Annotated in this window: 45 protein-coding genes and 4 pseudogenes (2 of these 49 cut by a window edge); 29 read left to right on the top strand and 20 right to left on the bottom strand. The window is 45.0% G+C overall.

Going from position 1 to position 57,671, the window contains the following annotated elements; genetic code table 11:
* The 3 genes from QUA07_RS09835 to QUA07_RS09825 all read right to left on the bottom strand — a co-directional run.
* Positions 1-3,476: the 5' portion of a tetratricopeptide repeat protein gene (locus QUA07_RS09835; RefSeq protein ID WP_333324541.1), read on the bottom strand. It extends 6,364 nt beyond the left edge of the window; the window shows 3,476 of its 9,840 coding nt (coding positions 1-3,476); it begins with the start codon at positions 3,474-3,476; its stop codon lies beyond the left edge, outside the window.
* 194 nt (positions 3,477-3,670) lie between these two features.
* The gene (locus tag QUA07_RS09830) at positions 3,671-4,729 is read right to left on the bottom strand and encodes a homogentisate phytyltransferase (RefSeq protein WP_333324539.1); all 1,059 of its coding nucleotides are present in this window, start codon (positions 4,727-4,729) and stop codon (positions 3,671-3,673) included.
* A gap of 36 nt (positions 4,730-4,765) precedes the next feature.
* Positions 4,766-5,719 (bottom strand): methyltransferase domain-containing protein, encoded by a 954-nt coding sequence (locus tag QUA07_RS09825; protein WP_333324537.1) that lies wholly within the window; start codon positions 5,717-5,719, stop codon positions 4,766-4,768.
* A 260-nt stretch (positions 5,720-5,979) separates the two neighbouring features.
* On the opposite strand from QUA07_RS09825, the gene QUA07_RS09820 reads away from it, so the two are divergent.
* Positions 5,980-7,314: a TrkH family potassium uptake protein gene (locus QUA07_RS09820; protein WP_333324535.1), complete on the top strand. Its 1,335-nt coding sequence runs from the start codon at positions 5,980-5,982 to the stop codon at positions 7,312-7,314.
* Between the two features lie 139 nt (positions 7,315-7,453).
* Positions 7,454-8,149: a TrkA family potassium uptake protein gene (locus tag QUA07_RS09815; RefSeq protein ID WP_333137393.1), complete on the top strand. Its 696-nt coding sequence runs from the start codon at positions 7,454-7,456 to the stop codon at positions 8,147-8,149.
* Positions 8,150-8,486: 337 nt separating this feature from the next.
* On the opposite strand, the gene QUA07_RS09810 is transcribed toward QUA07_RS09815, so the two are convergent.
* Positions 8,487-8,720: a hypothetical protein gene (locus tag QUA07_RS09810; RefSeq protein WP_333324533.1), complete on the bottom strand. Its 234-nt coding sequence runs from the start codon at positions 8,718-8,720 to the stop codon at positions 8,487-8,489.
* Positions 8,721-9,164: 444 nt separating this feature from the next.
* Here QUA07_RS09810 and QUA07_RS09805 point away from each other — a divergent pair, with 444 nt between their 5' ends.
* On the top strand, positions 9,165-9,764 hold the full coding sequence (locus tag QUA07_RS09805; protein ID WP_333324531.1) for a sulfite oxidase-like oxidoreductase: 600 nt from the start codon (positions 9,165-9,167) through the stop codon (positions 9,762-9,764).
* Positions 9,765-10,389: 625 nt separating this feature from the next.
* Positions 10,390-11,082, top strand: coding sequence for a PEP-CTERM sorting domain-containing protein (locus QUA07_RS09800; protein ID WP_333080939.1), 693 nt, complete (start codon positions 10,390-10,392; stop codon positions 11,080-11,082).
* A gap of 417 nt (positions 11,083-11,499) precedes the next feature.
* Here QUA07_RS09800 and QUA07_RS09795 read toward each other — a convergent pair whose 3' ends face one another.
* On the bottom strand, positions 11,500-11,763 hold the full coding sequence (locus tag QUA07_RS09795) for a hypothetical protein (RefSeq protein ID WP_333324528.1): 264 nt from the start codon (positions 11,761-11,763) through the stop codon (positions 11,500-11,502).
* A gap of 755 nt (positions 11,764-12,518) precedes the next feature.
* Here QUA07_RS09795 and QUA07_RS09780 point away from each other — a divergent pair.
* Positions 12,519-12,925: pseudogene (locus QUA07_RS09780) on the top strand (transposase family protein).
* Positions 12,926-13,061: 136 nt separating this feature from the next.
* On the opposite strand, the gene QUA07_RS09775 reads toward QUA07_RS09780, so the two are convergent.
* The 4 genes from QUA07_RS09775 to QUA07_RS09760 form a co-directional block, all read right to left on the bottom strand.
* The gene (locus QUA07_RS09775; protein WP_333324521.1) at positions 13,062-15,428 is read right to left on the bottom strand and encodes a DUF3488 and DUF4129 domain-containing transglutaminase family protein; all 2,367 of its coding nucleotides are present in this window, start codon (positions 15,426-15,428) and stop codon (positions 13,062-13,064) included.
* Positions 15,429-15,770: 342 nt separating this feature from the next.
* Positions 15,771-16,841: a hypothetical protein gene (locus QUA07_RS09770; protein WP_333324519.1), complete on the bottom strand. Its 1,071-nt coding sequence runs from the start codon at positions 16,839-16,841 to the stop codon at positions 15,771-15,773.
* Complete coding sequence (hetZ, locus tag QUA07_RS09765) at positions 16,834-18,015, bottom strand: heterocyst differentiation protein HetZ (RefSeq protein WP_333214106.1); 1,182 nt, start codon at positions 18,013-18,015, stop codon at positions 16,834-16,836. Before hetZ ends, QUA07_RS09770 begins: the two co-directional genes overlap by 8 nt.
* Positions 18,016-18,515: 500 nt before the next feature.
* Positions 18,516-18,776 (bottom strand): hypothetical protein, encoded by a 261-nt coding sequence (locus tag QUA07_RS09760; protein ID WP_333324517.1) that lies wholly within the window; start codon positions 18,774-18,776, stop codon positions 18,516-18,518.
* Between QUA07_RS09760 and QUA07_RS09755 the strand changes: the two genes are divergently transcribed.
* The gene (locus tag QUA07_RS09755) at positions 18,760-19,299 is read left to right on the top strand and encodes a Dps family protein (protein WP_333080946.1); all 540 of its coding nucleotides are present in this window, start codon (positions 18,760-18,762) and stop codon (positions 19,297-19,299) included. The genes QUA07_RS09760 and QUA07_RS09755 overlap by 17 nt on opposite strands.
* Positions 19,300-19,531: 232 nt before the next feature.
* On the opposite strand, the gene QUA07_RS09750 is transcribed toward QUA07_RS09755, so the two are convergent.
* Positions 19,532-20,632, bottom strand: coding sequence for a glycosyltransferase family 2 protein (locus QUA07_RS09750; protein ID WP_333324515.1), 1,101 nt, complete (start codon positions 20,630-20,632; stop codon positions 19,532-19,534).
* Positions 20,633-21,250: 618 nt separating this feature from the next.
* Between QUA07_RS09750 and QUA07_RS09745 the strand changes: the two genes are divergently transcribed.
* From QUA07_RS09745 to QUA07_RS09730, 5 genes are all read left to right on the top strand, one after another.
* The gene (locus tag QUA07_RS09745) at positions 21,251-22,282 is read left to right on the top strand and encodes a glycosyltransferase family 2 protein (RefSeq protein WP_333324513.1); all 1,032 of its coding nucleotides are present in this window, start codon (positions 21,251-21,253) and stop codon (positions 22,280-22,282) included.
* A gap of 128 nt (positions 22,283-22,410) precedes the next feature.
* Complete coding sequence (locus QUA07_RS09740; RefSeq protein WP_333324511.1) at positions 22,411-23,862, top strand: NAD(P)/FAD-dependent oxidoreductase; 1,452 nt, start codon at positions 22,411-22,413, stop codon at positions 23,860-23,862.
* 21 nt (positions 23,863-23,883) lie between these two features.
* Complete coding sequence (gene pnuC, locus QUA07_RS09735; RefSeq protein WP_333324509.1) at positions 23,884-24,555, top strand: nicotinamide riboside transporter PnuC; 672 nt, start codon at positions 23,884-23,886, stop codon at positions 24,553-24,555.
* Positions 24,552-24,644 carry an adenylyltransferase/cytidyltransferase family protein gene (locus QUA07_RS30020; RefSeq protein WP_445300147.1) on the top strand — a complete coding sequence of 31 codons (93 nt, stop codon included), beginning with the start codon at positions 24,552-24,554 and terminating at the stop codon, positions 24,642-24,644. Before pnuC ends, QUA07_RS30020 begins: the two co-directional genes overlap by 4 nt.
* Before the next feature lie 68 nt (positions 24,645-24,712).
* Complete coding sequence (locus QUA07_RS09730) at positions 24,713-25,012, top strand: hypothetical protein (RefSeq protein ID WP_333324507.1); 300 nt, start codon at positions 24,713-24,715, stop codon at positions 25,010-25,012.
* 482 nt (positions 25,013-25,494) lie between these two features.
* Here the strand turns inward: QUA07_RS09730 and QUA07_RS09725 are convergent, their stop codons facing one another.
* Complete coding sequence (locus tag QUA07_RS09725; RefSeq protein WP_333324505.1) at positions 25,495-26,265, bottom strand: hypothetical protein; 771 nt, start codon at positions 26,263-26,265, stop codon at positions 25,495-25,497.
* Positions 26,266-27,312: 1,047 nt separating this feature from the next.
* Here QUA07_RS09725 and QUA07_RS09720 point away from each other — a divergent pair.
* The 9 genes and pseudogenes from QUA07_RS09720 to QUA07_RS09680 all read left to right on the top strand — a co-directional run bounded on the left by QUA07_RS09720 (position 27,313) and on the right by QUA07_RS09680 (position 34,427).
* Entirely contained in the window at positions 27,313-28,011 is a 699-nt protein-coding gene (locus tag QUA07_RS09720) for a class I SAM-dependent methyltransferase (RefSeq protein ID WP_333324503.1), read from the top strand.
* 221 nt (positions 28,012-28,232) lie between these two features.
* Entirely contained in the window at positions 28,233-28,859 is a 627-nt protein-coding gene (locus QUA07_RS09715; RefSeq protein WP_333324501.1) for a 7-carboxy-7-deazaguanine synthase QueE, read from the top strand.
* 120 nt (positions 28,860-28,979) lie between these two features.
* On the top strand, positions 28,980-29,423 hold the full coding sequence (locus tag QUA07_RS09710) for a retroviral-like aspartic protease family protein (protein WP_333324558.1): 444 nt from the start codon (positions 28,980-28,982) through the stop codon (positions 29,421-29,423).
* Positions 29,424-29,496: 73 nt separating this feature from the next.
* Positions 29,497-32,457 (top strand): excinuclease ABC subunit UvrA, encoded by a 2,961-nt coding sequence (uvrA, locus tag QUA07_RS09705; protein WP_333324499.1) that lies wholly within the window; start codon positions 29,497-29,499, stop codon positions 32,455-32,457.
* A gap of 234 nt (positions 32,458-32,691) precedes the next feature.
* On the top strand, positions 32,692-33,249 hold the full coding sequence (locus QUA07_RS09700; protein WP_333324497.1) for a DUF6429 family protein: 558 nt from the start codon (positions 32,692-32,694) through the stop codon (positions 33,247-33,249).
* A gap of 67 nt (positions 33,250-33,316) precedes the next feature.
* Positions 33,317-33,475, top strand: coding sequence for a hypothetical protein (locus QUA07_RS09695; RefSeq protein WP_333324495.1), 159 nt, complete (start codon positions 33,317-33,319; stop codon positions 33,473-33,475).
* A 59-nt stretch (positions 33,476-33,534) separates the two neighbouring features.
* Positions 33,535-33,950, top strand: a pseudogene (locus QUA07_RS09690) (XisH family protein).
* Positions 33,938-34,258, top strand: coding sequence for a XisI protein (locus tag QUA07_RS09685; protein WP_333324493.1), 321 nt, complete (start codon positions 33,938-33,940; stop codon positions 34,256-34,258). The pseudogene QUA07_RS09690 and the gene QUA07_RS09685 overlap by 13 nt, the downstream one beginning before the upstream one ends.
* 10 nt (positions 34,259-34,268) lie before the next feature.
* A complete protein-coding gene (locus tag QUA07_RS09680; RefSeq protein ID WP_333324491.1) occupies positions 34,269-34,427 on the top strand; it encodes a hypothetical protein in 159 nt (52 codons plus the stop codon).
* Positions 34,428-34,464: 37 nt separating this feature from the next.
* Here the strand turns inward: QUA07_RS09680 and QUA07_RS09675 are convergent, their stop codons facing one another.
* Positions 34,465-34,959 carry a GAF domain-containing protein gene (locus QUA07_RS09675; protein ID WP_333324488.1) on the bottom strand — a complete coding sequence of 165 codons (495 nt, stop codon included), beginning with the start codon at positions 34,957-34,959 and terminating at the stop codon, positions 34,465-34,467.
* Between the two features lie 402 nt (positions 34,960-35,361).
* Here QUA07_RS09675 and QUA07_RS09670 point away from each other — a divergent pair, with 402 nt between their 5' ends.
* Positions 35,362-36,234, top strand: coding sequence for an alpha/beta hydrolase (locus tag QUA07_RS09670; RefSeq protein WP_333324486.1), 873 nt, complete (start codon positions 35,362-35,364; stop codon positions 36,232-36,234).
* 95 nt (positions 36,235-36,329) lie between these two features.
* Here QUA07_RS09670 and QUA07_RS09665 read toward each other — a convergent pair whose 3' ends face one another.
* Positions 36,330-36,779: a pyridoxamine 5'-phosphate oxidase family protein gene (locus tag QUA07_RS09665; RefSeq protein WP_333324484.1), complete on the bottom strand. Its 450-nt coding sequence runs from the start codon at positions 36,777-36,779 to the stop codon at positions 36,330-36,332.
* 909 nt (positions 36,780-37,688) lie between these two features.
* On the opposite strand from QUA07_RS09665, the gene QUA07_RS09660 reads away from it, so the two are divergent.
* From QUA07_RS09660 to QUA07_RS09645, 4 genes are all read left to right on the top strand, one after another.
* The gene (locus QUA07_RS09660; RefSeq protein WP_333324482.1) at positions 37,689-38,666 is read left to right on the top strand and encodes an acyltransferase; all 978 of its coding nucleotides are present in this window, start codon (positions 37,689-37,691) and stop codon (positions 38,664-38,666) included.
* Positions 38,667-38,936: 270 nt separating this feature from the next.
* Entirely contained in the window at positions 38,937-40,379 is a 1,443-nt protein-coding gene (locus tag QUA07_RS09655; RefSeq protein WP_333324480.1) for a hypothetical protein, read from the top strand.
* 295 nt (positions 40,380-40,674) lie between these two features.
* Positions 40,675-40,929 (top strand): hypothetical protein, encoded by a 255-nt coding sequence (locus QUA07_RS09650; RefSeq protein ID WP_333324477.1) that lies wholly within the window; start codon positions 40,675-40,677, stop codon positions 40,927-40,929.
* On the top strand, positions 40,929-46,421 hold the full coding sequence (locus tag QUA07_RS09645) for a response regulator (RefSeq protein WP_333324476.1): 5,493 nt from the start codon (positions 40,929-40,931) through the stop codon (positions 46,419-46,421). The genes QUA07_RS09650 and QUA07_RS09645 overlap by 1 nt, the downstream gene beginning before the upstream one ends.
* Before the next feature lie 214 nt (positions 46,422-46,635).
* On the opposite strand, the gene QUA07_RS09640 is transcribed toward QUA07_RS09645, so the two are convergent.
* Positions 46,636-47,343: an ABC transporter ATP-binding protein gene (locus QUA07_RS09640; protein WP_333229482.1), complete on the bottom strand. Its 708-nt coding sequence runs from the start codon at positions 47,341-47,343 to the stop codon at positions 46,636-46,638.
* 324 nt (positions 47,344-47,667) lie between these two features.
* On the opposite strand from QUA07_RS09640, the gene QUA07_RS09635 reads away from it, so the two are divergent.
* Positions 47,668-48,510, top strand: coding sequence for a PEP-CTERM sorting domain-containing protein (locus tag QUA07_RS09635; protein ID WP_333324474.1), 843 nt, complete (start codon positions 47,668-47,670; stop codon positions 48,508-48,510).
* A 237-nt stretch (positions 48,511-48,747) separates the two neighbouring features.
* On the opposite strand, the gene QUA07_RS09630 is transcribed toward QUA07_RS09635, so the two are convergent.
* The 3 genes from QUA07_RS09630 to QUA07_RS09620 all read right to left on the bottom strand — a co-directional run bounded on the left by QUA07_RS09630 (position 48,748) and on the right by QUA07_RS09620 (position 52,141).
* Positions 48,748-49,527, bottom strand: a complete 780-nt coding sequence (locus QUA07_RS09630; RefSeq protein WP_333324472.1) for an ABC transporter ATP-binding protein — start codon at positions 49,525-49,527, stop codon at positions 48,748-48,750.
* 89 nt (positions 49,528-49,616) lie between these two features.
* Positions 49,617-50,432: an SAM-dependent methyltransferase gene (locus tag QUA07_RS09625; RefSeq protein ID WP_333324470.1), complete on the bottom strand. Its 816-nt coding sequence runs from the start codon at positions 50,430-50,432 to the stop codon at positions 49,617-49,619.
* 143 nt (positions 50,433-50,575) lie between these two features.
* Complete coding sequence (locus tag QUA07_RS09620; RefSeq protein WP_333324468.1) at positions 50,576-52,141, bottom strand: ABC transporter permease subunit; 1,566 nt, start codon at positions 52,139-52,141, stop codon at positions 50,576-50,578.
* A 251-nt stretch (positions 52,142-52,392) separates the two neighbouring features.
* Between QUA07_RS09620 and QUA07_RS09615 the strand changes: the two genes are divergently transcribed.
* The 3 genes and pseudogenes from QUA07_RS09615 (at position 52,393) to QUA07_RS09605 (ending at position 55,527) form a co-directional block, all read left to right on the top strand.
* Entirely contained in the window at positions 52,393-52,965 is a 573-nt protein-coding gene (locus tag QUA07_RS09615; protein ID WP_333324466.1) for a Uma2 family endonuclease, read from the top strand.
* A 299-nt stretch (positions 52,966-53,264) separates the two neighbouring features.
* Positions 53,265-53,489: pseudogene (locus tag QUA07_RS09610) on the top strand (IS1 family transposase); the annotation flags it as partial.
* Between the two features lie 391 nt (positions 53,490-53,880).
* Entirely contained in the window at positions 53,881-55,527 is a 1,647-nt protein-coding gene (locus tag QUA07_RS09605; RefSeq protein ID WP_333324464.1) for a glycosyltransferase family 39 protein, read from the top strand.
* Between the two features lie 465 nt (positions 55,528-55,992).
* Here the strand turns inward: QUA07_RS09605 and QUA07_RS09600 are convergent.
* From QUA07_RS09600 to QUA07_RS09590, 3 genes and pseudogenes are all read right to left on the bottom strand, one after another.
* Positions 55,993-56,209: pseudogene (locus QUA07_RS09600) on the bottom strand (transposase); the annotation flags it as partial.
* Positions 56,210-56,322: 113 nt separating this feature from the next.
* Positions 56,323-57,399, bottom strand: a complete 1,077-nt coding sequence (locus tag QUA07_RS09595) for a branched-chain amino acid ABC transporter permease (RefSeq protein WP_333324462.1) — start codon at positions 57,397-57,399, stop codon at positions 56,323-56,325.
* Between the two features lie 217 nt (positions 57,400-57,616).
* Positions 57,617-57,671, bottom strand: the 3' portion of a protein-coding gene (locus QUA07_RS09590) for a branched-chain amino acid ABC transporter substrate-binding protein (protein WP_333086166.1). The gene runs 1,307 nt beyond the window's last position; only the last 55 of its 1,362 coding nucleotides appear in the window; its start codon lies beyond the right edge, outside the window; its stop codon occupies positions 57,617-57,619.

Below are 57,671 nucleotides of genomic sequence, written 5' to 3'. Positions count from 1 at the left end.
AGCAGCCACCGCCAATCCGGCGAAAACGCCAGCACAATCCACACTGATTTGCCCAAAGCCCCCGCCAAATGGGCGACAGCGGTATCGACACTAATGACTAAATCCAGTTTGGCGATCGCAGCAGCAGTATCAGCAAAATCGCCAAAATACGGGCTCAAATCTACGATCGACGTTTGATTCAACAGCGCGCGATCGGTCTCGGAAACCTCTTTCTGCAAGCTGTAAAAACTTACCCCCGAAACGTCCAAAAGCGGCAGAAACTGGCTTAAACTGCACGAACGCTGCTTGTTTTTGCGGTGTTTTGGATTCCCCGCCCAGACAATGCCAACTTTCAAATTGCGATCGGGCAAAAGTCCAAATTCAGCACCCGCAGGCGGAGATAAATAAGCAGTATTTGCCGGTATTGTTTCCAGCTTTGTACCAAGAATATACGGCAAACTCAACATCGGCGCTTGCACGTCAAATTCCGGCAGTGGCTCGCCTTTAACTATTAGCAAATCAATGCCATCAACCGTTGCAAACAAACGGTGCAATTGCGGGTAACAGCCCACAATGACCCTACCGCCTTTATTTTTGACGATCGCAGCGTAGCGAATAAACTGAAGCGAATCGCCTAAACCTTGTTCGGCGTGCAGCAAAATAGTCTTTCCCACCAAATCAGAACCGTCCCACAGCGGCCGGTATTCTCTCGCCGAAACACTATTATCCGGTCCCGTCAAAAAACAGGAATGACCAGTGTGAAATTCTTTAATTTGCCAGCGCCACTCGTATTCAGCGAGACCATTTTCCAAATCTCCCACCAACAGCAAAGCCAAGGATAAATTCAGGTGAGCGCTCGCGTGATTGGGGTTTAAATGAATCGCTCGTCTGTAGCAGGTGATCGCATCTTCTACCGCGCCTTTTTCCAAAAACGTCCTGCCTAAATTGTTAATAGCTTCCACAAAATCCGGCAGCAATTCTAGAGCTTTGTGATAATACTCCAGTGCATCTTCTAAATTGCCCTGTTCTTGCAACACTGTTGCCAGATTGTTGTAAGCTTCCCAGCTATGCGGATGAATTTCCAGCGCTCGTCTATAAAGGTTTACAGCCTCTAAAAGTTCGCCTTTTTCTTGCAGCGCCACGGCTAAATTAATCAGGGCGGGTACGAAATCCGGTTGAGCTACAAGAGCTTGCTCGTAATGTGCGATCGCCTCTTCCACTTGACCTTGTTCCTCAAAAATCTTTGCCAAGTTGTAAGCGGTTTGAGGAATATTTGGATCGATGGCTAAAGCTTCTCGGTAATGGGGGATAGCGGCTTCCAATTCGCCATTTTCCTGCTTGAGAAAACCAAAATTAATCCGCGCTTGAACGCAATTTGGCTCAAGAGATATAATCTGTTCGTAAAGGGCGATCGCCTCTTCCCGATCACCTGTTTCCATTAAATGTTCTGCTTGTCGCAATAAATCCTCTAAAACAAGAGAGTTATCCCCACCCGTTGCGATCGCAACCGAGGTCTCAATTCCCTGCGAGTGATTAGCTGCGGAGCCTTCTGCTAACCCTTCGCTCGCCATCACAAATATTTGTTTACTCTCTTTAACCACACTTACACCTGTCATTTTGAGAGCCACAGAATCGAGGTCAGGCTTATTATTAGCAGTCATTGCAAGCGAAAGGGAGTCAAACTGCTTGTGGGCAGAATCCTCGGAATAACTAGCAGTATTGGCGATCGCAAATAAACTCAAAGCCGCCTGTACTTCCTCAAACAATTCTTGCCAACTTTCCGGCTGACTTTGGCGGAAAAGCCTCGCAGTTGGATACCAAGGATTATCTTCACGATCCAGCAGCCAACGCCAGTCAGGAGCAAAAGAAAGCAGCACCCAAACCGGTTTTCCTAAAGCACCGGCTAAGTGCGCCACAGCCGTATCGACACTAATGACTAAATCCAGTTGAGATATAGCCGAAGCGGTATCAGCAAAGTCGTTCAAATGCGGAGTTAAATCCGGCACTAAGTGTTGGTGCAACAAAGTGCGATCGCTCTCGGACAAGTTTTTTTGTAAACTATAAAAAGCGATTCCCGGAACATCCAAAAATCGAATAAAATCGCTCAATATGCAAGAACGCTGATTGTCTTTCCGGCGCTTCGGACTCCCTGCCCAAACAATCCCCACCTTCAATTTGGCATCAGAAGAAAGCGCAAACTTGCACTCAGCAGGCGGATATAAATAAGGAACATTGGCAGGTATTGTTTCCAGAGTTGTCCCGACAATTCGCGGCAAACTCATCAGCGGTGAGTGAACGTCAAATTCTGGCAAACCTTCCAGACTAACTGATAAATATTCAATACCAGGAACTGTCGCAAACAACCGCAGCAGTTCTGGATAGCAAGCCACCATAACTTTAGCGCCTTGGCTGCGAAGAATTGGGGCGTAGCGAATAAACTGAATCGAATCGCCAAAGCCCTGCTCGACGTGGAGTAAAATAGTTTTCCCCTGCAAATCCGAACCATCCCAAACCGGCTGTTTAAATTGCCTCGGTTGTAGTTGCGGAGTGCGCCACCGCCACTCGTATTCAGCAAAACCGCGCTGAAAATCTCCGAACAATAGCAAAGTTAAGGCGAATTCCAGGTGGGCTGTGGCGTTGTCTGGCTGCAATTCCAAGGCTCGACTGTGACAAGAAAAAGCCTCTTGAAATTCTCCCAAATCGACCAAAGCGTGTCCGAGATTGTTAATAGCCTCCACGAAATCTGGCTTTAAGTTTAATGCTTGTCTGTAGTAGGATATTGCTGCTTTTGCATTGCCTTGTTCGTGGAAAAATGCTCCTACATTGTTGTGAGCTTCGGGATTGTTGGGGTCGAGTTTTACCGCTTGCTGGTAGCAGTTGAAAGCTTCAGCTAATTTACCTTGCTGCTGCAAAACTGTTCCCAAGCCCATCAGAGAATATATCAAATTGGGATCTATTTTTAAAGCTTGGACGTAATAAGCTACCGCCTCGTTTAACTGATTTTTTTGTTTAAATAAATGTCCTAAGTTGTGCGCTGTTTCGTGCAGGTTGGGGTCGAGTCGCAGCGCTGTTTGGTAATATAAAATAGCCTCGTCTATTTCACATAATTGCTGTTTAATCCAGCCCAAGTTATTGTAGGCGAGTGCGGAATTTGGCTGAATTTTGATGACTTGTTCGTAACTGGCGATCGCCCTTTGATACTCGCCTACATCCAGCAAAAGATTAGCCTTATTTAAATGCGCTTCTACAAAATCGCGGTTTTGGGCGATCGCTTGTTCGTAAAAGTCGATCGCCTCTGCAATTTTTCCCTGCTGTCTCGCCGCTATTCCCAACAAACACAGCACGTTTGCTGATTCCGGCTGTACTTCTATTATTTGCCGGTACAAATTCTCAGCTTCTAACAAACGGCCCGCTTGGTGATGTTGCCAAGCTAATTTCAAAGAGTCTTCGGCACCCAGTTTGCAGGCAGATTTCCGCGATTTTTTTTGAGAAGCCATAGTTGTCTTGGTTGTTTGGGAGTTCGCTAACTTGTAATTGCCAAATTCTTCTAATTTGTTAACTCTTCCTTCCTTTTTCCTTACCCCTTCCTTCTTCCTTATTCCCCCTTCCCCATTCCTTCTTCCTTCTTCCCCATTCCATCGCAGTTACATCCGTTACATCCGTTACACAATCCGTTGCCGAACTTCCCCTTCTACCCCAACAAACAAGCTGCGGGAAAAATCAGATATTCTAAGAAAAACAACTTCCAGATAAACTGATAAAATGCAGCAATTTCTATTTTATCGTCCAAATCAACTTTCGTGCTCCAAAACCACATCAAACCCAAAGCCGCCAAATGAGAAACTGCCAGAAACACTAAATTAACATTAGACAATATGATCGCTCCCGCCAAAGTCGCGCCCAAATAACAAACCGTCAACACCCAGCGAGATAAATTAAAGACCGTCGGCTTGCCCAGCTTAATCGTAAACGTAGTAATATTATATTGCTTGTCCCCTTCCATGTCGGGGATATCTTTAAAAATGGCGATCGCAAACGTAAACACCACAACAAAAACCGTCAGCACCCAAACTTCCGCAGGAATCCGAAAAGACATACTCTCCAAACTCCAGCCAGAAAAAGCGCTTTTCGCCCCTCCCAAACCCAACACCCAATTAAAGTGTAAAAATAACCCTAAATTTACGATCGCGCCCCGCACAGTAAAAATGCACAGCGCCGCCCAAAAAGGAAACCGCTTCAGCCGAATTGGGGGCAGAGAATAAGCAGTCCCGATCGCCAAACTAACGCCAACGGTAGCCAGCAAAAACGGGCCTTGTAAAACCGCCGTCAAAATTGCTATAATTCCCGTTGCAATTACAATTAATTCCCCGGTTTTCTGAGAAAACACTCCCGAGGCGATCGGCAAATACGGCTTATTTATTTTATCAATTTCAACATCTTCTAACTGGTTCAATCCCACAATATAAATATTGCCGCAAATGCAAGCCAACCAGGCAAAAGCTAGGGGCCCAAATACAGGATTCACAAACAGCCGCGCACTTTGGGAGATCGCGTACAAAGCCAATACACTCAAGCTAGTACCCACAATTGTGTGCGGCCGAGAAAACTCCCAAAATGCCCTCACCCAGCTTTGCGGAGCCGAGCCATTTTTATCACGCCAAGACTTGCCAATCGAATCATTGCCCATAAAACTCACACCCACGCCAAACAAATAATATTCTGTAGGGTGCGTAATACGCACCTTACTCATCAACTCAAGACTCAAAAATTCTCTGATATATGCCTGTTATTTTACAGCACAAATCAGCCCAAAACGAATCAACCCGCTCTGATATCCACGGCTCATCAATCCGAGAGCAAGTGCTGCTTGAATAGTCGTCCAACCGCTAGTTAGCAAACCCCAAATCGCGCTGGGAGTCAAAGCAGAATCGATCACCACATCCCAAAAAGGAGCCACAGCTTTTGACCAATCAGCGGTGCGAATACTTGTCAAAGGCAAACTGCGGACAATTTCCTCGTATTCCGGTAAAGAAATCACATAAGGCAAAGCATAAACCCGGTAAATTTCTGCCAATTCCTTTCTCTCTTCATCAGTTAATTCTCCCGCCGTTTCTCCCAGCGGGCGGTGACACCAAGTTGCTAAAATCAAAGTTCCTCCCGGCTTGAGTACGCGGCAGCATTCCTGCAAAAACTTAATTTTGTCTGGCATATGTTCGCCACTTTCGAGCGACCAAACCAAGTCGAATGACTCGTCAGGAAAAGGCATATTCAAAGCATCGGCAACCAAAAAGTTCACATTGCTTTGAGCATCGGCAATTTTAGCGCGTTCGGTCGCTCTGTTGGCCTGTACCGGACTCAGAGTAATCCCGGTTGCTGTAACGCTAGCGCCCGTTTTGTGGAGATCGGGCGATCGGCTATAATTTTGCTCCGCCTCGCCATCCAACTTTAAATTATTTTGAGGGATAGAACTAAACTTTTCAGTCAAATACAGCGTGCTGCCGCCGATCCCGCAACCGACATCGAGAATGCGGTAAGATTCACACAGTGTCTTGTCTGACGGTACTCCAGCCCATGCCAGCAGTTCTTCTATCAAATCTATCTGAGCCTGTCGGCGCTCTTTTTTCAAATTGCCATCCGGGCCGTAGTAACCGTGGTGCATATGTTCGCCCCACACCTGCTCCCACAAACCGCTAGAAGCGTCGTAAAGTTGCTGAATTTGCTGGTAAAGTGTTGATGTCATCGCCGGATCGCAAGTTATTAAAGGAATTCTACCGTTATTTTCCCGCTGTTGTCATAGAATTTGGCGATTGAGTTCGATCGGTCTCCGGCCTTCGCCAGATAGAGATGTCCTGACTTCAAGCCCGACGCTCTATTTGTGGGTTCCCTCTAAAACCTCAAATCTCAAATCGATTTGTGGCTTCCCTCTCAAACCTCAAATCTCAAATCGATTTGTGGGTTCCCTCTCACATCTAAAATCTAAAATCTCAAACCTAAAATCGAATGACTGTCTCGCGAACCATTGCTTTGGGCTTTCTCGCTGTCATCCTCGCAGGTACTCTATTGCTGATGATGCCCTTTTCCACAATTGATGGAACTTGGAGCGATCCAATAACAGCGCTGTTTACCTCTACTTCCGCTGTCTGCGTCACGGGATTGTCGGTTGTGGATGTCGGAAAATATTACTCTTTTTGGGGGCAACTGTGCCTAGTTTTACTGGTGCAAATAGGAGGCTTGGGCTACATGACAGCCACGACTTTCTTGCTGCTGTTATTGGGCCGCCGCTTTGGCTTGAAAGACAAAGTTGCCCTGCAACAATCTCTCGACAAATCCGGGCTAGCCGGCGTAGTACAACTCGTGCAGTCAATTCTAGCAACAACCCTTTTGTTTGAATTAACAGGAGTGTTTTTGCTGATGACGGTTTTCGTCCCCCAATACGGATTTAAAGAGGGTGTGTGGTCTGCTATATTTCACAGCGTTAATTCGTTTAACAACGCCGGTTTTAGCATCTATTCAGATAATTTGATCGGCTACATCAATTCGCCTATGGTTAACTTCACAGTCAGCGGTTTAATCATATTTGGCGGAATCGGCTATGAAGTAATTATGGAAATGTACCTGTGGCTGCGCGATCGCTTGAAGAAAAGCCCTATCTGCACAGTTTTTTCCCTGAACTTCAAAGTTGTTACCACTACAACGGCTGTCCTTTTGATTTTAGGAGCGCTAGCCTTTTTGGTGCTGGAATACGACAACCCTGACACTTTCGGCTCTCTAAATTTTCCTCAAAAAGTGATGGCAGCTTGGTTTCAATCTGTTACTCCCCGCACGGCGGGATTCAATACAATTGACATTGGCAAAATGAGCGAAGCCTCGCTATTTCTGACTATCGCGCTGATGTTTATCGGCGCCAGTCCTGGCAGCACCGGCGGCGGAATCAAAACCACAACTTTTAGAATATTGTTTTGCTGTACCACAGCAGTTCTCGAAGGCCAGGAAGATGTGGAGTGCTATCAGCGTCAAATCCCGCCAGCAATGATTCTAAAAACCATTAGTGTAGTCTTCGGTTCCATGTTGGTCGCATTCACATCTGCAATTTTAATCGAGCTGACCAATCCCGAAGTAGAATTTATCGCAGCGCTGTATGAAGCAGTTTCAGCTTTTGCCACGGTCGGTCTTTCCACAGGGATTACAGCCAAGATTTCAGCGATCGGTAAGCTAGTTTTGATTGCTACAATGTACATAGGTCGGGTTGGCGTGTTGCTGCTGATGAGTGCTGCCTTCGGCGATCCAAAACCCAGGTCTTTTAAGTATGCTGAGGAAAGTTTGTTAGTGGGATAAAAAATTCTGCCTCGTTGCTGATAATCTAAACAATGGGTGACAACCCAAATCAACTTTTACTACTTAGCCAAAAATCAAAAGGAGGCGGCGCTGTCTCTGCTAAAATTTCAACAGCAAGACGCTCAGCGCTGGATATTCAGTGAACCTGTCATCTTTAAATTTTTTTCGCACTTTGCGCGCCGACAACAAGCAGTTTGCCGTTATTGGTTTGGGACGCTTCGGCAAAGCTGTGTGTTCTACTCTGCACGGTTTGGGTTACGAAGTCCTGGGAATTGACACCGATGAAAAAAAAGTAACTCAAGCTTTGAACGATCGTATTGCTGCTCACGTTGTGCAGTTAGATTCTACTGAGCCTAGCGCTCTTCAGGAAGCTGGTATATTTGAGTTTGAAACAGTGATTGTGGCGATCGGCAATTACCTAGCAGAAAGCATTACCACCACCCTAAACCTTAAGGAAGGCGGGGTAAGTCACGTAATAGCCAAAGCTTCTTCGGAAACTCACTTAAAACTGTTGAAAAAAGTCGGCGCAGATCATGTAGTTTTTCCAGAACGAGAAATGGGCTGCTCTTTGGCCCGCCTTCTTACAAAACCCAGCATTTTAGAACGCTTTGACCTCGACCCAGCTCACAGCATCGTTGAGTTGCTCGTTCCTGAAAAGTTTGACGGTAAAACCATCTCCGAATTGGAACTCCGGCGCAGGTATGGTTTGAACTTGCTAGCAGTCGGGCGCGCCGAAAAGTTCGAGATTAATCCGGAGCCAAGCGAACGCTTAAGAAAGGGCGACGCGATGGTAGTAATTGGTTCTAATAAAGATATCAATCGCTTGCCAATTTAACAGCTCCCCATTTTACGCACATACAGCAACACTCCTGGACTCAGAAACCCGGTTTCTTTTGTTCCGAGTGCCTAAGTCCTAAGCAAGCCTTGCGCGATGTGTGAAAATTTCCGACCCCTACAAACCCGGTTTATCTTAGATAAACCGGGTTTCTCTGTCAATATTTATGTTTTAATTTTTAAGTGAATAATGTAAATTGAATTTCACCAGTTCTGGGGTTGGTTCCGTCTTTGCGACCCCCTCGCAGAACCTAGCCAGACAAATCGCGAAAAATTTTAACAAAGTAGCAGCACTCGATCGCGCTCCCGCCAATCATAGGAGCGCTAGCCCTGAAAATTCAGCCGACGTTTAAGATTTTTTGCACGTAAGCTTTGCCGAAGACCACCACCGCCAAGACTAGAGCGAGTTCAACAGGCCAAGGACACACCGCCAGCAACCAAATTAACGAACACACTCCAATAATTGCAGCTATGGGAGCCGGAATTCCGTCTAACGTTCTATTGTCAGTCCCCGCAGTCACCCACCCAGCAATCAAGCAGACCATCAAAGGAATCAAGCAACTTGTGATCATGATTTTTTCCCCATCAATTTTTTTTACATATGGCATCCGAGCATATTGTTACAATACATCAAAAATTAGGAAATGCCCCATGAATTGCGATAAAATTTAAGATTACATACTTAATAAGTAGGTAGGCGAAATTAAACTCAGCTATGTAACACTATGTAAACAGGAACAGGCCTGAGTTGGCCACGCTTAGGGCTAAAGATACTTTACAATCGTTTACATAATTGGCTTTTACAGTGCCTACTTACTGACGCTGGAATCATAATAGTTGGTAATTTTTAACTGCGGCTATCTCCGAAGGCAGAATTAGGTGGGCATCAGGCAGAATTTAGGAATTTTTCTTTCTACAGAAGTCCTGAAAGCTTTCTACCTTGAGATGAATTGCGATGCCCCCATCTCTGCAAGCTATACTCAGGATTGCAGTCAGTTACTGTAGAGTGTGAATCAATGCTGGGCAAATTTTTTAGCAAGCCAGAATCAGAAAACATCGATCGCGTCCCCCCGGGTCAATACCTCGCCAACGGCTTTCCTGTGCTGACCTACGGCGATACACCCTCCGTCAGCATTGAAAGTTGGGAATTTAAAGTCTGGGGATTGGCAAAACCACAAACTTTCACTTGGTCGGACTTCCAGGCCATGCCCCAAAGTAACTTTACGGCGGATTTTCACTGCGTCACCCGGTGGTCAAAACTCGATGTGCAGTGGACGGGAGTCAAAGTCACAGATTTTATGAATTATATAGAAGTCGATCCGAAAGCTCTGCACGTCCTAGAACACTGCTACGGCGGCTACACTACCAACATTGCGATCGCCGACTTCCTCCGAGAAGAAAACTTTTTCGCCCACACCGTCTTCGGCGAACCTCTATCCGCAGACCACGGCGGCCCAATGCGGCTCGTAGTTCCCCACCTGTACGCTTGGAAAAGCGCTAAATGGATTAACGGCCTGGAGTTTACAGAAACCGAAGAACTCGGTTTTTGGGAACGCAACGGCTACCACCAGCGGGGCGAACCTTGGGCAGAGGAACGCTACAGCGGTCTGTTTTGATGCGGGCGATCGGGAGCAAGGACGGAACCACAGCTTCTCTATAGAATCTTTGTTGAGGGGCAATCCGCTCTTTTACCGCTTCAATCTGCGGAAATTGCATCTCCTCGATCGCATCTTGGGGATATCTCACACCAGGGGTTCTATTTAATTCCACCAAAATACGTAGACCAAACGACCGCATTTTGTACGTAATTTACCCGATAGATAAACTACTTTAACTCCCCTACACCAGCCCCAAAAAACACATATTCCCAGTTTCTGGCTAATAGAAAACTTCTGGAACTGTCAGTACCGACGAATATTACCGTATTTATACTTAAGTGTTTGCTATTGAGAATTTAGACTTGAGAATATCATAAAAAATTAGCATAAACCCGATCCAAATTACTTGGGCTGACCAGCGCTCCATGCCCGCGACTGCAAGGTTTCAAGCCACAATATTGATAATTATTTAGTGGGTATTATTAGGGAGCGATCGCCCGTCGGCAGATGCGATCGACAGCATTTGTGAAAGTTATGTAAAGGCTTGATAAAGAATATGTCAAAATTCACCTAAAGTGAACCAAATACAAAAAAAGTATCGCATAATGAAAATATTAAGACCATCGCACAAACGGAACAGGTTATGAATACCAAACTCTTATCCGCCCTAACAGCTACCGCCGCCGCCACAGCTCTGTTTGGCGCCGGAGCTCCAGCTCAAGCCTTCTCCTTTGGTACCAACGGCATCACATTCAGTCAAGATACAAGCGTCAAGTTTAGCTTCAAAGAATCTCACGGTATGTACCAATCCTCTTTGGGAGTCTACAGTGTGAAGGACTCGGCGGTATCTCTAGTTAGCACCCTGTTTTCGGAAACTAAATCCTCAGACAACCAGTGGGAAAACGAATGGAAAGGAACTCTGGGCAATACAGTCGTGGGTTCTGGCTCGGCAGTATTCACCTTCCTGGCAAATCAAGTTTACACTTTGGGGCTCGACAGTGGCTGGGGTGGCAGTGTCTACTCGACCTCAAGCTTGAACACTGGCAGCCAGCAAGCGGTGTTTGGCGCGCAATCGCAACTGTGGGACGCACTTGGCAAAGAAGACACCAAAGTCTTCCAAGCTGCCGGACAATTCACAAACGGCACAAGTTCTCTGTTTAATGGAGGCACGCTAATCTCCTTCGACGATCGTGGTAACAAAAACGACGCAGACTTCCAAGACTTCGCAGTGAGCGCAGAAGCAGTTCCAGAACCGATGACAATGACTGGTTTGGCTCTCGGTTTGGGTGGCTTGGTTGCAGCACGCCGCCGCCGCGCTAGCAAGACGAGTTCATGATTTTTTTCAAATGGGAACAATCTCCTCATTTACGTTTTACAAAATAAAATTCAATTAGGAGGCGCGCTAATGAGAAATCGGCTCGCCTTTTGCTTGATTTGAAAAGTCAGAAGGGAGAAGTCATATCAATTCTGGTTGCACTCCTCATGATTGTTGACTGTTGACTGTTGACTCGGGGTCGCCAAACTGAATGATGGTTGAGTGTTGGATGTTGACTCGATTTTACGCCCGACGATGAAGCGCGGATTTGAGATCAGAGGGAAGTTCGGCAACGCCCACTGTACGGGATTTAATGGATTTAACAGATGGGTGTTGAGGGAAGAAGTCAAGCGTGAAGAAGTCCAGCGTGAAACAAGAGGATTTGTCCCACTCTCCCACTCTCCCACTCTCTCCCTCTCCCAACTCAAAATTCAAAACTCACTCACGGTAAATTGTTCGATCGTACAAAGTCACCAGTATCGGTTGAGGAATTTTAATGTCCGCCCGGATGCACGCTACTTTAATGGCCACCACAGCCCTGGTGTTTGTCCGTCGCACCTGTGCTTGTTCGCGCAGCGTCCAATAGCGGACAATAAGATGCAAAGAACCATCGCTAAAGCCTGAATTATCAACATCATAGGTTAAATTTAAAGGCAAGTTAGTTCGCCTGTGGGGCAGGCATATTAATAAGCTGTTGTGCATTTCAACTGTATATTGAGGGCGGTAAGCTGTTACGCATTTAAATTGGAAATTCGGGACAGGCTAGAAGCCCGTCCCACAAAAGTTTTATTGATTTTTGACACACAATTTAAATGTAGAACAGCTTATCTCCTGCCCAAGCCCTACTCCCCACACAAGTAAAGATTAGACCTCTTGCAAAAAAAATATGCTATAATAAAGGGTTTGGCTTAAGTGGAGGGAATTGCAGGTTGAGCTGATTTTCAGGACATGATGCTCAAAACAGCATAAAATGCTAAAAAGGGGTTTTGTAGTTACACAATAAATAAATCAATCATGAACAATCGATTTTATCAAAATTTGAAATCGGAGCAATTTAAACGAAGATTTGGTGTCCTGATTCAAACGTTTAAACAAATGGTTAACACTTGAGAAAAATTCCGGCTAGAAAATCCTCAAGATAAACGAGGACGCCGAAGCGCCTTAACTCTTGAAGAACAAGTTTAAGTGGCCTTGGAATATTGGCGAGAATATCGAACCTATTTTCATATGGGGACAAATTGGGGAGTATCCGAATCAACAATTTGCCGAATTGTAACTAACATTGAATCAACTTTAATGAAAACGGGAAAGTTTGGTATTCCTGGGAAAAAAGCATTGTTCAAAGGTTTTGGGCGTCAGCAAAGTTGTCGTAATGGATGTCACAGAAACAGCTATCGAACGCCAAAAAAAAACAGAAAAAATACTATTCAGGAAAGAAAAAACACCACAGCCTAAAAATGCAAGTGGTCATTAATCAAGAAAGTAAACAGATTATTTGCCTACATTTTGAACCGGGCATTGCCACGATTTCAGCTTGTTTAAAAAAAGCAATGTTCATTTCCATCCCTCAACCGATAGTTTACAAGATAGTGGCTATCAAGGGATAAAAGATTATCACTTTAATAGCTGGATTCCTAAAAAGAAACCTAAAAATGGGAATCTTTCTCTTTTATCAAAAGACTACAATCGAGCTTTAGCTCAGGCTCGAATAGTGATTGAACATGTTAATAGGAGTCTAAAAGTTTTCAAAATTTTGTCAAGTCGTTATCGAAATCGCCGCCGCCGTTATGGTCTCCGTTGTAATTGGTTGTCAGCACTTTACAATTATGAGTTAGCTCTCAGGTCTAAAATTCAAAACCTTTAATTATAACATAGATTTTTTTTTCAAGAGGTCTATACTTTTGCCAGCTATAAGGAGGGTTACTTATTAAGATTAAATAAGAGCTAGTCGAACTTCTCAACAGGGTAGGCAAGCGACGCTTTTTTCCTACCCTTACCGCCTAAAACCAGCGCTTTTTGAGTTTCTTCAAGTGCGATCGTCTCAAATTTTCCACCAACCCCCGCAACTGGTTCAAATTACCCGCTTCGCCCCCGTACTTCCACCGCACGTAAGCCTGCGAAACCTCATCAATCACCTCAGCTTCATCAGTTGCATGATTCCCGCGCATAGCCTCAGCATACTCCAAAGGCGTTTGAGCGCGAGGTTTCACAAATCCCCTACTCGCCAAATCCTTCAGCATTTCCTGATAAACCCCCTCCACGGGCGGCAACTTCGCCAGCCAGCGGCGGTGGCGCCACTTGCGCCACAGTTGCCAAATTAACCAGCCAATAAAGCCAAAGCCGATCGCAGCAATCAAACCAGTAAATAACCCCACCCAACCCTTAGCAAACTGTCCCAGAAACCAGCCCACAATCAAAGTTATCCAGCCAATTACAAAACCTATGACTGAATCCAGCCCGCTTCTGAGAGGAGTCGGTAGCCAACCCGCGATCCAATTCCAAAACGATTCCAGCGCACTAAAAGTCTGGTTGTCTTCCACCGAAGCCGGAATCAGCGGATAACCGGGAATCGGATTAAAAGCAAACCAGCCGTGATTGGGAAAATATACCTCCGTCATTAAAAAAGCGTCGGTATTTTTCACAACATAGTAACCAGTAAACGGGTTGAATTCCCCCGTATCGAACCCGCCAGCCATTCGGGCCGGAATCCCGATCGATCTGAGCATAATTGTCAGTACCGTCGAAAAGTGGTCTGGATATCCCCCTGTAACTTTTTTGCCGCCCTGAGTGTTTTTGTAGCCAAACAGAAAACCCTCCACTAAATCTTCACCTTCCTCTAAGTAAGGCAAAGCTTTCTCAATTTTATAATTAGGGTTTTGCTTCAAATATTGAGCTAAGTACAAAGCTTTTTCGTAAGGAGTATCAATCGGTCTCTCCGACTGAGATACTCTAGTTCTTGCCGCCAAGATTTCTTCAGTTTTTTCTCGCACCTTCTGGGCAATTTTCGGCGGCACATCCAAATAGAAATTGCGAATATTTTTCGGGTAATTAGTACCAGTTTTCCCCAACAAAGAGCGATCGCGAAAAGGCACATTAGAAATCACCGTATAAGTCACACCCTCTCCCAATTCCGCAGGCGCTCGCAAACCCCCCTCCGCATCAATCGCCGCCTCTGGACTCGGAAAATAAAGCTCCTTCGGCTTGTTTAAAGCCGGAATCAAATTCGGCATTGGAGCAACAATAGTATAACTTTGAATCACCTCTTGAGTGCGAGGCGCATTGGGAAACGGATTCAAATAAAATTGATAAGACCAGCTAGGTCGAGTCAGCTTTTGAGCTTGTTCGTTGCGAGAAATTTCCCAACCCTGACCAGTGTATTTGTCAAAGCCTAATACCCGCCAAAAACCCGCAGCCTGCGATCGTACCCGCATCACCACTTGAGGTTTCATTTCCCCCCGCAAATTTTGATTAATTCGCTGGTTGAAACCGTAATAAAAAGTAGAGTCTACCTCTCCTGGCCCTGAGTCTGGGTTTCTCCCCCTTCCTCCGCCAGTCCCTTTTTCATTTCCCCCTCTAACATACCCCGGATTCAGAATGCTGCGCGAGTCAAACTCCCCCTGATATTGAATAGGAGCACTCACCGGAAAAGTCCGCAACTGATAGCCAGGGAGGCGTGGCAAAAACGCAAAAATAGTCAGCCCCAACCCGACAGTTATCAGCAGTAGCCAAGCAAAATTCTTTGGGGATAAAGTAGCCGCAAATAGCGACAGGCTATCATTTTTTCCTTTACCTTGTGCTTTTTCGCCAATGGCTTCTGGCTTCACAAATCCCAAGCGCGATCGATAATCCAACACCAAAGTCGGAAGCGCTAAAGCCAAAAACACCAACAACAGCGGCCCAAAAGTCAAGGTTTGGCTAAGAGTCGCTGCTACCCCTAACAAAATTAGCCCGATTACCATCGAATAGCCTAAATCCTTGCGGCGAGGCAAATCGAAACTGTGCAGCACTTGAAGTTGGATTAACAGTTGCGCCAAAACTAACCGCGTATCATTCAATTCTCCCACCAAGCGGCTAAAAAAAGCGAACAGCGCCACCAGCATTCCAATAGCTATGCAGAACTTAGCAGCTACATTGCGATCGCGGCGGCGGTACCAACTCCAAGTTGCTCCCACAATACTAACAGGCACAGCCCACAAGTTCAGAGCTTCTTCAGCAGCAACGTCGGTAGCTACAATTCCCACAATTACCAACAACTGAACTAGGATTCGCAGCAGTAAAGAATCCTCAATCACCGGCGGAGGCATGGCCTCAATCTGCTCCCACAGCTTACCCAACACAGGTATATTTCGCAGGTTATCAGTTGTCATGTGCACCCATCCAACTATTTTAGATTTTAGATTTTAGATTTTAGATTGAATCCACAGATAAATCTGGATTTTAACTAATATCTAAATCTTATTTCCCTGTCAAACGATTTTAGATTTTAGATTTTAGATTGAACCCACAGATAAATCTGGATTTTAACTAATATCTAAATCTTATTTTACTGTCGTTAGATTTTAGATTGAATCCACAGATGAATCTGGTGGCTTTAACTAATATCTAAACTTTTTCGCTTTCCACGACCGAAGTCGAGGGATTGCATCTGTTTTTGTGTGAGGTCAAACCACAGAGTAAACACCTAGATTATTTACTCTAAATAGACCTTTCTAGTTGCTATCTTGTCCTGCCCAAATTGGACGAATAGCAAACATCAAAGGTCTGGTCTCGAAGTTTTGGAATCGAACTTCTAGGGCATAAGTCTTGTTAGGTTGCGGGTCAAACAACTCCACACTTAAATGCCCGGAATTCGGACGGTGTGCAGTTGCTTCGGCATCTCCTCCCTTGAGTTCCAAGCTTCCTGCCCCGGGAAATTGGCACTCTACTCTTAAACACGGCATTGGCTGTTCTCTGTTGGGGTTCGAGAGGTATTGAGCCTCCAGAGTCAGCGAACCCAAACCAGTCAGCCACTCCCGCGAAACCGGCGGCTGATTCACAGGACAATCCAAAGTTAGAGACTCAATGATTTCCTTGGCGGCCAACAGCGACAGCACCATTTGTTGATCGGTACTGGCTGCTTCGTAATTCGGGAAATCTTCTAAATCTAGAAGTCCCCGCAAAGAACCTCGGAGCACTAAACCAGCTAACTCGTTGAGTTCCTGAGACTGGCCCGGAAATAAGCTATCTACAGCGCGAACTAACTTCGATCCTTGCCGCAGCGACGACATTACCAGTTCCTGACAAGGTTCTAGCAGTTGAGCAAAAACCCCTTGCGCGATCGGAATTGGCAGGCGGCCCCACCTGATATTTTGTAGTTGGGGAGTCCAGAGGTGTAGGGGAGGAACCCATTGCGGGGCTACATCGTCTGGGTAATCGTGGTCGTAGCTTTTGAATTCTGTTTCCCAGGGGAACAGCGGCGGGTTAGATTCAATTTCGGCTCTAAGCCTTTCTTTTAACAAGGTCTGAAAACGGTCTTGCACGGTCGGTATTTCTCCAATTGTCAGCGGTTGTGCGGGTGCATTGTTGTGCGCCCCCACTTGATAGTCCAGCGGGTCTGGTTCGTCCCATTCCCAGTATTCCACCCCGGAATTGTCTTCTGTGTCGCCCCACTCTTCTGAGCGAGGGGATGGATTGAGGTTTTCCTCATTTTCGTTAGAGGTATTCGCGATCGGCACCTGCAATATCCAGTCTAAAAAATGGCGATCGAAAGCCTCTGCATCCCTGTTCGTTTCGTTATTCATCACTAGATGCCCCTTCTCCGGAATCTGAACGATTTCGCAATTCCCACGCAAGTTCCAGCAATTTAAACCACCGCTTCTGTACCTGGGCTACCGTGCTACCCAGGGTTTGGGCGATCGCTGACTCTGACAGACCCTGTTGTTTCAACTTTAGCAAACGCTGTCCCTCTGGACCAATTTGCTCGCCAAACGCCTGCCACTGAGAAGGCAGCAAACCCAAATTGCGGTCTAAGTCTGCTTCCAGCCACTGGTGAACAAGTTCCCAGCGGTGCGACATGGCGAACCTGAGCAAATGGTACTTGAAGCGCTGCTGTAAATAGTCTCTTTGGCGGGGAGTTATGCCCAGAAGCGACTCTATTTCATTAGTCGGCAAGTCTTGCAAGCGCAGCACGAAGTAATCAGCGCAGTCTTGTTGATTGCGCTCTTTCAAGTAAGCCACTAATTCGTCAATCACGTTTAGCCGCAGAGATTCTGACTCGTCGCCTTGGGGGCGAATTGCAGCGGAACCCTGTCCGGCCATCGCTTCCCGCACGGAGTGCACCGAGGTGTCGTTCCAAGTTTGGTCGGAATCGGAAGCCCCTCCGTCAGCGGCTTGTTCCATATCTACGGAGGTTTCTTTGGGCTGCTGCTGGGAAAAGGTTTGGGCCCGTAAAATAATTAGTTGCTGACTGCGGTTCCGAGGTAAAGGAATGCGCCGCTTGCCGAAGCGCTCTACAAAGGCCATGTACTCTGCTAGTTCTAAGCGAGTGCGGGGACTGTAGGTAGGTGGCAGTTGGGTTTCGCGCCGGAATGCCTTTAAAGCTTCCAGATAAAATCCTTGCAAAAAATCTTTGATCAGTTCTACTCGCGCCTGATAGCTAGACTGCACCTGCGGAGGGGTGATGTAGCGATAGACGATCGCGCTGAGGGTACTGTGCAATTCTACTCGCCCGGGCCCGGAGCCTAAATTGTAATAGTGGAGGCATTGTTGCAAGCGGTGCTGAGCTAGGCTCTGGGCTGAACCTTCTATATCTCCAGAGGCCTGAATCCGCTGGCTTTCAGTGCATATCCTGTTGACTTCTGCTGCGAGTCGCCCTGCTACATCTTGGCAGTTCTGCTCAGACGCGCGAGTGGACTTTTTGAGTTCGTCTAACAGCAGTTGAAATATGGTTTCCACGCTCTGGCAGATTTCCCGCATGATGGTTTACAGCTAACAATGAAAGTAGCACAGTTAGTCAAAGTATGGATAAATATTTCCTACCGCTACTTTACCCCGTCTTCCCCAGATAGGACAAACTGCAATGCCCTCTTTCTCCTCCTTCGCGCAAACACAGAGGACTGCTTTTTTTATCTGTCCTGGAGACGCCATCCGCCAAGAGCCAGGTTTAAACAGTTGCCATAACGATGGTTCATCAGAGTGTCGGGTTTGACAAAGCATTCATGGGGGCCCAAAACGCTACACGGCCGTTGATACCTTCGGCTGAGTGTTGTGGTGGTCACAGCAGCGCAAGTCCTTCCCAAGGTGAAGCGAGCAAACAGGTTCTCTCTTTCGGTCTACTAGATGGGGTCAAGGGTTATATTTAATTGCAAGTTCCTTATGCCCTCATTTAAACCCGCCCGCACAATTAAGTGTGTGTGATGTTCGTTAACTTCGGCATAAATTCCTTGATTTTTACTAACAATCAGAGTGCAGCCTTTTTATATAGCGGGATTGAGCGGGGGTTCCCCTGCTGCCCAATCGATGCGATCGGCAAACAAAGGCGCTTCGGAACAATAAGTTTGATTGCATCTATCTAAGGGTATCAATATTGCAATTACTTTAACCTGAAAAGCAGATATTTTACTAAAAGGCGATCGTCTTCGATCGTCCTCTGGGTTGATGTAAGTGGTTGGGGAAATTTGTTCTAATAAATGTAAAGTTAGATTTGAAGGAACAATTTCAATGCGTAAGTTAAACATAGGTCTATCTGACGAGCAGCGTGCAGGCGTTATCGAACTATTGAATCACGACCTGGCAGATGCTTATCTGCTGTTAATCAAAACCAAAAAGTATCACTGGGATGTAGTTGGCCCGCAGTTTAGATCGCTCCACCAGTTGTGGGAAGAACACTATCAGGCGTTAACACTAAATATCGATGCTATGGCTGAACGGGTGAGAACTTTAGGTGGTTATCCAATTGGTACTGCTGAGGGCTTTCTGAAGTATGGTTCGATAAAAGAACATATCGGCGATTTGCCTTTGGCTACGGAAATGGTATCGCGTTTAGTTGACGACCACGAACTAATTATTCGCAATCTCCGCAAACACGTTGAACAGTGCGGTGAAGAGTTTAAGGATGACGGAACCGCAGACTTTTTGACTGGTTTGATGGAACAGCACGAACAAATGGCTTGGATGTTGCGATCGTTTATTGAAGGGGAATCTATTTCGCCCGATGGTAAGCAGCCCCAAGCTCAAACTGCTACAGCTTCTCACGCTTAGAGAGATTAAGTAGACGGAATACGGAAGTTCGGCAACGGATTCGCTCCACGGATGTAACGGATGTCAGGAAGCAGGAAGCAGGAAAAAAAGGAAGAAGTAAGAATGGAAAATTCATTTTTTTTATTTAACCCTCTTTCCTGATTCTCGATCGACCAACCAGGCAGAATTAAACGCCCTCTAGCTTCCTCAAAAACCCGGTTTCTTCAAAAAACCGGGTTTTTCAACGTAGGGTTTATGTAGATTTTCGATTTCCTAAGCTATTGAATCGCATTCTTTCGTATAGCTGCGATGGCAACATTCTGTGAGCCTTGGTTCGCGCCTCAATCCTAGCAAGTGTCGTCCCTTCACTCGATTCTGATGCTTGTTCTAACTCTAACCCTGATTCAGTTGGCGGTGGGAGTATTATTTTTAATATACTTTCTATGGACAGCAGATACAAATTGTGGCGCAAGAGTGCCATTAATAAATCTTCTTTGAAAGCTCGATACAGCCAAGATAATGTACTGCGGTGATTGCCGCTGCGGTTGCTTTTAACAGCTAAGTAAATGTAAAAATTGCTGCTAGACCAGTGATAAATTCTGCTGGGAATTTCGGGATGTTGCTGCCGGACATCTGCCATAATTAAAGAGTGAGATTTGGCCATTGCTGCATAGTTGCTAGACATACTGCTGGCAATCTGCCGATAGCCAACTAAGTATTCTGGTACGACTTTAAATTGATAATGTTCGGCTATGCGGAGGTGCAGTTCCCAGTCTTCGCAGCCTTGAGCGTTTTCTAGTTTAAGTTGGCCGTTGTAACCGCCGACTTTTGCAAAACAAACGCGGCGGATTAGAGATGAGCTGGCATTGCCTATAAAATATTTATAAATTAATGCTGTGTAAACTTCTCCTTCGATGGTGGAGTTATAAAATCCACCTGTGAGCAAGTCTTTTTCATTTATATCAACTGACCAGGAATAGACAACTCCGACAGATGGTGCTGAGTAATTCAGGCAGTTAACTTGTTTTTCTAGGTTTTGCGGATACCAAATATCGTCGGCATCGATGGGAGCAATATATTCGCCTTTTGATTTTTCAATTGCTAGGTTGCGGGCGACGGCGACGCCGGAATTTGGCTGGTGGAATAAGCTGACTCGGCTATCTTTTTGAGCAAAAGATTGGACGATTTTGGCTGTTGTATCTGTAGAGCCGTCATCAACTACTAAAACTTCTATGTTTTGATAAGTTTGAGATAAGACAGACTCTAAGGTTTTAGCAATAAAATTGTCAGCGTTGAAAGCTGGTATGATGACTGAAACTAAGGGCTGATTTAAAGTGTTTTGGGAGTTGTTCATGTAATATAAAAAAGGGTTTATGTAAAAGTTTTGGTTCAAAGGGAGCTAGCTAAGGGTATGTTAGCAAATTACGAAAGCTCGATCGTACAGCGTCAGAAATTTTAAGACGTATATTTGACGTATATTTAAAATATATTGCCAAAAGTAATAAAATGTGCATTGACTCCGCAGTCGCGATCGACACTTGGTGCAGGAGTCACTCGCGGATGAGGTCTGTAAAAGAAATTGTACCGCGCAAGTCCTGACAGTTCCCGGGTATCCGTAGAAAGTATGTTTTATTTTATACGCTGTACTTACTTATAAAATCACAGTCTTGTCCGGTGCAACACAGCCGCACAAAAATCCTGCGGGTGCTTTTTCGCAAGTTTACACAAACAATCCTATATTTAAAGATTTTGTAAAGCTGTTGTCTGCATCAGGTCAGTCTCAGCAAGATATGGCGTAGAATACAGGTATGAATTGGGAAAAATCCAATCGAGAATGCCAGCAAAAAATCTAGTTGAATACAAACAGCAATCGAGTTATAAATAAAAAAGTAGAGCTAATTTTACCCTTCGTAAAGTAGCAACAATAAAATTCCAGCAAATTTTAGCCCCTGCAATTTAAACAATTTAGGTAATGATTTCTACCGCCGACCCCACTGTATCCGTTATTATCCCAGTCCACAACGGGGGCTCTTACTTCCGCACCTGTTTGTCAAAACTGGCTCAAGCTGCGCCCAAACCGATCGAAATTATTGTAGTAGCAGATGGCGAAAGCGACGGTTCCTGGCGTCTGGCCAAGGAATTCGGCGCCAAAGTGATCAGGATTCCCGAATGCGGGGGGCCAGCGCGGGCAAGGAATTTGGGTGCCCAAGCTGCAAAGGGAGATATTCTGTTTTTTGTGGATGCTGATGTCGCTGTTTGTCCAGAAGCTGTGGGCTATGCGATATCGGTGTTCAAAAATAATCCCTACTTAGCTGCTTTCATTGGCTCTTACGACGATGATCCTGGAGATCCTGATTTTCTATCGCAGTACAGGAACTTGCTGCACCACTACGTGCACCAAACAGGTAACGAAGAAGCTTCGACTTTTTGGGGCGCTTGCGGAGTGATTCGCCGGGAAATTTTTTTGCAAATGGGTGGCTTTAATGAGACTTATCGCCAAGCTTCGATCGAAGATATTGAGTTCGGCTACCGTTTGAAACAAGCAGGTTATAACATTCGGCTGTGCAAAACATTGCAGGTTAAGCATTTAAAGCAGTGGAAACCTATGGGGATGGTGAAAGCTGACTTTTTCTACCGAGCACTGCCTTGGACAGAACTGATTTGGCGCGATCGCCAATTGAATAACGACCTCAACTTGCAAGTTTCAAACCGCATCAGCGTGATTTTAACTTATGCAGTGCTGCTGGCAGTTTTGGGAACGTGCTGGTCGCTGAGCTTTCTGTTACTGGCTAGTTTGCTGGCCATACCACTGGTAGCAATTAATGCACCGCTTTACCGATTTTTTCACCGTAAACACGGTATCCTATTTGCCCTGAAAACTATTCCGTGGCACTGGCTTTTCTACTTTTACAGCGGACTGGCATTCGCGATCGGCACTGGTCGCTACTTATACCAAAAAAAGCCTGTGACTGGCAAAGTTAGCTTGCCGGTATCCGCTCAATAAATCAAGGTAATTTGTGCTTAAACATCAGGTAGATCGATAGTTTCTCAGGGTATTCACTGGTGCATCTATCCCTTTGACAAGTTATAAATAACTGTATAGTTTCGATAAAAAAGCTGGAGGTAGGCTGAGTGAAACATTATCCTGTTGCGATCGTCGGTGCAGGCCCTGCGGGCTTGACTGCTGCCTATGAGCTCGTCAAGCAAGGCATCATCCCTGTTGTACTAGAAAAAGGTGATAAAGTTGGGGGAATAGCTCGCACAGAAACCTACAAAGGCTATCGTTTCGACATTGGCGGCCACCGCTTTTATACTAAAGTTGAAGCCGTGCAGCAGTTGTGGCAAGAGGTGCTGGGAAATGAGTTTATTAAAGTGCCACGATTGTCGCGAATCTTTTATCGAGGTAAATTTTTTAACTATCCAATCAGTGCCTTCAATACTCTCTTTAATTTGGGCATAATTGAGAGTACGCTGATTATTTTGAGTTATCTGAAAGTGAGAATTTGGCCACTTACCGAAGAAAAAACTTTTGAACAATGGGTGATCAATCGTTTTGGCGAACGCTTGTATAAAACATTTTTTAAGACTTACACTGAAAAAGTTTGGGGCATTCCTTGTTCGGAAATTCAAGCAGATTGGGCGGCGCAACGGATTAAAGGATTGTCCCTGACGACAGCAATTATTAATGCTTTGTTTGGCAGCAACGACACTAAAACATTAATCAAAGAGTTTGATTATCCGGCTTTGGGGCCGGGGATGATGTGGGAAAAGTTCGCGGAAGCTGTGGAGAATAAAGACGGCAAAGTTTATCTCGATACTAAAGTGATTAGCTTTGAGCGTGAAGGGAATAAAATTAAAAGTATTACTGCTGAGCAAAACGGAGAATTAATTCAATATTCGGCGGATAATTTCATTACGAGTATGCCGATATCGGCGCTGGTAGAAAGAATGAAACCGCAGCCGCCCGAAGAGGTATTGCACGCCGCGCGATCGCTCAAATATCGAGATTTTTTGATTGTATCGCTGATTGTCGATCGCAAGGATTTGTTTCCTGACAACTGGATTTACATTCACTCTCCCGAAGTCAAAGTTGGACGAATTCAAAACTTTAAGAATTGGAGCGCCGCTTTAGTTCCCGATGTCAGCAAAAGTTGTTTAGGAATGGAATATTTCTGTAGCGTAGGCGACGAGATTTGGGAAATGTCGGACGCGGAACTTATCGAATTAGCAACTCGCGAATTGGTTGGTTTAGGGTTAGCAACAACGGCTGATGTGGAAGATGGAGTTGTCATACGGCAACTTAAAGCTTATCCAGTTTATGATGGGGAATATCGAGGACACTTGCAGGTACTTGAAGGTTTTTTGAAGGGATTTGAGAATTTGCAGACGATCGGGCGCAACGGTATGCACCGATACAACAACCAAGACCATTCCATGCTAACGGGGATGCTGGCTGTGAGAAATATTCTCGGCGAAAAGCACGATTTGTGGGATGTGAATACTGAGCGATCGTACTATGAAGACTTTAGTGTCGATCGCTCAAAAGAAAAGAAGGATTCGGATTTGATTTCGCAGTCAATATAGCTAGCCGAAATAGGGATTGCCATGAAAAAAGCGAACCTGCCAAACTTAATCGGCTTCGCAGCAAGCATCTTCGCGATCCTGCTTTCAGTGCAGTGGTTTGTGCCTATCCAACTCGACTTAATGGAAGCGATAGCCGCGATCGCTTCTGCTTGGAGCGTTTGGCTGCTTGCTAAAAACAATCCCCTAGGCTGGTGGATCGGCTTAATCGGAGTGATCGCCTACGCTGCGGTGTTTTATCAAGTTAAACTTTACGGCGAAGTTGCGATTCAATTCTTCTATTTAATCACGAGCTTGCAAGCAATTTATATTTGGCTGCGGGGCGGCGAAAACAGCACAGAAAAACCTTTATGTCGCCTTCCCCAACGCTGGCTCATCCTCACCGCAGTCTTAGTTACAGTAGGCGTATTGGGCTTGCGAACAGTATTAGTATCTTTGGGCGGTGCAGCACCATTCTGGGACGCCCTGACCACCATCTTAAGCGCGATCTCCCAGTTGTACCTGATGGAACGCTATCTCGAAAGCTGGTATTTGTGGATTGTTGCAGACACGATTTACGTTCCCTTGTATGCCTCGCGCGGGCTATATCTGACGAGTATTTTGTACGCGATATTTTGGTTGATGGCAATTTACGGACTGCAAAATTTTCAGCGGATTTACTCGGAACAAAAGTTAAAACAGCAGCAATCTTTATGAGATTCGGTGTTACTGTAGGCAAATTTTACCCCTTCCACAAAGGACACGACTACTTAATTCGAGAAGCTAAAAAAAGGTTGACCGTTTAATCGTTCTCGCCTGTTACAAAACAAATCAAGCAGTTGCAGGAAGCGTTAGAGCCGACTGGATTCGGTTTTTGCATCCCGACGCAGAAGTTATCGAAGTCCTCGACGATTTGCCGGAAGCCCCCGAACCTTGGGATCAGAGGACTCTAGAGGTGCTTTCCGGGCGAAAACCCGATATCGCTTTTACTTCAGAAGATTACGGCGAACCTTGGGCAAAACTGATGGGCTCTCAACACTGTGCAGTCGATCGCGAACGGCTCAAATTCCCGATTTCGGGAACCCAATTGCGATCGCACCTAGCCGAACACTGGCAAATGCTGACTCCCCCAGCCAAAGCCTACTTTGCCAAACGAGTCTGCGTGCTGGTGTAGAATCGAGCGGCACAACTACCCTGGCACGATCGCTCGCACAGCAGTACCAAACTGTTTGGGTTCCCGAGGTATCAGAAGACGGAGGCTGGACTCCGGCGGCACTGAGCCACGTACTCATCCGCTTCACGGCCCCACTCAAACTTTTGTCGGGAGCGAGTACCTGGGATATCATCACCCACAATGTGACTATCGGTGTGTAGATGCTTTGGTCGTAGGTGATTTTCTCATTCGCTAGAAGCTCCTGGACTAACGAATCTGGCAGCAGCTTCTCCCAAGGTGAGGCAACGCTCGGCAAAAATTGTTGTTTAAGAATGCACGCACGATTTGGCATAATCGAGAGAGATATTGTGGTTGGTCAGGCAATTATCTATGTAGATATTGCCTTACAGATTTTTTGGGGTTCACTTTTTCAGTGCCATTGCACTAAAGTCCTCACTACGAACCAATGTGAATGTGGTTGTTTGACCGGAGATAATAGGACTCTACGATTCTTTAAAGAAGCGGATGATTTCGCGGACGTGGTTGAGAAATTGTCCGTCATCGGTGAGTTGGGCGATCGCACTTTCTGCATCTCTTCTCAGGTGAGTGTGCTCTGCTTGATTTGTCGCTTGCAAAGATTGTAGAGATGCGGATAAAGTAGTTAGTTCTCTTCTGATAGCTTCCCGTTCCCGATTTTGGACAGCCACCCATGAATTGGGATTGTCTGAACTTAATTGATTGCTCAAATCTCTAACTGTAGATTCTAAGTTTGCAAAGCGGCTGCGGAGTTCGACAATATCTTCGCGGGGGTGCAAAAATTGGCGGCGGATACTTGTCAGCCTTTGGGCTAAATACTGATAACCTCGGATAGCTGGACGCAGTACAGTTAACAGCAGTGCAGCAGCGGAACTGAGATAGCCAATAGCACTAATTCCGGCGGCGGCTAGGGCGTAAAGTGCGATCGCGCTAAACAGGTGAAGTGCGATCGCCACAAAGAGCGATCGGCTAACTAATACAGTAACGTATTTGACTTGTTCCTGATCGACAGCAATGTTTTTTTTAGTCGATTCTGCGGCTTGCGCTAAAACTTCTTTAGCTTCAAAATGGATATTCCAGGGAACTGTAACTATCAGCAACAGCCATTCAAAAATAGCAATGGCAATTACCCAATCAATAAAACTGCCGACCGAGACGTGCAGCCATTGCAGAATGGCAAAAACTAGCAGCAAAAATATGCCTGTGGCGGCACCAAAACCTGCGAAGGTGTAATACATAGCGATGCCTTGGTGGAATGTTGTTTTGATTGTGGGTAGGTGTTTTAGGTCTGGAGTAATAAACTGTGACAGTTAAGTGAGCGTCCTATTAATCCCGGTTCATTAGTTATGAGTAAAAGTGCAGGTCAAGGGTTGCGAGCAACCTGTTTTTTCCCAAAAATACTTGCTCTACCTCAATCGTGGAAGGTAGTTGAGATTTGGGGTAGGTTGTTTAGGTATGGATTCATTAGGTGTGACAGTTAAGAAATCGTCCTATTGAACCCAGTTTATTAGTGATTAGTAATACTCCGGGAAACAAGGGTTTCCAGACGCCTGGTTTGTTCCAGGAACGTACACAGGCTTGAACCCATCCATAATAGTTAAATGAAACGGTTGGCTGGTTCGGGAGTTCGTAAGTCCTCAATAATTACTCATTGGCTATTCAGTAGAGCGACACAAAAAACTTGACAATGTAACAAAATGTAAATGAGTCACAACCTCTGGGATTGCTTCATTTCACTGGCAATGACAAACTTCTGTTTTTTGCAGTTCATCTACTTAGTAATCAGGATGAAGTCAATCGATTTTAGATTTTAGATTTTAGATTAAAGAATTGAAGCATTGACCCCACGGATGAATCCGGGGGCTTGTATCCTGGATGCTTTCGGTCACTTTCTCGCCTACTGATACCATTTGAGATTTGAGATTTGAGATTGGAAATGGCTGATTATGTATGGGTTTGCAGATTGTATATAGTTGCATTCATTTTTTGAACTGGTATCGCTAACGGCGTTACGCGGTGCTAGTGCTAGAAAAGCAGGAATCTCAAAACGCTCCCCTCTATCTATTTTTATTTTCCAGATCTGCTAAATCACCTGTGGCTGAGATAAACTGATTTGGAAGTAGAGCGCGCGTTTTGCAAGTTGCCTCTGTGTAACCGACACACTGCTACTGCAACCTGTCATCAGCCACACCAAAATAGGTGCCAAAATTAACTCTACAGTCTCCGATTTCCATTAACTGCGCGTCTACAATCTAAAATCAAAAGTGAGCAGCAAGGACAAACCGATGGCGAACTCAACTCTTGGCCTAGAACATCAACTTTACGATTATCTGTTATCTATTTCTCTGCGGGAGCCAGATATTCTCGCTTCACTACGAGAAGAAACTGCTAAGCATCCTATGGGGATGATGCAGATTGCTCCCGAACAAGGTCAGTTTATGGAGCTCATGGTGCAGCTTATGGGAGCGACCAAAACCTTAGAAATTGGCGTTTTTACTGGTTATAGCGCGCTGTGCGTAGCTTTAGCACTGCCTCCTAACGGTCAAATTATTGCCTGCGATGTCAGCGAGGAATATACTGCGATCGCACGACGCTATTGGGAAGCTGCGGGCGTGGCTAATAAGATTTCTTTGCAGTTGGGCCCAGCAATAAATACTCTCGACAAACTAATAGCCGAGGGACAAGCTGGAACCTTTGATTTTGCCTTCATCGACGCCGATAAAGAAAATTATGAGGCTTATTTTGAGCGATCGCTGCAACTTGTACGCAATAGCGGTTTAATTGTAATTGACAACGTTCTGTGGTCAGGACGAGTTGCTGATCCTCAAGTACAAGACGAAAGTACCACCGCCATTCGTACTTTTAACGATAAATTGCGTAACGATCCCAGAGTTACTCTCAGTGTTGTCCCCATTGCTGACGGGCTGACTTTGGCCCTGAAACGCCGCTGGGCTACTATGATGGAACCTGAACAGCATAATTAAAGAGTTATTTGCGGTTTGTGGTGGATTTCTAAGGACTCATACAAAAGCTATGAAGAAACCCGATTTCTGAGTCAAGCTTCTGGGATAAAACGGAGATTTTTTTTTTCATAAACCCCGTTTATGCGTCCAGGACTGTTTTTAATTGCTGCAAACCGCGAAGGAATAACAATATAATATTATATCTAAACAACGTAATTAATTGATTTGAGGCGTAACTTCGGGTGTCTAATTTACAACTAAAATTACCAATTCACGAAACTTTTCAGTGTACTGTTCAAGGCGAAGGTTACTGGACGGGGACTTTAGTTGATTTTATCAGATTGGCTGGTTGCCCTGTGCGGTGTCCTTGGTGTGACACCGGTTATGCAAATGGGGGCAAAGGTTTGCCGTCTGTACCGCAGTCGATCGCACAATTGCTCGCTCAATTGCAGTCTCCGATGGTGGTCATTACTGGCGGCGAACCTTTCATTCACCGCGATTTGCCGGAGTTAGTTGAAGCTTTGTTAGAAGCTGACAAGCAGGTGAGTATTGAAACTTCGGGCGCTTGCTGGCAGGAAGTTTCGCCGCAGGCTTGGATTACTCTTTCTCCTAAAGAACACGTCAATCCTCAATATCCGGTGCAAGAGCTTTTCTGGACTAGAGCTAATGAAATTAAGTTGGTGATTAGCACTGGCGAAGAAGTTGAATTTTATCACAAGTATTTGGCAAGTAATGTGAATATTCCGGTTTTCTTGCAACCAGAATGGAACTCAAAAGAATTAGCGATTCCCATTATTTTGGAATTGCTGAAACAAAATCCTAGTTACAGGCTATCTTTGCAAATACACAAGTTTATTGGCGTGCAATAATTGGATGATTTAGCCAGAGCTATTCGTCAGGTGGCGGTGCAGAATGGGGAGTGCATCGCCTTACAATCTGTGAAAGTATGTGCTATAATTCAAGCAGCAATTTATGATAATTTGAACGTAATGGAAACAACTACGGAAACTCCAATGGGAAAAGTGATCACAACCCTAGTAATTACGAATCGGCTGGATGAAGGGAAAGCAGAAGATGGTCTGATTCCCATCGAGCAAGTGAGGTCTGTTACTCTAGAAAATGTTTTGGTGGATACGGGCGCGACAACTTTGTGTTTGCCTAAAGATGTCATCGCCAGACTGGGTTTGAAAATTCTCAAGCAAGTGGTTGTGGAAACAGCCACGGGCATTAGTGAGGCGAGGATTTTTCGGGATGCTTCGATTTCTCTGTGCGGCCGCGAAGGGACTTTTGAGTGTTTGGAATTGCCAGAGGGAAAAACTCCACTTTTAGGGGTGATTCCGATGGAAGCGCTGGGAATTGAAGTCGATTTGAAAAATCAAAGATTGAAGGTTTTGCCCGACGGGCCGACGGAAACTTATTTGACAATTCTTTGATATTCTTGAGTTTGGATGCCAGCTATTCGATCTGCAGCGCTAAGATGGTTAAGCACTGTTTTGCACTACTCTCATGTCCCAACGCGCCGAAACCTCAAACAGCCAGCCAAGTGCATCCCGCAACGGGCATAATGTGACGAATTCTCACTCTAACAACCAAAATACGATTCGGGTTCGCGGTGCGAGACAGCACAACCTGAAAAATATCGATCTGGAACTGCCGCGCGATCGACTGATCGTTTTTACTGGCGTCTCGGGTTCTGGTAAGTCTTCCCTCGCTTTCGATACAATTTTTGCCGAGGGACAGCGCCGCTACGTGGAGTCTCTCAGCGCTTACGCGCGCCAGTTTTTGGGACAGTTGGACAAACCGGATGTGGACGCGATCGAGGGGTTGAGTCCGGCTATTTCGATCGACCAAAAGTCAACTTCTCATAACCCGCGATCGACTGTTGGCACTGTTACAGAAATTTACGATTATCTCAGATTGCTCTACGGCAGAGCTGGCGAACCGCACTGTCCGATTTGCGATCGCTGCATTGCACCGCAGACAATTGATGAAATGTGCGATCGAGTCATGGCACTTCCCGACGGCACTCGCTTTCACCTTCTGGCACCAGTTGTGCGCGGAAAAAAAGGCACTCACCGCAAATTATTGTCGAGTTTAGCTTCCGAAGGATTTATTCGCGTCAAAGTTAACGGAGAAATTTTAGAACTTTCGGAAAATATCGAATTAGATAAAAATCATACGCACAATATCGAGATAGTTGTCGATCGGTTAATTAAAAAACCCGGTTTAGAAGAACGTTTAGTTGATTCTCTGGCAACTTGTTTGCGCCATTCAGAGGGAATTGCGATAATTGAAGAGTTACCGACTGAAGAAAATTCCCAACCACAGGGGCCGATCGTATTTTCCGAAAACTTTGCTTGTCCCGAACACGGCGCAGTAATGGAGGAACTTTCACCCAGATTATTTTCGTTTAATTCGCCCTACGGCGCGTGCCAAAACTGCCACGGTTTGGGGAGTTTGCGGACTTTTGCGCCGGAGTTGGTAGTTCCCGACGAGAAAGCGCCTCTTTATTGTGCGATCGCGCCTTGGTCAGACAAAGACAATTCCTATTATCTCTCTTTGCTTTGCAGTATTGCTGATAGTTGCGGCTTTGATATCGACACTCCTTGGTATCGATTAAAGCCCGAACACCAGCGGGTAATTTTGTACGGCAATGAGCAAAAGCGCAGCGCAGAAAGTAAAAAGCGCGACGGCAACACTGATTTTAGGAGAGATTTTAATGGCGTAATTTCCATGTTGCAGCGCCAGTACGACGATACTGGTTCTGATTTGATCAAGCAGAAGCTGGAACAGTATCGAGTCGATCGCTCTTGCGAGGTTTGTCACGGCAAACGCTTGAAACCCGAGGCGCTTTCGGTGCGGTTGGGACAGTACGGAATTGTGGATTTAACCAGTATTTCGATTCGCGAATGTCGCGAACGAGTAAATAATTTGGGATTGAGCGATCGGCAATTCCAAATATCCGATTTAGCCCTGAGAGAAATCAAAGCAAGACTGCAATTTTTGCTCGATGTCGGGTTAGATTATCTGACTTTAGACCGCGCAGCAATGACGCTTTCTGGCGGAGAAGCCCAGCGAATTCGGCTGGCGACTCAAATCGGTTCTGGTTTGACTGGCGTGCTCTACGTTTTGGACGAACCGAGTATCGGACTGCACCAAAGAGACAACTTTCGCCTGCTGCAAACCTTAACAAAATTGCGCGATTTAGGCAATACTTTGATTGTCGTAGAACACGATGAAGAGACCATGCGAGCGGCCGACCATATTGTCGATATCGGGCCCGGCGCTGGCGTGCACGGCGGCAAAATTATCTCGGAAGGAAGTTTAGAAAATTTGCTAAGGGCAGAGGAATCTTTGACTGGTGCTTATTTGTCGGGAAAACGAGTAATTGAAACCCCTAATGAAAGAAGAAAAGGCAACGGCAAAGCTCTCTCAATCATAAATGCGACGCGCAACAATTTAAAAAATATCGATGTGGAAATTCCCCTCGGAAAACTCGTCTGCGTGACGGGGGTTTCCGGTTCGGGAAAATCAACTTTAATCAATGAATTGCTGTACCCGTCGCTGCAACACTATATCACCAAAAAAGTGCCTTTACCGCCCGATATGGACGCCCTCAAAACTAAAGGGGAACGCTCTTTAGAGGATGTTGTTGATAAGGTAATTGTCATCGATCAATCTCCCATCGGCCGCACTCCGCGCTCTAATCCCGCTACTTACACGGGAGTTTTTGATGTAATTCGGGATTTGTTTGCCGAAAGCATTGAAGCGAAGGCAAGAGGTTACAAAGCGGGGCAGTTTTCTTTTAACGTCAAAGGAGGAAGGTGCGAAGCTTGCGGCGGCCAAGGCGTGAACGTGATTTCGATGAATTTTCTGCCGGATGTTTACGTGCAGTGTGAGGTTTGCAAAGGTGCGCGCTACAACCGAGAAACGCTGCAAGTGAAGTACAAAGGCAAGTCGATTTCTGATGTTTTGAACATGACTGTCGAGGAATCTTTGGAGATGTTTAAAAATATTCCCAGGGCTGGCGTCAGACTGCAAACTTTGGTTGATGTTGGTTTGGGTTACATTCAGTTGGGACAGCCGGCGCCGACGCTTTCTGGAGGGGAAGCGCAGCGGGTAAAATTGGCAACGGAACTGTCGCGCCGCGCTACTGGGAAGACGCTTTATTTGATCGATGAACCGACGACTGGTTTGTCGTTTTATGATGTTCACCATTTGTTAAATGTGCTGCAAAGGTTGGTGGATAAGGGTAATTCAATTTTGGTAATCGAACACAATTTAGATGTGATTCGGTGCTGCGATTGGGCGATCGATTTAGGGCCTGAAGGGGGAGATAAGGGCGGCGAAATTATTGTGGCGGGGACGCCGGAGGATGTGGCGGCAAATCCTCGTTCTTATACTGGGAAGTATTTGCAAGCGGTTTTGCAGCAGCACCCTTTGGGGGAGGCTGTAGCCGTTAGTTAATACTAACAGGAATTACGCAATTCTCATAATTAGTAAGGTGCGTCAGATATTTAAACCTTCAATAATCGTTTAAGAAACTCACCTGACGCACCCTACAATTAAAATACTGAGTTGGGACAGTAGACAGCACAGATCGATCGCCAAAATTGCAAAGCAACAACGATTGGCAGATTCAAAATAGGAAATGGCCAAAAAACAGCAGACGTTCAAGAAATCAAGGAAAGAGACCGCTCTATGGCTAAACCTTTCAAACCAGAAACTCGAAAGTATTGTAATTGGTCTGTAACCATTTATGTTGGCTCAGAAGCAGTAGGGTTTTATACAAAGTCTATTTCGCCCAAGGGTACTATTTTATGTACAGAAATTTGTAATGACAAAGGGTCTGCTTGGCAACAGGGTTACAACCTTGTAGATCGTGCAATTAAAGAAGAACGAACTAATCGATACAAGAGGATTGCTATACCTCTGACACTTGCGTTATTATATGTATCTGGATCGGATGAGGAATACGAGTTAGGTCATCAATCTCGCTTTAGAGGCAGACGTGCTGGAAAGGGGCATGATTTTGAAATTTTGGATCTTCTGACTGAAGATGGTCTCTTAGAGGAGCAACGTAATCCCCAGCAGATTAAATCAGTAGTTTTGACACCAAAAGGTATTAAACAAGCAAGGCACATTCGGAAAAATTTGAATTTAGAGGGTATTGAAGAGTTTCTTCAGACTCAGGAAAATCGCGACGATTTAATCGATGGATTAGAACAAGATCAAGAGCATTTCGGTGATGAAAAGTAAGAATTCGCTACAAACCCCCACTTAACCATAGAACGCCATTCTGACAACATCTCCTCTCAGTAAAGGTTTGGAAAAATTAGATGGATATCTAGCTCGATTGGGGCAAAATTCGGGTTGGCTGGTAATATTCGATCGCCGCGAGAATGCACCGGAAATCGAAGAACGGCTGAAAACTGAGATTCATACTACTCCAATTGGGCGATCGGTTACAGTTATTCGTGCGTAATATTCTGGTATAATATGTACTAATAGTGTCCAATGTCAATCCTTGGGTACAATCTAAAAATGGCAAAGGATCTCTTCCACAATACAGTCAAAATCGCCCTACAAAAAGATGGCTGGAAGATTACCCACGATCCCTACCAGTTACGTTATGGTGTTGCTGATGTCTACATCGATCTTGCAGCCGAAGAAGCGATCGCCGCTGAAAAAGAAGGACGTAAAATAGCTGTAGAAGTCAAAAGTTTCGCAGGTGGCTCCACCATTTCTGAATTCCACACCGCCCTCGGTCAATTCTTCAACTATCGCGTTGCCATCGAAGTCTCTAGCGAACCAGAACGTATACTGTCTCTGGCCGTTCCCACCGATACCTACCAAATGTTTCTCAATTTGAACCTGCAAAAACTGTCATAGAACGTTATGAAATCCGACTAATTATTTACAATCCAACTCGTGAGGCGATCGACCAATGGATAGACTAAACGAATACCGCAAAATTGTTTGTGACTTTCTCGAAGACTTTTCTAAAAATGACGCAAATGCTCAGTTAATCTTCGATATCGCCCGCGATAGATACCTCGTGATGCACAACGAATGGCGCGACGAATATCGCATCTATGGGTGTGCCATGCAGCTCGATATCATTGAAAATCAAATCTGGATTCAACACAACAGTACCGAAATCTACATCGATCGAGAACTGATTCAACGTGGTGTGTCTCCTCAAGATATCATTCTTGGGTTTCGCTCCCCCAGTATCCGAAAACTCCTTGCCGCAAACTATTCCTAGAGACAAAAGTGTGGAACAGTTAGATGAATATCGGGAGCGATTGGGACAGGATTCTGGTTGCTTGGTAATATGCGCTCGCCGAGAGAATGCACCCGAACTGGAAGAACGGTTGAACATTGAGATTCATACTACTCCAAGGGGGCGATCGATTACACTAATTCGAGGGTGAAATCCGGGTATATTATGTACTAATAGTAGATGCGATATTAACTATCTTGAATTGTGGGAGACATTGCCATATTTTGCGCTTGTTTCTGCATGAATTCAATATCGGACAGCGACCAAGTGCGGGGCCCGCTGCACTGATGAGCAATTAACAGCCCCCACAGTCCTTTGTTCGTTAAAATTGGCACGACTAAATTGGCGCGAACTTTCAGCCTACGCAGAAAATCTCGGTGGCATGGGTTAATTGGTTCTACTTCAATATCTGTAATTGATTTAACTCTGCCGGCTTCGTACAAAGCAGCGTATTCGTGGTTAAAACACTCATCTGGCCCCGTTGAACCCAAGATTGAGAGTTCGATCGCACTCAACATCTCGTAAGTGACTCGGCCTTGCCATTGGGTGTAAAAATGATAAAGCACCGCGCGATCGCTCTGCAAAACTTCTCGAATGTCGTAGAGCGATGTTTCAACTAATACGTCGCGCTTTAGACGATCTGTCAAGCGGTTAACAATGTTTTGCAGCCGATCGCCCGACATAGTATTAACTCCTTTAATTCCTAGTACACTCGCCCGATCTAAATTATTGAACTGGCACCATCACAAGACCTCAAAATGTTGCGCTTCGGGATTTTTGCGCGTTCAAAAATCAGTAATTTTGGGCTTGACAATTGTTGAGATGCCAGGAATATTATACTATTATTTTGCCTGAGATAGCAATCTTTTCGGGAAACGGGCGATGGCGTCTAGCCCTCGCCCGTGCTACGGCTTTTCTTTACGCAGCCCTTTCGCGAAGAACCACCGGCGGGACGCCGGTTCCACAAAGGAAGAGAAAAGGAAGAGTTTACAAGTGCTGGGAGAATTGCTAGATCTGCCTAAAGTTGGTTCCTCTCAAACAGAGTAACTGCTAGGATTTTTCTAAAGCTAAAGAAAGCATTAAATATGTCTGTGCTAGAAGCTGCTTGGAAACACGAATTTATCGCTACGAACGGCATTAAACTGCACTATGTCACTCAAGGTTCGGGACCGCTGATGCTGATGCTGCACGGATTTCCTGAATTTTGGTATTCTTGGCGGCATCAAATCCCAGAATTTGCATCAGATTATAAAGTCGTCGCTGTAGATCTCAGGGGTTACAACGACAGCGACAAACCTCACGATCAATCTGCTTACGTGATGGCAGAGTTTGTGCAAGATGTCAAGGGAATTATTCAGGGTTTGGGATACGAAAGTTGCGTCTTAGTTGGTCACGACTGGGGAGGTGCGATCGCCTGGAATTTCGCTTATGCTTATCCCCAAATGGTGGATAAATTAATTGTGATGAATCTACCACATCCGGCCAAGTTTGCTGAAGGGTTACGCACTCCTCAACAATTGCTGAGAAGTTGGTACATCTTTTTGTTTCAGTTGCCAGTTTTGCCGGAGTTGTTAATTCAGTTGGGCGACTATCAGGCAATTTCTGCTGCTTTGGAAGGTATGGCAGTGGACAAAAGCACCTTTACCTTCTCAGATATCGAAGCTTACAAAGATGCGGCTGCCAAACGGGGTGCTCTGACTGCTACTCTCAATTATTACCGCAATGTAGCTGGCGGATTTCTCGATCGCCAGAATTGGAGTGTGCTGCAAGTTCCGACGCTGATGATTTGGGGAGAAAATGATGCGGCCTTCGGCAAAGAGTTAACCTATGGAACTGCAGATTACGTCCGGGATTTTCAGATTCATTACATTCCTAATTGCAGCCACTGGGTGCAGCAGGAACAGCCGCAGTTAGTGAATCGGTACATGAGAGATTTTTTGGCAAGTAAGTTCATTTAATATCATATCCAGTTACCTCCGAAGGCTACTGAGACTATGAGTAGGACGATCGCGATTCACTGATAAAATTATTATTCCCATGCCAGCAGAGACATTCACCGACTGCTGATTCCCTCCGTCGTGCGCCCGCTCATTTCCCAGGGCTGAATGCGGTAAATTGCTATGACCTCCGCACGTCCCAGCGAGTCAATCCAGGTACGATTGATGGCGGGTGAAAGTGTGGGGTTGTGTTCTTTGACCAATTCCATCGCGCGATCGATGTCTGGCTGTTCCGTGAGGCGTTCTGCTCGCCCGTTCACCACAACGCTGCGCCAGTGTTGGAAATCCCGGACTTCTTCCACTTGCAAGCAGACTTCTGGGTTGCTGTCTATATACTTCGTTTTCATCCCGACTGTTGTGAAAATGTATATATCCGAATCTTGGAGATAATAGTGCATTGGCACAACGTAGGGATGGCATTCAAATACACAGCCGAGGTGTCCGTGTCCTACTTGCTGTAAAAGTTCTTGTATTTCTTTTGAACTCATTTCATCAATATCTAACATTCTTATGCTCCTTTAAGACTTACTCTAGAGAAATCCATCGATGTTTTCGGTTGCTTCATGAGTGGGGCTTTGGGTCTAATTATTGCGTTTTTGATGCGCTTGTTTTGGGGCTATAAACAAGTAGAGAATTTCACAAAATATAACTTTAGTCAGTCACAAATATCATCTACCTTTAGACCGAGATATTTTTTGTGGGCAAAATTGTATGATTTGGGAAATAAACCCTCGGCAATTGCTGAGGGTTTATTGTTTTTATTAAATGGTGATCGTCTAATTCATTAATAGAAGCATTTTTTACTAACGCGACTTAAACAAATTTTCAGCCCAGATAAAAGCCAAACTCGCTTTATCAGCAGCTTGGGCGTCCATGTTTTCTTGTTACCAGCGAACAAAAGGCGATCGTCCCCTGGAATGCTCCGACACCAGATATAATCCATGCTCAAAAAACATCGCCGCATAACCGCAGCGCCCAATTTAGTGATGGTTCACGCTGCGGTTATCTGACAAATGCGATCGGCTTGACGCTGATGACCCGCCCTGTCTGGCGTCACTGCCAAGCCTGGTCTATAACTCCCTCAAACGCTTGAAATCTCTTAGTTTGTGGGTGTACACTGCCCTCATAGCGTATTGGTGCGATCGACCGGCTTGACCTCATCGTACCGTCTGGCGATCGGCAATAAACCTAGTTTATTCTTAATCACCTGTTAAAAGAATCAGATTTAACGATCGCAGCCTTAGATATTTCAAGGGTTTGAGGGTTTTCTTCACCACCTTGACAGGGCTGGCGCTTATAACATAGAGTAGAATTTTTGCCGCAGCATCCTAAGAGCGATCGAGTACGTCCTAAGCTTGACATTGTAAATATTTTGACTGTTGCTATAAGTTGGAGTTAAACGGATATTTTTATTTATGAAGTATAATCGATTTCAAGAATTAGATATCATGAGAGGCTTTGCCGCCTGCTGGGTAGTGGGGGTTCATTTTTGGTACTTCAATTTCTTGCCTCCATTTTTTGGATACAACCACTTTTTCGAGTATGCAAAAGTAGTAGGCCCAGCCTCGACGATTGCTAAGTTTTTTCCCCTACCATTTAATAGTGTAGACAATATAGTTTTTGATTTAGTGAATATATTTTTCTTGCTTGGATATCAGGGAGTTCATATTTTTTTCATTCTCAGTGGTTTTGGACTGGCTTATTCAAGACTTTTAAAGCCTGATGAAAGCTGGATTAATTTTATGAGCAAAAAATTTATCCGGCTCTACCCAACCTACTGGATACTTTTAGCTGTATCTTTTATAATTCCTCGGTTAAGAGCGGATTTATTTTATGGCTATTTTGATTGGTGGTCATTTTGGAGAAGTTGGATAATTCTCGATAAAGCCATACCATTTTCTTGGTTTATGTTTCCACTCATTCAATTTTATTTGTGCTTTTTCTTGCTATTTAAATCTTTACAAAAATTTTCTATTGAACACTTTCTCTTCACTTCTTTTGTTATTAAAGTTATCTATACATTTTTAGTTTTAATCTTAGGGTTTAACAATGTATTTTCGCCAATCTTGGGCGATCTCAGTTATCCAGGCTATTTAGCAATTTCAAGGTTATTTGAGTTTTGTTTAGGAATGGCAATGGCCAAGGTTTATGCAAGTAATCCTACTCTATTAATTAATTACCTAACTAAGCCCGTCACAATAGCCTTAGCAATAATTTTTGAAATATTGGGTATTATGGGTTCCTTCAAATTTTCAAATCCCCAATTTCTAGGCGTATATTTCCCTTTTGGACTGTCTTTTTATGATGCTTTCCTTGGATTTGGCATATTTGTAATTGTCTTTAATGTGTGTAGACTATTAATAAATTTCTCCGACTTAACAACGAGATTTTAAACAGGGATTTCTAAGATTTCCTATGAACTATATTTAACGCAGTTTATAGGGTTAATTGTAATACCCAAATTTTTTAGGGTGGTTGTGCGAGGTGAACCTTCACTTTTGACTGCTACCCGTGCTATTTTACTTTATGTATTAATTATTGAAATTGGCATAGTTAATGCTTTTTTATTACAACAGCTAACAAACTCGATCGCCCGTCGAGTTAGATTAGCGAGGGGTCTCTCCTAGGGCAGAAAATAACCAAAGTTAGTAGTTAATAATCACGTGTTATCAAAAACTCGAATTCTGAATTTGTTTCTAGGCCTTTTAATTGCCCTCAGCCTAGAGTTGTTCAGCGGAACGACAACTTTTGCTCAAAACATCGAAACAATTAAAATTTCCGGTACTGCTGCGGGTGTCAGCACTCGCTACATCGGTGCAGTCGAGGGCAATATCAATTTCGACATCAAAGATTTGCAAGATTTGGGAATTAATACCTACCGCATTTACGGCGGGATGTCCCGGTGGGAACCCGAAGACGACGACGGTAAATACGGTTGGCCATCTATTGACGAAATGAAGACAAACCCAAATATAATTAATTGGGCGCATTGGGATCAGATTATGACTAATCCGCCCCAGGGTAGCGATTATTGGTGGTCGGGACAACCCGGTACTGTTTGGCAAGGCAATGCCAGGACTATTTTTAATAGTCTCAAACAAGCAAATATTCGCCCGGTAGTGAGTATTCGGAATGTAGATAATGGCTGGAATCCGAGTTGGGCGCTGCAACTGAATCCGCCGCGCACAGGAGAAGATTGGAACGAGTGGTGGGAACACGTTTTTGCTACGGTTTATTGGCTGAATGTTCGCAATGATTACCGCGTTGATGATTGGGAAATTCACAACGAACCGGACAATCGCGATCAGGGTTGGGGCGGGACTAGGGCTGACTATTTTGAATTGGTTAAGGTGGCAAAAGATGCGATCGACTTTGTTTATAAAACTTATTTGCCAGATCGCACTTATCGCATCCATGGCCCGAAAACCGTAGGCGGCAGCAATTGGCCGGCTAGTGCTTTGCAGGAAATAGCGAATTATTTCGATACAGTCAATGTCCACAACTACGATGCAGATATTTCTAACTACACTCGCAAAGTGCGCGGCTGGATGAACGGTACTGTCCGCGCTAACTCGCAGCTTTGGGTAGGAGAATGGGGAACTTACGAAATTAGCTACGGCGATTTATCTTTAGCTTTAAATTTAATTAAGAATTTGATTCGAGGTTCCCAACCGGGGGAGAATTATATTGACGGCAGTCACATATTCTGTTTGTACGACTGGGGAAAGCTGGGACAGGCGAAAGGTTTGCTAGGGGACGGGGGAAAACGGCGCGCGGGCTACTATGCTTTGCGGATGGGAATTAGGGCTTTGCAGGGCGGGAAAGCTACCTTTTTTCCTATCACTAACACTTCAGATTTAATGGCAGTTGCAACTCTTGATGCTAGCAAGAATGTTTACTTGCTGGTTGTCAATGACAGAGCAACATCTTACACTGTTAATGCTGATATTTCGGAGCTGATAAAAACTGGTAATGGCACGGTGCGGGAGTTCAGTTCTCAAACAATGGATGAGGTTGTTGGTAGCTTAAGGCTGAAGGGTGGCAATGCGAGTTTTGCACTGGCGGGGAACAGCGCTATTCTCATCAAGTTCGATCGCCAGAAGTGAAGCTCAAATCCTCTGGGCCATAATTGGGATAAGATAGAATTAGTTATGCTCAGAATTATTTATTTTCTGCCTGTTTGGCCCTGGAACCCTCGAACCCTCGAACCCTCGAACCCCTAATTGCACAGTTGCCATACCTAAGTCGTCCTGTTGTGATTCCCCTCCTGTCGCTGGTAAATTGGTAGGGTGCAGGTATCTTGCCTCAAACAGAATGCGAGCGAGAGTTCCGTTGAGGGGCAGAAAGTAGGGTGCAGTCCAGACAATCGCAGAAATTCTTGCTCGTAAACCCGCAGCAGTTATGCTAAGCGAGGAATTGCCCGCCAGCCTTCATGTCCGCCCTCTGGCAGATAGCATTTGTTCTGAAAGTCAGAAGCCGTCAATTATCAGGATATGGCACGGAATTAATTTTAAATGCCAAGATGCTGGAAGTATGGGTGAGTTGAATCGTACAGAAACTTTGAGCGCGCTTGGAAATCTCGCGGGTAAAGCCTCTCAATCAACCTGCTGCTCGCGATCGGCTTTTTCCAACAAATATCACTTTTATGCCCCCTGATGTTTATTCCCTCCCTCAGTCAGGTCATCAACCGCAATCCCCTCACCGTCACCCCTGAGACGCCCGTAGAAAAGGCGATCGAGCTGATGAGTAGCACAGGAGCCAGTTACGTCCTCGTGGTAGAACCGCGCGGGCATTCTCAACTCGGAAATCCCACCAACGGGACTTCCCCACAATCGCGGGAACAGTCGGGTTTCTACAACGGCATACGGCCTGCGATACACACAGGAGGCAACGGGCTGCGTCTCAACGGCTCAAAAGCTCCCTATCCGAGCAGCCAGACAGTGCTGGGGATTTTTACAACGCGAGATATCGTACAGCTAAATTCGATCGGCGCTGCTTTGAGGGGATTTGCGATCGAGCAAATCATGATCAGAACCGTAACTGTAGCCCGAGAATCGGAAATTCCCGACTTTTTTGCCTTAGCAAGTCTGCTGGAGAAAAATCAGATCAGCCATTTGCCGGTCGTTAGCGAGGCTGAAGAACTTGTCGGTTTAATTAGCTCTCAAAGCTTGGTGCAAATGTTGCAGGGAATTGGGGAATCGACACCAAAAGCAACTAGCAGCACTTCGCCACCTGCGGCTTTCGCCTTCCCTCCGCCGCTGCCAATTGTGCATCAGAAATTAGAGCTGCCCGCAAGTTTAATTAAACTTTATCAAATCCCTCAAATCGCAGCCTCACGAATAATTCACGCTCCTTCTAATTCTTCGGTTCGCTATTTGGCGCAACTGATGTTTAGACACAATGTTAGTTATGTATTAATCACTGAAACCCCCGATCAACACTCGACTGGTGCGGCTCACAATTCCAAATTTACAAATCCCAACCTTCACAAACTGGTTGGGGTAGTAAGTTCGCGGGATATTGTGCAGTTGCAGGCGCTGGGAAGAGACTCTAACAAAATTAGAGCGGGAGCAATTTGCAGCAGTTCGCCGCCGCTGGTGCGATCGCACTCTACCCTCGAAGCAGCCGTCGCGCTGCTGCAAAAACACTACTGCCAGTTGCCTTTATTAGTCATCAACGAAACAAATCACCCGATCGGGATTATTAATCCTAAAACTATCCTTTTACAAGCGCTGGATTCAAAATCTCTGCATTCTGGCTTAATTGCTTTGCAGCGCCAGCTAGAATCTAGCAACGCTCAATACAAAAAACTCTCAGCAGAAATACAGCGGACAGCAGCAAATAGCCACGAGATAGCTGAAATTTCTCACCACACTTTCGTAGAGCGGCCAAATCTCCCCCCTGCAGTCAACAATCAGGGGATTTGGGACTGGAATCTCGAAACAGATGAGTTTTTTTATTCGGCGCGGTGGCAAGAAATGCTGGGCTACCAAGAAGGGGAAATCTCGAATCGCCGATCGGAATGGTGGAGTCGCATCCACAGAGATGATATTGACTCGGTAAAGGCAGCTTTAGAAGAACACTTCGCCCAAAAGACACCGGATTTTGCAGCAGAATATCGGATGTACTGTAAAGACGGCAGCACTGTCTGGGTGCTGAACCGGGGTCAAGTTTTACGTAGCGCTACTGGCAAACCGCTGCGGGTAGTAGGAACTCATACAGATATTACTCTAAACAAGGAGTTTGAAGTCAAAAACCGCGAGCATGATCGAGAACAATTCCATCTATTTGACTCTTTGAAAGCAACAGTAATTTTCCACATAGATGCGGCGGGGGTTTGGAAATTTCTAAACCGCGCTTGGACGGAAATTACGAATTTTCCGGTTTCCGAAAGTTTACAAACTAATTTTTTAGACTGGGTGCATCCAGATGAGCGCGAGCAATGTGCAAATTTATTGGAGTCTTTGCTGTCGGGGAAGTCGGAATTTGAACGGCGAGAACTGCGATTTAAGTCCAAATCGTTGGCTGGGAAAAACTCCTTGGGAATTCACAGTGATTCCGGCTTTGTTTCCGTTGAAATATTTGCCCAAGTCCGGCGGAATTCCCAAGGCGAAATAGCGGGAATTTTTGGGACTTTGCACGATGTCTGCAACCGCCTCGAAGGAGTTGAGGAACTGCGGGAAAGTGAGCGGGCAATTCGATCGCTCTACGAGGTAATGGTGAGTTCGGAAGGCTCTTTTGACGATCGAACGATCCGGTTGCTGGCAATGGGTTGCAGTCAGTTTGGGATGGATATCGGGCTGTTGGGCAGGGTTTTGGGCGATCGCTACGAAGTGATTGCGGCTTATGTACCGGAAGATTTTCCCTTTGGATTTGCTAAAGGAGACGGTTTTGCTTTGAGCAGAACCTTTGAGCGAGAGGTTTTGCGATCGAGCGAACCTATTTCTGTCGAATCAGCCGGCACTACTCAGTGGCGCAACCACCCCGCTTACAGCGTCCGCAAGTTGGAGGCTTTTGTGGGGACGAGGGTAATAGTGCAAGGGCGAGTTTTTGGCACTTTGAGCTTTACTTCCCGCACCACTAAATCTCCTTTTAAACCGCTGAATTTTGAAATTTTAAAGTTGATGGGCAATTACATCGGCGCAGAAATTGCCCGCGAAGAGCGAGAGCGAACTTTGCAACGTCAGTACCAGCGCGTTTTACTACTCAAACAAATTACTCAAAAAGTGCGATCGACCTTAGACACTCAAGAAATTTTCCAAACTACCGCCACCCAAATCGGCCGCGTATTTGGTGTCAATCGCTGTACAATTCATACCTATCTTTCCGAACCTTATCCCCACCTTCCTTGCGTTGCGGAATACTTGGAACCCGGTCACGAATCGGCTTTAGATTTAGAACTTTCTGTCACTTATAACCCGTACACCGAAAAACTCCTCGCTGAGGATATAGCCCTAGCATCTCCCGATGTGTTTGCCGATCCTTTGCTGGAATCTTCGGGGCCGATGTGTCGCCGCATCGGATTAAAATCTATGTTGGCTGTTCGCACTTCCTATCAAGGAGAACCCAATGGAATTATTACTTTGCACCAGTGCGATGCAACTCGCCAGTGGAATCCCGACGAAATTGAACTTTTAGAAGATGTGGCCGCGCAAGTTGGAATTACTTTAGCTCAAGCACAACTTTTAGAAACCGAAGTTCAGCGACAGCGACAGTTAGCAGAGCAAAATGAAGCTTTGGATCAAGCGCGACAAGCGGCGGAAGTTGCTAATAGAGCTAAGAGCGAATTTTTAGCGACTATGAGTCACGAAATCCGCACTCCGATGAATGCGGTCATCGGGATGACGGGCTTGCTGCTGGATATGGAACTAACTCCTGAACAGCGAGATTTTGTGGAGACAATTCGTACCAGCGGCGATGCTTTGCTGACTATTATTAACGATATTCTCGACTTTTCCAAAATTGAATCTGGAAAATTGGATTTGGAACGCAGCCCCTTCGAGCTGCAAAACTGTATAGAAGAATCTCTGGAATTACTGGCTCCTAGAGCCTCAGAAAAAGGTTTAGAGCTAGCTTACTTTATTGATGATTCTGTTCCGAAAAACATTTTAGGAGATGTCACGAGACTGCGCCAAATTTTGGTAAATCTGCTGGGCAATGCAGTTAAGTTTACAGAATCTGGAGAAATTGTGGTGTGCTGTACGGCTAGGCAAATTGAACAGGTAGCTGCTAATAGTTCACCAGATAAAATTAATATTCTAGCGCCACAACCGCTATTAATTAACCAGGGAGAGTTGGCACGTAGCAAACAATACGAGATTCAATTTGCTGTCCAAGATACGGGAATTGGCATTCCGCCAGACCGGATGGATCGCCTGTTTAAAGCTTTTTCGCAGGTGGATGCTTCGACAACGCGACATTACGGCGGGACGGGTTTGGGACTGGCTATCAGCCAGCGTTTGAGCGATATGATGGGCGGTACAATGTGGGTTGTCAGCCAGGTTGATCCGCGAAGTTCTAAGTCTCAACCGGGAGTTTCTGCGCTCGGACAAAGTATCGCTGGAAGGTCGCCTGCAGAATTTACTCCGCCGTCGATATCGGGTTCGGGTTCGATTTTTTATTTCACGGTGGCTGCTGAAGCGAATGACCTCCGGGCTGAGGAAAAAAGACCGGAATTTGCCGCTGGTAAGCACTTATTAATTGTTGAGCATCATGCCATTAATCGGCAAGTTTTGATCCGTCAGGCAGAGTCTTGGGGAATGATACCCGTGGCTGTAACTTCTGGTGCTGAGGCTTTGGAAATCATCAAAGGAAACTCGCCGCTCGATTTAGCTATTTTGGCGATGAATCTACCAGATATGGACGGTGTGGCGTTGGCTGTGGAGATTCGGAAATTTGAGCTGAGCAATTTGTCCGGCGGCGACGGCCTAAATCCGAATGTCATGGTTAAAAACCCTCGCAAAATTGCCCTACCTTTGGTGCTGTTTACTTATTTAAGTAAGGCGGAAGTTTGGAAAAAACTTGAAACTACAGAGGTACATTTTTCTGCTTTTTTAACTAAGCCTTTAAAACAGTCACAGTTTTATAATGTGTTGCTGCAAGTTTTTGGATATGTTACTGGCAGAAGCGGCAGGGGAGAAGTTTCAAATGTGGTGACTGTGACTTCGGGATTGAAGTATTTTGAAAATTCTCAAGAACAGCACCGCGTGCAGCGGACGCCTGCTGTTTTGAGGCAGGTTGCGGCGAATTCTGCCGGACAGGATGCAACTAATTCTAGTCAGATTCGGATTTTGCTGGCTGAAGACAATGTGGTGAATCAAAAAGTCGCTACGCATTTACTCGACAGGATAGGATATCGGGCTGATATTGCGGCTAATGGGTTGGAGGTTTTGGAGGCCCTGAAGCGGCAATCTTACGATGTTGTGCTGATGGATGTGCAGATGCCGAACATGGATGGGTTGGAAGCGACGCGCCGCATTTGTCAGGAATGGCCTGCTAACAAGAAGCCGAGAATTATTGCGATGACTGCTAATGCGATGCAGGGCGATCGCGAAAAGTGTCTGGAAGCAGGTATGGACGATTATATTACTAAGCCGGTGCGGCGGGAAGAGTTGGCGATCGCCTTGAGCAAGTGTTCACCTCTGATTCGGGATGAATTGGATACGGTTACTGAGCAAAACAATCAAGATATTTCTGATCAAGTTGACAGTGATGCTGCGGCATCTTCGAGCGTTCAACCGGGAGCCGATTCGCCGATTGATTTTCATATTTTGCAAAATCTTCGCGAACTAGACGATGATGAAGACCCAGATTTTTTGGGGGAGCTGATTAAGATATATTTGGTAGACGCACCGCAACATTTAGAAACTATTAAGGAGGCTATTTTTCTGGGAGATGCTGATAGTTTGAAGCTGGCTTCTCACACGCTGAAGTCTAGCAGCGCCAATTTAGGAGCCGTGTCTTTTTCTGCTGTTTGCAAGGAGTTGGAGTATATGGGTCGCGTGGCGGTTGAGTCTGGAGGGGAACAGGTTTTTGATGTGAGTACGGCGCGCGATCGCCTGTTGGAAGCCCAAGCGGAGTGGGAAAAGGTGCGGGCGGCTTTTGAGACGGAATTGGAAACGGGGAAGTTGCGATCGCAAATAGGGTAATTTGTTATATCAATTCCGGTTGCACTCCTCCGGAATTGTTGACTGTTGACTGTTGACTGTTGACTGTTTGAACAATACCGATGCAACCGGAAACGATATTATTTGTTATTTGTTGGTTTTTGGTTGTTAGTTGTCAGTTTCAATGCCCTGTTTAGCCAATGCCCTGTTTGGCTAATGCCCAATGCCCTGTTTGGCCAATGCCCAATGCCCATATTTAACTTTCACCTAAATATGCTTGGCGAACAGTTTCATTTGACTGCAAATCGCTAGCAGTACCAGCGACTACAACCTGACCAGTTTGGATAACATAGCCGCGGTGGGCTACACTTAAAGCCATGCGGGCGTTTTGTTCCACCAGTAAAATAGTTGTTCCTTCAGCATTAATATCGCGGACGATCGCAAAAATTTGACTGACTAACATCGGTGCCAATCCCATACTCGGCTCGTCCAATAATAACAACCGGGGGCGCGACATCAAAGCCCGGGCGATCGCCAACATTTGCTGTTCACCACCGCTGAGAGTTCCCCCTTTTTGACTAATTCTTTCTCGCAAACGAGGAAATAAATTTAATGCTTTTTCCATATCGGACTTGATACCGAGAGTATCGTTGCGGAGATAAGCACCCATTTCTAGGTTTTCTTGCACCGTCATTCGCGGAAAAATCAGCCGCCCTTCGGGACTTTGAGAAATCCCCAAACGGACGATCGCCTCTGTAGATAGTGCTTCTAAAGGCTTTCCCTCAAATAATACAGTGCCCTGGCGCGGGCGCAGCAGTCCTTGAATCGTGCGGAGAGTGGTCGTTTTCCCCGCCCCGTTGCTGCCGATTAATGTCACAACTTCTCCCTGCGAGACTGTTAGCGATACTCCTTTGAGAGCGTGGATATTTCCGTAGTAGGTGTGAATGTCTTTAATTTCCAACATAATTACTCTTTCTGCTTTGTGCTTTATTATATTATCCAGACTAATTATAAATTTTTATTGCATTTATTTAAAATTAACTTTTTTTATAGTAATCAGTAATTTTACTTAGGTCAACACCCGCCCTAGCTCCCATAAAATGTATTTTTAGTAGCGGTGGCGACCAACTTTACAGAATCTTTACTTAAACACTAGAATTCTTGACAGTAGCTTTACAAAAAACTCTAAGTAAGTAGGTAGTATTAATACGTAAGCGAAATCAACCGCTACAAGTTACCAATAATAGCACTTAAAATTTTTCAATTTTCAAATTTAAGGAGATTTACCATGAAATTCAATCACATTAGTGGATCGATCGCCTTTTTATTAGCAACTCCTTTAGTAACCAGTTTGACTGTAGGCATTGCCCCTAGTAGTGCTGCAATAATCGCAGGTTCTGCAGCAGCAGTAACCATTGACAACTTTAGTCACATACCGACTGAAACAGGTACAGTTACTAACACTTACGCTCAGACACTAGCTAACACCAATTCAGTTATTAGCAAAGCGAACGCTGATGCAGTTTTTATATCTAACTGTCACGAATTGCTGGCAGCAAATCTCTCGCAAAGTGGAGTCATAGGCAGCGGGAATAACTATTCCGGTTTAGCCCAAAGTCAAGCAGCAGTTATCGGCGAGTTCTTCATTGATTCCGAAGAAACTTTTTCCTTCAATTTTCAGACATTTTTAGCTCTTTTAACATCAGTTGACAACCCCCAATCCGAACGCGCCAGGGCGAATGGCAGTATATCTTTCTGGGTGATTAACACTGTTACTAACATTTTGTTAGACTCTTTTCAATTTGCCAGCGGTTTAGACTCTTCTGAGGGAATTTATTTGAGTGGGTTCGCCAGCCCAAGCTTTAAGCCAACAAACATTAACTTTAATTTTCTGCCTCAAGGAAGTGCAGCAACAAGCCTCCTTTATACTTCGGGAGTTTATTCCCGGACATTCAACAGCGCTACTAACTTAACATTGGTAGAAGTTAAAAACAATATCGCCCAGGCAGAAGCAGAAGCAGAAGCCGTTCCCGAACCGAGCACAGTATTAGGTACTGCAATCTTTTTAGGATTGTTTTTCAGGCAGAGAAAACACAAGAAAAAAATGTCGGAAATCAAATCAAAAGTTTAGGAAAAACCCCGAATCTTAATCAGTAGGGTGTGCGAGGCGCACATCCTATCGTTTCCGTTGAATTGCTCGTTATAAAATACTGTCGCCGTGGGCGGGTTGATAAATATTATCTGTTTGAATGACAGATTGTTTGTGAAACCCGCCCCTAATTTTATTGGGTTAATTAGCTGAAGATTATATCGCTTCTTCCGAGGATAACACTGCCCACCTCACTTATCTGTCGGCACACAATACCCATTATCCATGTCCATCTTCTTCTTTTCCCAAATATGCCTCAATTACGCGAGGATCGGCGCGAACTTCGGCCGGAGTTCCCTCAGCAATTTTAGTACCGTACTCCATAACACTCACACGATCACTAATTCCCATCACCACCTTCATATCATGTTCAATCAGCAAAATACTCAAATTCAACTCATCGCGAATCCGATAAATAAAGCGAGTTAAATCAGCCGTTTCGTTCGGGTTCATCCCGGCAGTCGGTTCGTCCAAAAGCAGCACTTTCGGATCGGAAGCCAAAGCCCTGGCAATTTCCAATCTCCGCTGGTCGCCGTAGGAAAGGTTTTTTGCCAACTCCGACGCTTTAGCAGCACCTAAACCGACAAAATCAAGCATAGTGAGCGCTTTTATTTTAGCTTCCCGCTCCTCCAGATTCACAGCCGGAGTGCGGAGGATTGCACCCAACAAACCTGTTTTCAATCGGCAGTGTCTACCTACTAAAACATTATCCAGCACTGTCATGTTGTTAAACAAGCGGATATTTTGAAAAGTTCTAGCAATGCCGAAAGTTGTCAGGCGATCCGGCGGCAAACCCGTGATATTCTTCTGTTCTAAAAGCAACTGACCGCCACTCGGTTTGTAAATACCTGTCAGCATATTAAAAAAAGTAGTTTTGCCCGCACCGTTGGGGCCGATCAAACTGGCGATCGATCCTTTTTCTAATGTTAAACTAACCTGGTTGACGGCAGTCAAACCACCGAATCGCATTGTAAGTTGCTGTGCTTCTAATAATGACATTTTGGTTCTGTTTTCTAAGATTTTATAGGAGTGCGATCGTCCAGGTAACGAGCTTTCACGCACGCGAATCAATTTGAGATTGGGAGTTTTTAGGCCATATTCTCTAACGTACAAACAAAATAAAACTTAAAAAGATTAGATTCGAGCGAACTGCCAGGGCGATATTGTGCGTGTAAATCAGCAGTCGAAAAGTTTTCAATAACTTTGAGATTGAGTTCGTCAGCCAAAGTGGCAATGTTTTCAAACCCAGTAATCCACGGTGCATACATACTTTCGTATTTATCTATGTAATCATTGATATCTTGGTAGCCCGTCGTTCTCAAAATCACCTTTTCCGACATATAATCAAAGGACAATCGAAAACTCTTCACATTGTCGCGAATTTGTTCTAATACAAATATTACATCTTTTTTGTCAAGCAAGGTAGTGTTGCCTTCCCACAAAAAATATGTCTGTCGATCGCAATCAAATTCACTCTGTTTCAGCAAGGAGATTAAACCGTCTTTTACGTAATCGCCTGGAAGGTAGCAAACATTAGCAGTAATTTTGTTAGCTTTGAGAGTTTCTTCTTTTAATTGAAGAGTCGCGCGATCGTCTATTTCAAAATAAATCACTTTTTCTCCATTAATTCTAGCAGCACGAGTATCCAAACCCGAACCTAAAATAACTACTTGTTTGCAACCTCCTAAAATTTGATTGGACAAAACATCATCAAAATATTTAGTCCGCAACTTAACCATTTCTTTAGCTGCAGGAGAGTTTTGAGCTATTTGGCTAGCTACTTTTTTTGTTTCCTCATTCAGCCAGATTTTTACTACATGATCAGTGTAGAGAGGAATTGCCTCTTCATTCTCTTCTGCTCTAAATTCCGCAACGATAAAAGCAGTAGCAGTTACATTTCTCATGGCTAATCTTTCATCCTTACTAAGTAGTCGGTTACAAATAAACATTAGATGGGGAGGGGAGTTTTACACTCATAAACTCCCTTGCATCCTAGATTCTTAGCTAAACCGACATACAAAATACTATGGTTTTTGCCCTTACCTATTTATTGACTTCTCGAATCTGCTAAAGACTCATTGCTCGCTTCAGCATCCGAATGCAGTTCAGCTTGGTGTATCTTATCAGGAATCAGCCCCTCTGGCCGCACGAGCATCATGACAACCAGAGTTAAGCCGAATAGAAATAAGCGCATTTGAATCGGGTCTAAACTGGTTGCCAGAAAGTCTCGCAACTGGGGAATTGCAATCCTGGGGAGTACAAAAGTATTCAGAAAACCCTTGAGGACTTGCGCTAATTGTGGCAGATAAAGTCGATCGGCAGACATGATAATGATCGCGCCCAAAATCACCCCCGTCATATTCCCCAAACCGCCTAAAATCACCATACACAGGATGATTACCGACACCGAGAAGTCGAAAACGCTGGGGAAAATCGCGCTGATATAGGCGGCGTAAAATGCCCCTGCAAAGCCAGAAAACGTCGCTCCCATCGCAAAAGCCGAAAGTTTGGTTTTGACCAGGTTAATCCCCATCGCACTAGCGGCTAATTCATCTTCGCGCATGGCATTCCACGCCCTGCCCAAGCGGGAATCTCGCAGCCGCGAAATCATGAAGTAAGCGAAGACAACTAGCAGCAAAATTAGGTAGTACCAAGGAAAGTAGTTGCCGGTGCTGAAAGTGCCGACAATGGGGAGAGATGGACGCCCGATCGGGTTTATTCCCGCTTCGCCGCCGGTGAGGTTAAAAGGTCGATCGCACCCAACCAGACACAGCACCAACTCGGGTTTCCCCAACAGGGAAGCAACAATCTTCGAGACTGGTTCATCAATCCGAATCGCCGTTAAATTCCTAAAGACAACCGGGATAATTTCGCCAAAACCGAGGGTAACAATTGCCAAATAATCGCCCTTGAGCCGCAGTGTCGGAATACCCAGGATTACGCCCGCGATCGCAGCTACACCAGCCGCGATCGGCAGTACCACCCAAAAGTTCCAAGCAATATTTAACTGCCCAGAAGATAGCAAAGCCGTCGTGTAAGCGCCGATCGCAAAAAACGCCGCATATCCCAAATCCAACAAACCCGCAAAACCCACAGTAATATTCAAACCCAGCGCCAACATAATAAAGATTTGAATCTGTACTACAGTAGCAATCCAGCCAGTCTGAGCCTGAATGTCGATAAACGGAAACAGAATTAGAATAAAAGCTAATGTCACCAAAGTTGCCAGCCGCTGGCGTTCCCCCTGCAAACCCTGCAAAGCACCCATTAACGTAGCTGTCAAAATTGCGATCGTCAAACTGCAAATCCCGTACAGCAGCGTAGTCGGCAAAGCCACAGCCGATTGCCCAGAAAAAGGTCTAATCAAAACCCCTTCTACCACACTTGCAATTAATAGCCAAACTCCCAATCCTAATCCCGCTAAACTGCCGATAGTCGCACCCATTTTCGGGCTGTAAACCTTCTGCTCCCGACAGCTAATAAAGCCCGCCGCCGTACCCATCAGCCAGCCGATCACTGTGCCACTCCAACCGCCGAATAACAAAACAGTCAAAGAGGCGATCGCCCCTAAAATACCAGTCGATTTAATTGCTTTAATTATTTTTTTTGACATAGGAAGAAGTTATGAGTCATTAGTCAGTACTTAGAGGAAAGAATGCTAGGAATCGCAGTTTATAGATGCGACTGACGCGAGCCGTGCCAAATTCTGCCTCAATGAATGTGATCGACTGCTTATCGTGGAAACAGTCGATCGGGCTAGCTACAGTTTAGAGTCTTTTGAGTTCGATTATTGCACCAAAAGTGACGAAACTTCAAATATACTGGAACTGTTACCCCAACACACTTCAAACGGGCGATCTCTATATGGTACAAGCACCTCAAAAAACTATCACCCTCGACGAGTTTTTGCAACTCCCAGAAACCAAACCCGCGAGCGAATACATCAAAGGTGCGATCGTCCAAAAACCTATGCCACAAGGAAAACACAGCAAACTACAAGGCAGACTCGTAACAGTCATCAACGACATCGCAGAGAAACCGCAAATTGCCCTAGCCCTACCAGAACTTCGCTGCACCTTTGGCGGACGTTCTATTGTCCCCGATGTCGCGATTTTTGTTTGGAATCGCATTCCGCTAGACGCTGACGGCGAAATTGCCAATACATTTAATGCTCACCCAGACTGGACAATAGAAATATTGTCCCCAGCCCAAAGCCAAACCAAAGTCACAAACAATATTTTGCACTGTTTGAATGCCGGTTGTCAGATGGGTTGGTTGCTCGATCCCGATGAAAAAAACATTTTAGCCTATCCCGCAAGCCAGCAGCCGATTTCATTGCAAGAACCAACAGATATACTTCCGATGCCCAAGTTTATGCCGGAAATGCAGTTAACTTTAGGCGAAGTTTTTGGCTGGCTAAAACCAGGTAATATTTAATTGGGTGTACAGTATTCCACTCAATTGAGTAGGGCTATGTTCTACTGGGCAATAAAAGTTCAATGGTGCCCATCGCCCCATTAAGTATTTTTTCAGTAGTAGGAAGATGACGGCGAACGCTAACTATTTTTTCTCCTTAACATATAATAGTTTAAGGTAGCGTTGCTGAATAGAGGTATCATAAGTGCGTTCAACGGATGTTTTGGCTACCCCATTTGCCTCGCTTTCTGAGCAATTGGAAGGATGCTCTCGATAGGGAACCGGAACATCTTATAACTTAAAATACCGACGGTTAGAGCGTCTATCCAGGATTTATTCCCCCCGGATCTCAGATTGTCGGCAAAACTTACATAACAAGGGTGGAAGGGGAGAACACCCGGTTACCACACTATCTGGCAAGACTGCATCGCCAGACGCCTTGTTACTCTAAATCAGTACAAATGCTGACATACTTAATTCGCTTGCTATTGGATGCACTATTTCAAGTTGCGAGATGCGCCCCTTCATATCTGATCCATACCTAATTTCAGCAACGCGTTTTTTCGCTCTTTCCCTAGGCTTGATCATATCTAATTTCAGTAAGGCCGGTTTTCTCTAACTGCGATCGCTTGGGGAGAATCCTTCAGATACATGATAAAACTGTTGACTCTTCCTATTTCTCTTTGGCACTTATAAATAGGAATTTTCAAGTACAACTCGATATCAGACAATAAAAAAATTACGCAGGAGAGAACCTGCAACCTTTTGGGGGAGCAGGCTGTGAAGGCTCCCCCTCTTTGCTGGTTAGCGTACTCCACTTGACCAAGATATCTTCCAAGGTGTAAGGTTAGTTATCTAGCGCTGCCCTTGTCTAGGTTCCACTACCTTACTGCGTAGCTTTACAGGTCAGATATTTTTTATATCATCAGAGCCAAGATGAAAATTCCAATTTATAGGAACACCACTTATCTCCTGATATCAATTATGGTAGTGGCTGCTATTGTGCGATTGATTCATATCAATCAGCCATTTATTGATAGCTTTAGTTGGCGTCAGTCAAGCACAGCCATGATGGCCGAAAATTTCTATCGCAGAAATGGGAATATCTTCTACCCTGAAGTTAGCTGGGATGGGCCAGGGCCTAGCTATAATGGACGCGAATTTCAAACAGTTACTTATATTACAGCCCTTCTCTATACTGTATTGGGACAGCATGATTGGGTGGGACGCAGCGTCGTTGTCCTGTTTAGCTTGTGGGGAATATTTGCCTTCTATCAGTTAGTTTCTCGTATTTGGGATCGGGATCGCGCTCTTATGAGTGCTGCAATTATCGCAATTTTTCCAGGAAATATATGTCTGGATCGGTCTTTCCTTCCAGACGCGGCAATGGTTGCATTAGTTGTCACAAGTTTCTGGATGCTGATTGCTTACCTACAAACTGACCGCTGGCACTATTTATTGCTTGCCAGCCTGTTTGCAATTTGGGGCTTTTTAACCAAACTACCAGGTTTAATCATTGGCATTCCGATGCTCTATACAATATTTGTTGTCCTGGGTCATCGAGGATTACTGCGCCCGAAAAAGCTGATATTAATTGGAGTAGCTGCCATTTCCATCCTCCTGCCAGTAGCTGCCTATTATTTGTGGGCGAGGCATATTTCTCTCACCTATCCGCCTTACCACTTTGCTGGTAGCGGGAACTGGCTCTGGGATCCTGCTTCACGTGAATGGTGGCAAAAAAAATATTTCTTTCCTCAACTATATAATCATATTTATAACTGGCTTTGGACATATCCCATTATGATCCTTGTTGCTATTGGTTTGTTCCTTCCTCCTAATTATAAACTTCCTACCCAGGAATCTGAGGAGCAGTCAAGTAATGTAGCTGTACCAGTACCAGCGATGTTTCATTGGTGGATACTTGCTTTTGCCATTTATTACTTCATTGGTGCTCAAGAACTCGTCCTAAATCCCTCTAACTTAAATATTATCAACCCAGCCGCCGCAGCTCTAGCAGGAAATGGTTTGATAGCACTTGCTTCATTCGCCAAGCGAGTCGGAGGTTCATCTTCAGCATTAGCACTCATAACGGCAATACTACTAATCATTTCTGGAATAGGTTATACACAGTTAAACCTATGGTGCTATTATCCTTGGGCAAAAGAGGGTTACGAACTAGGGATAGCTTTGCAGCAAATAACTCAACCAAGTGACCTTGTTGTTACTCTAGCTAATGCTGGAGGTGGCGATCCCGTCGCTATCTATTATAGTCGCCGACGTGGCTGGGTTTTTCCTCCTGCTATTTATCGGGCTTTCCCTCCTTCGAGTCCTCAAGAGAGCATGAGAAAGAATAGTATTTATTGGAAATATCCCATAACAGATGATAATTTAATTGCCATCTTGGAAGATTTGATTACCAAGGGAGCAGATTGGATGGGAATTGTTAAATATAACAATAATCAAATTGCAAAAGATAACCCTAAATTAGTTGCATACATTCAAAAAACATTGGAACTCTATCAAGAAACACCCAACAGGGTTATTTATCGAATTCCTCCCAAACTTAAAACAACCAAGCGCTAGAACCATGAGACTTTGGGGGCTTCTTTGTCGGGAGTAGATTGTTGAGATGGCATGAGTGAGTGGGGCACTGGACAATCCATATAAGCGGTTGTGCATTTAAACTGTGATACAAGCATTACCCCTGATGGGGTGACAACAAGAGTCAAAACCTTGATAGAATCAAGGACATAGCCATCATACCCCTCTGAAAAATCGTAGTTTATTGCGCCTAATTCCGATTAATGAGCGTAATAATGTCTTGACTTGCCTTCCCTGCCAACTCCCTCCGCTTCGCGGAACCCAACACTGACCATATAATCCAATTCAAAAACTACTAGGGCGACGTGTCGATCGCCCGTATTCAGTTAACTTAGCCACATATTTTAGAATTCCCATTGCCTTGATTTTTTGACCTTGAATCACAGCACAACTTTAAGCAATGCCTATCAATAATATCAAATTGCTGACGGGTTGAGAACCCCGTCAGGGCGCGGCAGTTAAAAAATGGTGTAATTTGTGGTAAATTACTCGCCAAGGCGTTTGTCGCCATCTGCGAGAGGTTTTTTCGCTCCCGATCTCCCAATAATCCGCCTAAATAGTTCCTCAACTCCCGTTTTTGGGCTTGATGACCAAAGATATCGTCAAATCTTTGACACCATTTATCAAAGCAGGGGGGCATCGCGGCGGGGGTCGTCTCTTTCATTGCTCATTCTTTAAGGTTATATGCTTGCTCTTCAAGCATTAGAACTCATTTAGCTCGTATTTTTTGTTTAAGTCCCGATAAGTATCTCTTGCCATTATTTAAACCCAGCAATTTCAAACCTTTTCCTGAACATTCTCGCCCAACAAACCCCCAGGCCGAAAAGCCAAAATCACCACCAAAACCCCAAACACCCAAGCATTAGTCCAGCGACTCGACAAATACTGATCGCTCAAAGATGACAGCAACCCAATCAAAACCCCTCCTAACATCGCCCCCACAATATTGCCAATTCCCCCCAAAACCGCCGCCGTAAAAGCCCTCAAACCCGCCGTAAACCCCATCGTAAACACAATAGTATTGTTGTACAAACCAACCAAAATTCCCGCCGAACCCGCCAAAGCTCCACCAATCAAAAAAGTCAGAGCAATAATCTGATCTACATTAATCCCCATAATTTTAGCAGCATCGCGGCTTTGAGCCGTTGCCCGCATCGCCTTTCCCAGACGAGTGTACTGGACAAAAACATGAAGCAAAACCATCAATACCACAGCCACCACCAACACAATTAAATCTTTCGTAGTAAATACAATACTCGTTTGAATTCCCAAAAACTTTAGAATATCAACTCGCGGCAACAAATCGGGAAAGCTTTTCGGAGCCGCCGAATTAGAACCCATCACTGGAATAAAAGCTTTCAATCCTCCCCAAAACAGACCCATATTTTGGAAAATAAAAGAAACTCCAATCGCTGAAATTAAAGGAGCCAAACGGGGAGCATTTCGCAAAGGCCGATAAGCGTACTTTTCCACAACAATATTGAGTCCAGCACAAAATACCGAACATACAATTAAAGCAACTAACATCACCGGTATAGCAATAGCCAAAGGTGCGCCATCTTGCATCCCAAAAGCCCCGAACACGGTTAGGGAAGCAAAAGCACCCAACATATACAAATCGCCGTGAGCAAAATTGATTAACTCAATAATGCCATAAACCATAGTGTAGCCCAAAGCAATAATTGCAATCAGCGCGCCGTTGACCAGACCAACTAATAATTGTTGGATAAAAACTTCAGGATTGCTGACTATTTCTCCAACAATTTTTGGCAGGTCAAATCCTGCGATCGGCCCTAATAGCAAAACTATATAAAATACACCTAGATATAAGAAAATACTTTTCCAGTTCTTCATGTTTTTGAGTAATTGGGAATTGGGCATTGGCCATTAGGAACATTCATTCTACTCGTTTCTAGGCAGATATTAGAAACGCGGATTCGGAGGCTCTACCTCCAATTTTTCGGATCGGAAAGCCCAGCAGACCAAGAGTTACATTGGTTCCTAAGCAGAGCCTAGGAACCAGTTAAAATCACTACTGACAACAGTCAACTGACAACTGACAACTGACTAATTATTCCGTCTTGAGCGCATTCACGAACTCCCACTTGCCACCTTTAACAACATTT

It is taken from the genome of Microcoleus sp. T3_A4 (assembly GCF_036700465.1).
In the GTDB taxonomy this organism is placed as follows: Bacteria; Cyanobacteriota; Cyanobacteriia; order Cyanobacteriales; family Microcoleaceae; genus Microcoleus.
The sequence above is the reverse complement of the archived record's forward strand: the minus strand, read 5'-3'. Positions and strand labels throughout refer to the sequence as shown.

Coding starts and splice junctions, on each gene's coding strand:
- QUA07_RS09830 (WP_333324539.1), bottom strand. CDS start 4,729: ATGAGTAAGGTGCGTATTACGCACCCTACAGAATATTATTTGTTTGGC.
- QUA07_RS09825 (WP_333324537.1), bottom strand. CDS start 5,719: ATGACATCAACACTTTACCAGCAAATTCAGCAACTTTACGACGCTTCT.
- QUA07_RS09820 (WP_333324535.1), top strand. CDS start 5,980: ATGACTGTCTCGCGAACCATTGCTTTGGGCTTTCTCGCTGTCATCCTC.
- QUA07_RS09810 (WP_333324533.1), bottom strand. CDS start 8,720: ATGATCACAAGTTGCTTGATTCCTTTGATGGTCTGCTTGATTGCTGGG.
- QUA07_RS09805 (WP_333324531.1), top strand. CDS start 9,165: ATGCTGGGCAAATTTTTTAGCAAGCCAGAATCAGAAAACATCGATCGC.
- QUA07_RS09800 (WP_333080939.1), top strand. CDS start 10,390: ATGAATACCAAACTCTTATCCGCCCTAACAGCTACCGCCGCCGCCACA.
- QUA07_RS09795 (WP_333324528.1), bottom strand. CDS start 11,763: ATGCACAACAGCTTATTAATATGCCTGCCCCACAGGCGAACTAACTTG.
- QUA07_RS09775 (WP_333324521.1), bottom strand. CDS start 15,428: ATGACAACTGATAACCTGCGAAATATACCTGTGTTGGGTAAGCTGTGG.
- QUA07_RS09770 (WP_333324519.1), bottom strand. CDS start 16,841: ATGAATAACGAAACGAACAGGGATGCAGAGGCTTTCGATCGCCATTTT.
- hetZ (WP_333214106.1), bottom strand. CDS start 18,015: ATGCGGGAAATCTGCCAGAGCGTGGAAACCATATTTCAACTGCTGTTA.
- QUA07_RS09755 (WP_333080946.1), top strand. CDS start 18,760: ATGCGTAAGTTAAACATAGGTCTATCTGACGAGCAGCGTGCAGGCGTT.
- QUA07_RS09760 (WP_333324517.1), bottom strand. CDS start 18,776: ATGTTTAACTTACGCATTGAAATTGTTCCTTCAAATCTAACTTTACAT.
- QUA07_RS09750 (WP_333324515.1), bottom strand. CDS start 20,632: ATGAACAACTCCCAAAACACTTTAAATCAGCCCTTAGTTTCAGTCATC.
- QUA07_RS09745 (WP_333324513.1), top strand. CDS start 21,251: ATGATTTCTACCGCCGACCCCACTGTATCCGTTATTATCCCAGTCCAC.
- pnuC (WP_333324509.1), top strand. CDS start 23,884: ATGAAAAAAGCGAACCTGCCAAACTTAATCGGCTTCGCAGCAAGCATC.
- QUA07_RS30020 (WP_445300147.1), top strand. CDS start 24,552: ATGAGATTCGGTGTTACTGTAGGCAAATTTTACCCCTTCCACAAAGGA.
- QUA07_RS09725 (WP_333324505.1), bottom strand. CDS start 26,265: ATGTATTACACCTTCGCAGGTTTTGGTGCCGCCACAGGCATATTTTTG.
- QUA07_RS09720 (WP_333324503.1), top strand. CDS start 27,313: ATGGCGAACTCAACTCTTGGCCTAGAACATCAACTTTACGATTATCTG.
- QUA07_RS09710 (WP_333324558.1), top strand. CDS start 28,980: ATGGAAACAACTACGGAAACTCCAATGGGAAAAGTGATCACAACCCTA.
- uvrA (WP_333324499.1), top strand. CDS start 29,497: ATGTCCCAACGCGCCGAAACCTCAAACAGCCAGCCAAGTGCATCCCGC.
- QUA07_RS09700 (WP_333324497.1), top strand. CDS start 32,692: ATGGCTAAACCTTTCAAACCAGAAACTCGAAAGTATTGTAATTGGTCT.
- QUA07_RS09685 (WP_333324493.1), top strand. CDS start 33,938: ATGGATAGACTAAACGAATACCGCAAAATTGTTTGTGACTTTCTCGAA.
- QUA07_RS09675 (WP_333324488.1), bottom strand. CDS start 34,959: ATGTCGGGCGATCGGCTGCAAAACATTGTTAACCGCTTGACAGATCGT.
- QUA07_RS09670 (WP_333324486.1), top strand. CDS start 35,362: ATGTCTGTGCTAGAAGCTGCTTGGAAACACGAATTTATCGCTACGAAC.
- QUA07_RS09665 (WP_333324484.1), bottom strand. CDS start 36,779: ATGTTAGATATTGATGAAATGAGTTCAAAAGAAATACAAGAACTTTTA.
- QUA07_RS09660 (WP_333324482.1), top strand. CDS start 37,689: ATGAAGTATAATCGATTTCAAGAATTAGATATCATGAGAGGCTTTGCC.
- QUA07_RS09650 (WP_333324477.1), top strand. CDS start 40,675: ATGCTAAGCGAGGAATTGCCCGCCAGCCTTCATGTCCGCCCTCTGGCA.
- QUA07_RS09645 (WP_333324476.1), top strand. CDS start 40,929: ATGTTTATTCCCTCCCTCAGTCAGGTCATCAACCGCAATCCCCTCACC.
- QUA07_RS09640 (WP_333229482.1), bottom strand. CDS start 47,343: ATGTTGGAAATTAAAGACATTCACACCTACTACGGAAATATCCACGCT.
- QUA07_RS09635 (WP_333324474.1), top strand. CDS start 47,668: ATGAAATTCAATCACATTAGTGGATCGATCGCCTTTTTATTAGCAACT.
- QUA07_RS09630 (WP_333324472.1), bottom strand. CDS start 49,527: ATGTCATTATTAGAAGCACAGCAACTTACAATGCGATTCGGTGGTTTG.
- QUA07_RS09625 (WP_333324470.1), bottom strand. CDS start 50,432: ATGAGAAATGTAACTGCTACTGCTTTTATCGTTGCGGAATTTAGAGCA.
- QUA07_RS09620 (WP_333324468.1), bottom strand. CDS start 52,141: ATGTCAAAAAAAATAATTAAAGCAATTAAATCGACTGGTATTTTAGGG.
- QUA07_RS09615 (WP_333324466.1), top strand. CDS start 52,393: ATGGTACAAGCACCTCAAAAAACTATCACCCTCGACGAGTTTTTGCAA.
- QUA07_RS09605 (WP_333324464.1), top strand. CDS start 53,881: ATGAAAATTCCAATTTATAGGAACACCACTTATCTCCTGATATCAATT.
- QUA07_RS09595 (WP_333324462.1), bottom strand. CDS start 57,399: ATGAAGAACTGGAAAAGTATTTTCTTATATCTAGGTGTATTTTATATA.